Source organism: Bacillus sp. FAU18 (genome assembly GCF_056033885.1).
Window position 1 is genome coordinate 57,672 of the sequence record NZ_JBVYHZ010000003.1, and the last position, 57,671, is coordinate 115,342.

Sequence of the window (57,671 nt, forward strand, 5' to 3'; positions counted from 1 at the left end):
GAATTCATTAAGGGCCTCGGCATCGAATTTGCCCTTTTTTTGGAGGGGGAGCCGTACAACCGCCATTTCCGGTTTGCGGGAGAGAAAGGGATGTATAAAGAACCCGTCCAGCTGTTTGGCACACGTAAATTCAATGAACGATATCCGCTTTATGAAAAACAAATCAATGGCGAAATGCTGTCTCCAGATGAAAAGCATAAGGAATGGTTTGCACATGGCACACAGAATGCGGTTTGGGACGATGTCAAGCTCGTGCAAGATTCCAGCGATCATTACAGCCTGTCAAAACGGACCGGAAAAGATTATGCGTGGGTTGGAATGCTGCATGGCAGCCGGGCGAAGGGGCTCTGCTATGCGGGCGGAAAAAATGGCGGTGTGGCTCTCGGCCTGCGGTATTTCTTTGAGAAATATCCTTCAGCACTGGAAATCACAGGTCTTGCCGGCAGCCGCCCCAAAATGACTATCTGGCTTTGGCCTCCGGACGGCGAAGCGATGGATTTGCGGCATTATACAGGAAACACCCACGTGGCCAGCGCGTATGAAGGCTTTGATGAAATGTGCTCTGATCCGACAGGCATTGCGAACACAAATGAAATAAGCCTGGCGTGCTTTTCGCACATGCCGTCTGACGAAGTCCTCAATGCGCTGGCTGACAAATGGCAGGCGCCGCCGCTCATTGTATGCGAGCCGGACGTCTATTACGAATCAAAAGCACTCGGGGTATGGAGCATCATTGACACATCCCATCCGCTCAAAAAAGAGCTGGAAGAACAGCTTGATGCGGCCTTTCTGTTTTATAAAAAGGAAGTAGAGCAACGCAGATGGTACGGTTTTTGGCATTATGGCGATGTCATGCATACGTATGACCCGATCCGGCATATGTGGCGGTACGATCTCGGCGGATACGCATGGCAAAACAATGAGCTCGTTCCGACCCTATGGCTGTGGCAGGCGTTTTTCCGCTCAGGCAGAGAGGATATCTTTCGCATGGCAGAAGCCATGACCCGCCATACGAGCGAAACGGACAGCTTTCACCTCGGTGAATACGCCGGGCTTGGTTCACGGCATAACGTTGTGCACTGGGGATGCGGCTGCAAGGAAGCGAGAATCAGCATGGCCGGGCTTTATAAATTCTATTATTATCTGACGGGTGATGAGCGGACGGGAGATCTTTTGACAGAAGTGAAGGATGCCGATTATGCCCTCGTCAAAACCGATCCGATGCGCGCTTTTTACGAGAAAGGCAAGCACCCGACTCACGCCAGAACGGGACCGGACTGGGCGGCGTTTTGCTCGAACTGGCTGGCGGAATGGGAGCGGACCGAAAATCCGGAATATCTCAAAAAAATCGAAACGGGAATCAACTGTCTGAAGCGGCTGCCGCTCCGCTTATTATCTGGCCCGACATTTGAATATGATCCGGCGACCTCGATGCTTCATCATATGGGAGACGGCATTGCGGGCGGATATCATATGATCATTGCCTTCGGCGCGCCGCAAGTGTGGATGGAGCTGGCTGAGCTTCTTGATGACCGGGAATGGGAGGATATGCTGAGTGAATTCGGCGAATTTTACACACTCAATGATGAGGAAAAACGGAAAAAAAGCGGAGGCGCTCTTCATGACGGGCATTTTCACTGGCCGATGTTCGCCGCCGGTATGACAGCCTACGCCGCAAGAAAAAAGCAAGATCCTCATCTCGCCGCCAAAGCGTGGAATCTTTTGCTAGAAGATAAGCTCAGCCATACGCCGCTTTCGATCAAACCAGAGCGCATCGAGACATGGACGCAGCTAGAGGAGCTTCCATGGGTGACAACGAACACTGTCTCTCAATGGTGTTTAAATGTCATAGCGGCGCTGGAACTGATCGGAGATTCCCTTCCGGCAAAAAAAGAAACATCGGGCAAAAAAGGATAACAGCCGGAATTTCATAGGAGAAATGGTGCAAAAAATGAAGATTGCAAGAATTTATGTAAGCGCTTTATATTGAGAGGGGCAAAGGGGAAATGCAAATTGAAAAAAGGGGGACTTACGCAACATGAAAATAAGAATGCGAAAAAAATGGATGGCCTTGCCGCTTGCTGCCATGATGATCGCCGGATGCAGCCATTCGGAAACTTCCAATTCAGCAAGCGGTTCGAAAGATACGATCAAAATTATGGCGCCGCTTTTATCGCCGGAAAGCCCGAGTGATAAGAGCCCTTCATTAAAAGCGCTCGAAAAATACACAGGCAAAGAGATTAAGGTCACATGGGTGCCTGATTCATCCTACAACGACAAATTCAACATCGTCATGGCTTCAGGAGAGATGCCTCACGCGATTGTTATTAAAGATAAGTCAGCCGGCTTTATCAAGTCTGTCAAAGCAGGGGCGTTTTGGGAACTGTCTCCTTATTTAAAAGACTACAAGAATGTAAGCCAGGCAGATGAAAAGATTTTGAAGAACAGCTCGGTGAACGGCGAGGTGTACGGAATCTACAGAACGAGGGACCTGATCAGGGCGTGTATGATTATCAGAACCGACTGGCTGAAAAATGTCGGTCTGGATATGCCGGAAACGCTTGAGGATTTCTATGAAGTGCTGAAAGCCTTTAAGGAAAAAGATCCTGACGGAAACGGCAAGGATGATACGTACGGCATGGTCGTGCCGAAATGGATGGGACTCGGCAACGGAAGCCCATGGGATGTTCTGCAAATCTGGTTCGGCGCTCCGAACCGCTACGGTGTTGAAAACGGAAAGCTGATTCCAGATTTTACAACGAAGGAATACATGGATGCGCTCACGTTTTTTAAAAAGCTCTATGATGAGGGTTTGATCAATAAGGACTTTGCTGTCATGGATTCTGCGAAGTGGAATGATCCGGTTGTAAAAGGAAAAGCGGGTGTCATCGTTGATACAGGCTCAAGAGCGTCTCAAATCCAAAGCGCGATGGAGGAGGAGGATGAGTCGAACAAGGATATCATTGATATCGTCGGCTCGCTTGAGGGACCGAATGGCAAGCGCACCTTCCCGACATCTGGATATTCAGGCATGATCGCGATACCAAAATCAAGCGTCAAAACCGAAAAAGAGCTGAAAGAGGTGCTGTCCTTCCTCGATAAGATGAATGATAAGGAAGCGCAGATTCTCACGAACAACGGAGTGAAGGGCCGCAATTACGAGCTCAAGGACGGCGTATTCACCTCACTTGAAAAAAACAACAAATCTCTCCTGTATGAGCATGAGGGCTTGGCACAGTTCAGCATGTCGATTCCGAAAAGCGAGTATTACATCGAAGACCAGAAAACCAAGCTCTTCCAGCATCGCAAGGACATCATAACCGAAGGAGAAAAAATAGCGGTCTTTAACCCGGCTGAGTCGCTTGTATCTGATGTCTATACCCAAAAAGGAGCCCAGCTTGACAACATCATCCTCGACGCGAGAACACAATTTATCATTGGAGAAATTGATGAAAAAGGGTTCGATGATGCAGTGGAGCTTTGGAAAAAAAGCGGCGGCAATGACCTGATGAAGGACTTGAACAAATTGTATCAATCGTCAAAATAAACCGATGCGCCTGCCTTTCGGCGGGCGCCCCGGTACCACGAAAGGAGAACAGATATGGAAACAGTGCCGAAGAAGGGAGATTCACCTGTTCTCACCGCTGGAAAAGGCATCAGCTGGATGGCTGCGCTCAAACGGGACAAATGGCTTTATCTTCTTCTTATTCCCGGTCTGCTTTATTTCTTGATTTTCAAATACTTGCCGATGTGGGGTGTGCTGATCGCTTTTAAAGACTACTCGCCATATCTCGGCTTCTGGAAAAGCGAATGGGTCGGCTTTGATTATTTCAAAGACTTTTTTATGAATCCGGATTTTTTCCGGCTGCTGCGCAACACCCTCATGCTGGCGAGCCTGGATCTTTTGTTTGCCTTTCCCGCGCCTCTCATTTTGGCCCTGCTTTTGAATGAGGTAAGAAAGGCCGTGTATAAAAGATGTATCCAAACCTTTATTTACGTACCCCATTTTGTATCATGGACAATTGTGGTCAGCATCACCTTCGTTTTCTTTACTGTCGATACAGGTGTGATCAACAAATTGATTATGAATCTGACAGGTGAGCAGATTTCTTTCTTGTCGGATGCAGACTGGTTCCGGCCGATGATTGTGATGCAAAGCATTTGGAAGGAGACAGGCTGGGGAACGATTCTATTTTTGGCAGCGCTTGCTACGGTTGATCAAGAGCAGTATGAAGCGGCCATCATGGACGGAGCGGGGCGGTTCAGGAGAATGTGGCATATTACGATGCCGGCGATTAGAAGCACCATTATCGTTTTGTTGATTTTAAGAATCGGCAGCTTTTTGAATCTGGGCTTTGAACAGGTGTATTTGATGACGAACTCGCTCAACCGCAGTGTGGCTGACATCTTCGACACGTATGTGTACATGATGGGGATTACCCAAGGGGCGTATAGCTACAGCACGGCGGTCGGTTTATTTAAATCAGTTGTCGGGATTATCTTGATTTTTGGCGCCAATTACATTGCGAAAAAGTTTGATCAGGAAGGATTGTTTTAGAGGAGGGGAGAGGTATGGCTGAAATTCACACGATGCACAACACCAAAGCCGGACGGGTGTTTGACGTCTGCAACATTCTGTTTCTCGGGGGTGTCGGCGCGATTACCATTTTGCCGTTTTTGTATATTATCGCTGGTTCCTTTGCGACAGAAGCGGAACTCGCCCAGCGGAGCTTCTTTATTTTCCCGAAAACCTTTACACTTGATGCTTACAAGTATGTGTTTTCGACACCGACGTTCCTTCGAAGCATGGGTGTGTCCATCTTCATCACCGTGGTCGGGACGGCTGTACAGCTGTTTTTCACCTTCACGATGGCGTATCCGCTGGCGAAGCGGCATGTGAAGGGACGGAATCTGCTGTTGAATCTGGTGATTTTCTCCATGCTGTTTTCAGGCGGCATGATTCCGACGTACCTTGTCGTAAAATCACTTGGCCTTTTGGATACGTATTGGGCATTGATTCTGCCGATGGCGATTAATCCGTTCAACCTTATTATTATCAAAAACTTCTTTCAGCAGCTGCCGCGCGAGCTGGAGGAATCAGCAAAAATTGACGGCTGTTCCGAAATCGGCGTCTTTTGGCGGATCGCCCTGCCACTGTCAAAGCCGGTTATTGCGACCTTTGCGCTGTTTTATGCGGTCGGGATTTGGAATGATTTCTTCCACGCTCTCTTATATATCAATGACAGTGCAAAATGGCCGCTGCAAATGGTGCTTCGCCAAGTCACGATTTTATCGGATTTAACGGCGACCAATGGCGATACGATGCAAAATGCCGTTCCGCCGGAGCAGGGAATTAAACTCGCTGTCATTGTCATTGCGACGCTGCCGATTTTGGCTGTCTATCCATTTTTACAAAAACACTTTGCAAAGGGAATGCTGATCGGTTCGGTGAAAGGCTGAGAAAGGGAGTGTTTCATATCAGTACATTAGATCAGATTAAGATTGCCTATATCGGCGGGGGGTCCCAAGGCTGGGCCAGAAGCCTGATGAGTGATTTGTCGATTGATGAACGGATGTCAGGCACGGTGGCGCTCTATGATCTTGATTTTGAAGCCGCTCAGAAAAATGAAGTGATCGGCAATCACAGCGGGAACGGCAGATGGAGATATGAGGCTGTTTCTACTTTGAAAAAGGCGTTATCAGCCGCGGATATCGTCATTATTTCCATTTTGCCGGGATCACTGGATGATATGGAAGTCGATGTCCACTTGCCTGAGCGCTGCGGTATTTATCAGTCTGTAGGTGATACTGTCGGGCCTGGAGGGATCATCAGGGGCTTGCGTGCTGTGCCGATATTTGCGGAAATTGCCCGGGCAATAAGAGACTACGCACCTGAATCATGGGTCATTAATTATACAAACCCGATGTCTGTCTGTACAAGAGTGCTGTATAAAGTGTTTCCCGGAATCAAAGCGATTGGCTGCTGCCACGAGGTATTCGGGACGCAAAAGCTATTGGCGGAAATGGTCACGGAAAGCCTGGGGATTGAGGTGCCGCGGCGTGAGGATATCCGCGTTAATGTGCTCGGCATTAACCATTTTACATGGATCACAAAAGCCTCTTACCGCCATATTGACCTGCTGCCTATATTCCGTGAATTCAGCGCGCACTATGGGGAATCAGGATATGAGCTGGAGGGGGAAAGCTGGAGGGACAGCGTCTTTTGTTCGGCACACCGTGTTGCGTTTGATTTATTTGAAACGTATGGCGCCATCCCTGCTGCGGGAGACAGGCATCTGGCAGAGTTTCTTCCCGGCCCATACCTCAAACAGCCTGAAGTATGGAAATTTCATCTCACACCTATATCATTCAGAAAACAAGACAGAGCTGAGAAACGACAAGAAACAGAACGGTTGATCGTGCAACAACGGGGCGTTGCTGAGAAAGCTTCGGGAGAAGAAGGCGTGAACATCATAGCGGCTCTTCTCGGATTGGGTGAACTCGTCACAAATGTAAATATGCCGAATCAAGGCCAGGTCTCAAACCTTCCTATACAAGCCATTGTCGAAACAAACGCATTCATCACAAGGAACCGTGTCCAGCCGATTTTGTCCGGAGCGCTTCCGAAAGGTGTGGAAATGCTGGCGGCTAGGCATATATCCAATCAAGAGGCAGTGTCGGAAGCAGGTCTAACAAAGGATACTGGCCTCGCGTTTCAAGCTTTCCTCAATGACCCGCTTGTCAGGATTGACCGCAGTGATGCAGAGCAGCTTTTCAATGACATGCTCCAATGCACCATGCAACGTTGAGCGGAGCTTTTCCGGTTTAGAAAAGAAACCATTGACCATACTGATAGTATAATCAAGAAGTAGGTGCTATCAATATGGGAGATTATTTAAGTGTTGCGGTAGAATTGGTCTGCGGTTTAGGCATTTTATTTATTATCTTAAAGCTTCTCGGGAAAACCCAATTTTCTCAAATTACGCCGTTTGACTTTATTTCTGCTTTAATTTTAGGAGAATTGGTCGGAAATGCCGTCTACGATCATGATATCAAAATAAAAGAAATCATTTTTGCTTCGCTGCTGTGGGGCGTGCTGATTTATGTTATTGAATTTATCACGCAAAAAATGAAATCATCGCGAAAGTTCTTGGAGGGTGAGCCGAATATCGTCATCCGCAAAGGAGAGCTTCAATATAAAGTAATGAAGAAAAATAAGATAGACATTAACCAGCTGCAAAGCCTATTGAGGCAAGCGGGGAGTTTTTCGATCCAAGAAGTAGAATATGCGATTCTTGAAACAAACGGGATGGTCAGCGTGCTTCCAAAATCAGACTTTGACAAACCGACAAATAAGGATTTGCAGATTCCTTCGAAGTCCGTTTCTCTGCCGATCACGTTAATCATAGATGGAGAGATTGTGCGGGATAATTTGAAGGAAGCAGGTGTGGATGAACAGTGGCTGAAACAAGAATTGAAAAAGAAGAACATTGATAAGACAGAAGACGTGTTATTTGCAGAATGGCATAAAAATAAGCCGCTGTATACCGTAACATACGAACAAAGCAGATCAACATGACTCTTAGAAAAAAGCTTGCAGCAAGGCGCAAGCTTTTTATTGATTGTATGTCCCTTGTTTGACAGCACGTACATGGTACATGCTCACTTCAGTGCTGATCAGATAGTCAGGCTTTGGTTTGCCTTTGTTTGCTTTATGGCCGGCGATATGCGCATCGCTTTTTTCCCATTGCTTCCAGTGATCCTCTGATTCCCAGCGAATCATGACAACAACTTCTTCATCACCGCGGCGTACATTTTTCTCAAGCACTGTCACATCAATTAAACCTTCTTGTTTTTCAATGATTCCTTCAGCACTGAAACGTTCTATGACTTTATCTGCAAAGCCTTCTTTAACCGTCATTTTTCTCAACTGTACAAACATTTGTCTCACTCCAATCATTCTCACATATGAATAATTGTAAATGAAATTCATTCTCAATGTCAAAGAAAGCGCAGGGCGGAATCGAACCGCCGTGCGCAACAGTTTATTCTTTCAATAAAAACACATTTCCGTCTTCGTCCTTAAATTGAACGAAGGTGCCCCACTCCATTTGATTGGGCTCACCGAGAAATTCTACACCGTTTGTCTTCATTTTCTCGTATGTACCAAAGATGTCTTCGCATTCAAACACAATAGAAGCCTTCATTTGCTCTGAGCCTTTCATCATGGCTTTCGGGTAAATGACTAAACGAGTCTCGGCCCCTTTTGGCGCAACCTCCAGCCAGCTTGCTTCAGGTCCCATTGGGTGGTCCGCTGCAATATCAAAGCCTACCTTCTCTGTCCAAAATTGCTTCGCTTTCTGCTGGTCCTCGACATATACAGCAACAGTGCCAATTTGTTTGATCATAGGGAAACCTCCAAGTTGAAAAGATAATAATACTATAACCTGTTTACGGCCGAAGTAACATAAAAAAATCAGCCGGGAAACCGGCTGATTATTAAAATGAGCAGCTTACAACATCGATGTGATTTGTGTCTAAGGCGAAATAAACCCAGCGGCGCCGTGAGGAATCCCAATAAAAGCCGCCGACGGACCTTCTGCCAAGGATGATCGGGTAGAACCAAAATGAGCGGCCATTGGTTAACCAAACATAGGTAAATCGGAAAAGGCAAGGACGAATGGTGATTGGTTCAACTAACAAAACGGCTCCTTGAGACCCCTGCGGTTTTGGGGGTTTCGCTGGTATTTGGGAAGGAGGAGGTCCCTGCGGCGCACCGCCGAAGCCTGGGACGGCACCGCTGCCAATGCCAGGGCCGCCGCCGCCAAAGCCTGGAACAGCACCGCCGCCAATGCCAGGGCCGCCGCCAGAGCCCGGAACAGCACCGCTGCCAATGCCAGGCCATGGATATCGGTATTCATATTCAAAAGCAGGCCAAGGCTCATAAAAATGCCCCGCAAACATATAAGGATCAACATAATACATGTGATTACGTCCTTTCTCATTGTAAACTGTACATTGCAGTTTATGCGGGCGGACTCTTATTGGTGCATTCGCCTAAGGATATGAAGCTGGAATGCACTCAGAGAGCAGAATCATTTGATTTTTCTCTAGTCTTATTCACAATTCCGCTTTATCATTTTATAATGAAAGTGCTTCTATTACGAAAAAGGAGACAGACCGTGAATATCGATCAATTATTATATCAATATATCATAGACAACACTGCGGATATTACTGAGAAATGGTTCAGTTTGCGTTGCCAGCTTAAAGGCGAGCTATATTCCGCCAGCCATTTAAGTGAAGCAACGAAAACGCTTTTAACCGAGCAGCATACATTTACCAATATAACAATCGCAAGCGCATTTCTGGAGGATCAAACCGATTTTCAAGAAAACATGACAAAATGGGCGGAAAACGTTGCGAAAAACAGGGTAGAGCAGGATGTTCAAGTTCATGAGGTCGTAGAAGCCATATCCAATTCAAGAATCTCATTCTGGGACGCAGTCGTCACATTTATAAAAGAGAATCAGGAGATTGTGACAAATGAGGATGCAGACCGATGGAACCGCATTGTGAATCAGTCGTTCGATAAGCTGATTATTGAATTCTCCGAGCAGTACCAAAAATTCATGCTGATGAGGCTCACATCTCAGCAGGAATTGATCTCAGAGCTTGGCTGCCCGGTTATTTCCATTGCCGATGGAATCGGGATATTGCCGCTTATCGGCTCCATTGATACAAAACGGGCACAGGTCATTTTAGAAACAGTGCCGGTCCGCTGTGTCGAGAGAAAAATCACAAGCCTCGTCGTTGATCTTTCGGGTGTTCCGATTGTGGATACTATGGTGGCTCAGCAATTGTACAACCTGTCTAAAACGCTTTTCTTATTAGGCGTCAAAGCCGTATTTTCAGGGATTCGCCCGGATGTGGCCCAAACATCGATTCAATTGGGGCTTGATTTTAGTGAATATGAAACGTATGGCACTCTGAAGCAGGCATTAGAAAATATGGGTGTCCGCTGTATTGTTGAGGAATTGGAAGAAAACAAATAGGAAGTTTCCAGGCATATGATTGTCCGTCACCGGGGATCATATGCCTTTTTGATTTGAACAGAAATCACCATTGATTTATCAAAAAAAACATAATATTATAATTCTTATAAGAATACTGTGAATTAAAACCTATTCAACAGGGGGGAAGGTCTTTTGGTTTCAAAATCAACGATTGATCCGGAAGTGATTGAAAAAATAATCAGCTCGCTGGAAACACTCGATTTCGGCACCGTTCAGATTACGGTTCATGATTCTCAGATTACCCAAATTGAGAAAATAGAAAAGCACCGTTTTTCGCTGAAAAGGAAAGAATCAAAATGATAATGTAAAGGGCGTTTGTTTTCATTAAATTCTCCTTAAAACATATACATATTTCATCCAATTTTTATATAATAGACCTTTAAGATCATTTTTTAGGAGGATTTTTGACATGCAAGCTACGGTTCACGAGAGTAAGCAATCGATCATGCAACGCATTTTGACAGTCTTTGTCTTCACATTGCTGATCGCGACTGTCGGCCTTTTTATCGGCCAATTTGTTCCTGTCGCTTTGATGCTGCCGCTTTCTATTCTTGAAGTGGCGATGATTATTCTGGCCTTCTGGATGCGCAGAAGAAAAGCGGTCGGGTATGCGTTTGTATATACATTCGCGTTCGTTTCCGGCATTACCTTATTTCCGATCGTCAGCCATTACGCTTCCATCGCCGGCGCCTATGTCGTGCTTGAAGCCTTTGGTTCTACATTTGTCATTTTTGCCGTCTTGGGTACAATCGGCGCAAAAATGAAGAAGGATTTATCCTTCCTGTGGTCGTTTCTGCTGGTTGCGGTGCTCGCACTCGCAGTGGTAGGGATTTTCAACATTTTCAGCCCGTTAAACTCAGCGGCGATGATGGCGTATTCCGTGATCGGAACCATCGTCTTTTCCCTTTACATTTTGTATGATTTGAACCAAATCAAACACCGCCACATTACGGAAGACTTGATTCCGGTTATGGCGTTATCGCTGTACCTTGACTTTATCAACTTATTCATCAACCTGCTCCGCTTCTTCGGCATTTTGAGCAGTGATGATTAATGAAAAAGCGCCTGTCATTGGATAGGCGCTTTTTTTCCATACATAAAAAGGGCAGATGGAGTGTTTATGAGTATCCTATCATTTTAAATACACTGGAGCAGGTCGCCGTGCAGGAGCCATGGCATAAAGGCCGCGTTGTCATCGGAGGAGACGCCGCCCACGCCGGCGCGCCGACCCTGGCGCAAGGAGCGGCAATGGCGATCGAGGATGCCATCGTCCTCGCCGAAGAACTCCAAAAACACGCCGACCACGAAACAGCATTACAGGCGTACTACAAAAGAAGAGCCCCACGAGCGCTCAAAGTCCAGAACCTATCATCGGAAATCGTCCGCCGCGGGCTGAAAGGAGAGCCGGGAGCGGAAGAACTGATTGGGGAGTGCTATGCGGTGTTGAGGGAAGGGTATTAAATAGGAAAAGTCCAGAAAGTGATTTCTGGACTTTTTAGTCTTGCTCTGTTTTATTCCTTATCCGCTCAATCACCTCATGCAATCCCTCAGGCTTATAAAACTCCACCGGTGAACTGCCTTTCTCAAACGAAATTGTCTCGGCTTCAATCAGCGCGACATAGCGTCCGTTTACTTTTGCGAGATGAATAGAATCGCCAAAATCCGCTAGCAATCCCCTAATCTCTGTTTCTCCGACTTTCATTTTCAGTTGGGCCTCTGGCGTGTGCTCTATGATTTGGGCGGAGGCTTCGATGACTTGATGGGTGTCGAGGCGCTCTTGGATTTCCCGTTTTTCGCTTGCTTCCCAAATCTCAATGTCGTGCTCGAACTGCTTGAGTTCTTCGCTGTTGTCTTCAAATGTCTCGTAGACGTGCTCCTGTACCATGTTCATGACCTGATTTTTCATGATTTCCGGCATCGATTCGCCGTACTCGACGAATTTCAGAAAGTCCTCAAAATAGCGGGCGTGTGAGGCCTGGTGGATTTTTAGCTCACCTTCCTCGACCATTCCTTCCTCTGGCATGTACGGGTATTGGATGCTTTTCATGTTTTTTGTCGTGATCGCCATTTCGACTTTTTTAATGAGAGAAGACGCGTCAGAGATGCGGGCGACCTTCGGCTCAAAGTCACATTTCATAATGAAGACAAATGACTCGTCAAAGTATTTTCTCGGCACGGCCGAAGCGACGAGAAACACGCCGCCGCGAACCGCGCTTGTGTCAAGGTACGTGCGGACGAACTGCTCGCTCAGCTCATTGAAGTCTTCTTTTGTTTCCGCCAGACGAGCGCGGTTGAACATGTTGTAGTTTGGGTTGGAATCGAGCTCGTGGCCGGGTTCGACGATAAAATGGCCGATTTTCGTCGGGACCTGCTCGGACTGCGGATGGCGGTCTGCTTTCCGTTTGACGATTTTTTTCAGTTCCCCGTCGAGAAAGTCCTTTAGCTCGCTTTCTTCAAATTCGCCCGTATCAAGGGTCTGGAAGTGCTTGAACTGTTTGTTCGCCTGCTCATCTTTGCCTTCCACCTGTATGACATAAAAGGATAAAAACCGAATTTCAAAATCCATATATAAACTCACCTTATTCGCGTATTGTACAGCTTCTCAAGTATAGAAAAAACAGCAATCATGCGTCAATTGGGAGAACGGAATAATCATGACCATGAAAGGGAAATGTAGTCAAATAGAAGGCATCTCATACGGAAAGGAATGGTTCGATGAAGGAAACAAGCCCGATTCCTCAGCCGAAGACGTTTGGGCCGCTAGGCAATTTGCCTTTAATCGATAAAGACAAGCCGACGCTTTCGCTGATCAAACTGGCGGAAGAACAGGGCCCGATTTTTCAAATCCATACACCCGCGGGCACGACCATTGTAGTGTCCGGCCACGAATTGGTGAAAGAGGTTTGTGATGAAGAACGGTTTGATAAAAGCATTGAAGGCGCCTTGGAAAAGGTTCGCGCATTTTCCGGTGACGGATTGTTTACGAGCTGGACGCATGAGCCTAACTGGAGAAAAGCGCACAACATTCTGATGCCGACGTTCAGCCAGCGGGCCATGAAGGACTATCATGAGAAAATGGTCGATATCGCTGTTCAGCTCATTCAAAAATGGGCCAGGCTCAATCCGAATGAAGCAGTCGATGTCCCGGGAGATATGACCCGGCTGACGCTCGACACCATTGGGCTATGCGGGTTTAACTACCGCTTTAACAGTTACTACAGAGAAACGCCCCACCCGTTTATCAACAGCATGGTGCGGGCGCTTGATGAAGCGATGCATCAAATGCAGCGGCTTGATGTTCAAGATAAGCTTATGGTCAGAACAAAGCGGCAATTCCGCCATGATATTCAAACGATGTTTTCGTTAGTCGACAGCATTATTGCAGAGCGCCGATCGAATGGAGACCAGGATGAAAAAGATTTGCTCGCCCGCATGCTGAATGTGGAAGATCCGGAAACGGGTGAAAAGCTCGACGACGAAAATATCCGCTTTCAGATCATTACGTTTTTGATTGCCGGCCATGAAACAACGAGCGGCCTGCTCTCCTTTGCGACCTACTTTTTATTGAAGCATCCTGACAAACTGAAAAAGGCGTATGAAGAGGTCGATCGGGTGCTGACGGATGCAGCGCCGACCTATAAACAAGTGCTGGAGCTTACATACATACGGATGATTTTAAATGAATCACTGCGCTTATGGCCGACAGCTCCGGCTTTCAGCCTTTATCCAAAAGAAGACACAGTCATTGGCGGAAAATTCCCGATCACGACGAAAGACAGAATTTCTGTGCTGATTCCGCAGCTTCATCGTGATCGAGACGCTTGGGGAAAGGACGCAGAAGAATTCCGGCCGGAACGGTTCGAGCATCAGGACCAAGTGCCTCACCATGCGTACAAACCATTCGGAAATGGCCAACGGGCCTGTATCGGCATGCAGTTTGCCCTTCATGAAGCCACACTTGTGCTGGGCATGATTCTAAAATATTTCACACTGATTGATCATGAGAATTATGAGCTTGATATCAAACAAACCTTAACACTTAAGCCGGGCGATTTTCACATCAGGGTTCAAAGCCGTAATCAGGAAGCCATTCATGCGGACGTCCAGGCAGCTGAAAAAGCCGTGTCTGATGAGCAAAAGGAGAAAACGGAAGCAAAGGGCGCATCGGTCATCGGTCTTAACAACCGCCCGCTTCTCTTACTGTACGGCTCTGATACCGGCACTGCAGAAGGCGTCGCCCGGGAGCTTGCTGATACTGCCAGTCTTCACGGCGTAAGGACAGAGACAGCACCTCTGAACGACCGAATTGGAAAGCTGCCGAAAGAGGGAGCGGTTGTCATTGTGACCTCGTCTTATAATGGAAAACCGCCAAGCAATGCCGGACAGTTCGTGCAGTGGCTTCAAGAAATCAAACCGGGTGAGCTTGAGGGCGTTCATTACGCGGTATTTGGCTGCGGCGACCACAACTGGGCGAGCACGTATCAATACGTGCCGAGATTCATTGATGAGCAGCTTGCGGAAAAAGGCGCGACTCGGTTTTCTGCGCGCGGAGAAGGTGATGTCAGCGGTGATTTTGAAGGGCAGCTTGACGAGTGGAAAAAAAAGCATGTGGGCGGACGCCATTAAGGCATTCGGACTTGAGCTTAATGAAAACGCTGATAAGGAGCGAAGCACGCTGAGCCTTCAGTTTGTCAGAGGGCTGGGCGAGTCTCCGCTGGCTAGATCATACGAAGCCTCTCACGCATCCATTGCCGAAAATCGTGAACTCCAGTCTGCAGACAGCGATCGAAGCACTCGCCATATCGAAATTGCATTGCCGCCGGATGTTGAATATCAAGAGGGCGACCATCTTGGCGTATTGCCAAAAAACAGCCAAACCAATGTCAGCCGGATTCTCCACAGATTCGGTCTGAAGGGAACCGACCAAGTGACATTGTCGGCAAGCGGCCGCAGTGCGGGGCATCTGCCATTGGGCCGTCCTGTCAGCCTGCATGATCTTCTCAGCTACAGCGTCGAGGTGCAGGAAGCAGCCACAAGAGCGCAAATACGTGAACTGGCGGCATTTACAGTGTGTCCGCCGCATAGGCGTGAATTAGAAGAACTGTCAGCAGAGGGTGTTTATCAGGAGCAAATATTGAAAAAACGAATTTCCATGCTGGATCTGCTTGAAAAGTATGAAGCGTGTGACATGCCGTTTGAACGATTTTTAGAGCTTTTACGTCCGTTAAAACCGAGATATTATTCAATTTCAAGCTCTCCAAGAGTGAATCCGCGGCAAGCATCGATCACAGTCGGTGTCGTGCGCGGCCCTGCGTGGAGCGGCCGTGGCGAATACAGGGGCGTGGCTTCAAATGATTTAGCTGAGCGTAAAGCCGGTGATGATGTCGTGATGTTTATCCGCACACCGGAATCCCGGTTTCAGCTTCCAGAAGACCCTGAAACTCCAATCATTATGGTCGGACCAGGCACAGGAGTAGCGCCATTCCGCGGTTTCCTTCAAGCCCGTGAAGTTTTAAAGCGGGAGGGGAAAACGCTCGGTGAAGCTCATCTCTATTTTGGATGCAGGAACGATCGTGATTTTATATACCGCGATGAGCTTGAGCAGTTTGAAAAAGACGGAATCGTCACTGTCCACACAGCCTTTTCCCGCAAAGAAGGCATGCCGAAAACGTATGTCCAGCATCTAATGGCTGACCATGCAGAAACATTAATATCGATCCTTGACCGCGGAGGCAGGCTTTATGTATGCGGTGATGGCAGCAAAATGGCCCCGGATGTGGAGGCGGCACTGCAAAAGGCGTATCAGTCTGTTCATGGCACCGGGGAGCAAGAAGTGCAAAACTGGCTGAGACATCTGCAGGATACCGGTATGTACGCTAAGGATGTCTGGGCAGGGATATAGATAAAGAAGACTGGAGACATCCAGTCTTTTTTGTCCTTTCGAAAAAATGGTGATCGCGCTAAACATTGATGCATACAATAACTTCAGTCCGCCGGAAGGGCGGGCTGTCTGCAAAACCTATTTTTCGTTTTTGCTAGTTTATGTTATTCTTATACTCGGTATCTATTTCTTTTTTCAAAGGCACACATGACAAAAGAAATCCTTTTTTTATTTCTGAGAAAAAAATGTGAAACGAAATGAAGGTTTCTTTCGTCCAGTGATTGGTTTCCAAATGGTTGTAATAAAAATGATATGGGGCGAAACATAAATATTCCGGCTTGCCGCGGTGTATTTATTGTTGTGTGATGCCTTGATTTTGTTTGGAAAGAAGGAATTGGAAGGCAGGATATAAAGAGCAGGTAAATATGAATGAAGAACTTAAAGTGTTTAAGAAAGTAGAGGTTGCCATGAAGAAACTTTTTTCTTACAAACTTAGCTTTTTTGTGCTGGCTGTTATACTGTTTTGGGCAAAAACGTATTTATCCTACAAGACTGAGTTTAATCTTGGGGTAAAAGGCACAACTCAGGAGATCCTCCTGATATTTAACCCATTCTCAAGCGCCGTCTTCTTTTTAGGACTGGCTTTGCTGGCGAAAGGGCGTAAATCAGCCATTATTATGCTGATTATCGATTTCTTGATGACATTTGTGTTATATGCAAATATTTTATTCTATCGTTTCTTTGACGATTTCTTGACGTTCCCGAACATTAAACAGTCCGGAAACGTTGGAAACATGGGAGACGGGATTTTCAGTATCATGGCCGGTCATGATATTTTCTATTTCTTAGATATTATCATTTTGATTGCGGTTTTGATCTGGAGACCTGAATTAAAAGAATACAAAATGAAAAAACGCTTTGCGTCTTTAGTGATCCTTTCTGGGATCGCACTGTTTTTCATCAACCTGCACTATGCGGAAAAAGACCGTCCGCAGCTGCTGACAAGAACGTTTGACCGCAATTATATCGTGAAGTATTTAGGTCTTTACAACTACACCATTTATGACGGTGTGCAGACGGCTCAAACAGAAACGCAACGGGCCTATGCAAGCAGCGATGATTTAACAAGCGTCGAGAATTACACGACGTCTCATTATGCGAAACCGAACGCCGAGTACTTCGGCTCTGCCAAAGGCAAAAATATCATTAAAATTCACCTTGAAAGCTTCCAGTCATTCCTGATTGACTACAAGCTAAACGGTGAAGAGGTGACGCCTTTCTTAAATAAACTTGCGCACGGCGGGGAAGATGTGACGTATTTTGATAACTTCTTCCATCAGACAGGCCAGGGAAAAACATCTGATGCCGAGCTGACAATGGATAACTCGATCTTCGGTCTTCCTGAAGGCTCCGCGTTTGTGACGAAAGGCGAAAACACTTACCAGTCGCTTCCTGCGATTTTAGACCAGAAGGAAGGCTATACAAGCGCCGTCCTGCATGGTGATTACAAATCGTTCTGGAACCGTGACCAGATTTACAAACATATCGGATATGACAAGTTCTTCGACGCAAGCACGTATGATATGTCAGATGAAAATGTGATTAACATGGGACTTAAGGATAAGCCGTTCTTTACAGAATCGATTCCAAAGCTTGAGTCTCTTAAACAGCCGTTTTACGCGCATTTGATTACTTTGACAAACCATTATCCGTTTAACCTGGATGAAAAAGACGCGTCTCTTAAAAAAGCGACAACTGGCGATAACACAGTTGACAGCTACTTCCAAACAGCGCGTTACCTTGACGAAGCGCTTGAGCAATTCTTCAAGGAGCTGAAGGAAGCCGGCCTGTATGACAACTCAGTCATCATGATTTACGGTGACCATAACGGTATTTCTGAAAACCATAACCGAGCGATGAAAGAGATTCTTGGAAAAGAGATCACAGATTATCAAAACGCACAGAACCAGCGTGTGCCGCTGATGATCCGCGTTCCTGGCAAAAAAGGCGGAGTGAACCATACGTATGGCGGCGAAATTGACGTCATGCCGACACTTCTGCACTTAGAAGGAATTGATTCTCAGAAATACATCAACTTTGGTACTGACTTATTCTCTAAAGACCACGACGATACAGTGGCATTCAGAAACGGAGACTTCGTAACGCCGAAGTACACATCAGTCGACAATATCATTTACGATACGAAGACTGGTGAAAAACTGAAAGCGAATGAAGAAACGAAGAATCTGAAAACAAGAGTGAACCAGCAGCTGAGCCTTTCAGACAGTGTCCTGTACAAAGACTTGCTGAGGTTCCATAAACTAAATGATTTCAAAGCCGTTGATCCGTCAGACTATCATTACGGCAAGGAGAAAGAAATCAAATAAGATGAAAAAGAGCCTTGAGCGGGCGCATTGCCTTCGCTCAAGGCTCTTTTTTTTGGTTATACAACCAACTTGAAAAAATAGATTCCATTTGGTCACCAAGGCTGGCTTTCTCTCATATCATTACAGTAGATTTTGAAACCGGATTGAAATCGGACAAATTATCGGGGAAATGCCTTGATAGATTGTGAAGATGTACCAGGTTTCGAACTCAATATTCATAGAGATGAGGGGTAGAGATGAAAGCGGTCATTCTCTGCGGCGGAAAAGGAACGAGAATGAGTGAAGTCACGAATGACATTCCTAAACCGCTCGCCATGATAGGCGGCAAACCGATTCTATGGCATATTATGAAAATTTATCAGTACTACGGAGTAAACGAGTTTATTCTGCTGTTGGGCTATAAAGGAGAAAAAATCAAGGAATACTTTCTCGACTATGAATGGAAGCACAACAGCCTGACACTCGACAGCTCTACGGGAGAGGTACAGATCCTGGGGCAGCCTGAAACGTGGAAAATTACGTTTTTGGAGACTGGGGAAGATACGCTGACAGCCGGAAGAATCTTGCAGGCGAAAGACTATATCGGTGATGAAACATTTCTGCTCACCTATGGGGACGGGCTGGCCAATATCAATCTTTTCCATCTCATCAGCTATCATCAGACAAAAGGTGCTGCCGCGACTGTCACCGGCATTGACAAAGTCTCGCAGTTTGGCACCTTGACAGTTGAGGACGGCATGGCGAAAACATTTTCTGAGAAGACATCAAGTGACGGAATCATCAACGGCGGATTCTTCGTTCTCAGTCCAAAGGTTTTCGAGTATTTGCCGAAGGACGGGAACGCGATGTTCGAAGATGAACCGCTGAAGAACCTTGCCAAAGACGGGGAGCTTGCTGTGTACCGCCATTATGGATTTTGGACGGCCATCGATACGTATAAAAATCTCTTAGAAGTCAACAAAATGTGGAATCAAGGACAACAAGTATGGAAGGTATGGTGAATCGATTTGAGTTTCTGGAAAAATAAAAACGTATTTGTCACGGGATGCACAGGTCTTTTAGGAAGCTATTTGGTGAAAGAGCTGATCGAACAGGGCGCAAACGTTACGGGGCTTGTCAGGGATCATGTGCCTCAATCCAATCTTTATCAGGGAGAACATATCAAGAAAATGAACATCGTGCGGGGCTCTCTTGAGGACTTGTCTGTGATTGAACGCGCGCTTGGCGAGTATGAGATCGACACGGTCTTTCATCTCGCTGCACAAGCGATTGTCGGCGTGGCAAACCGCAACCCGATTTCTACCTTTGAAGCGAATATCCTCGGCACATGGAATATTCTCGAAGCCTGCCGCAAGCATCCGTTAATTAAGCGGGTCATTGTCGCTTCAAGTGATAAAGCTTACGGCGATCAAGAAAACCTTCCATACGATGAAAACATGCCGCTGCAAGGCAAGCACCCGTACGACGTCTCAAAAAGCTGCGCAGATCTGATCAGCCACACCTATTTTCACACGTACGGGCTTCCGGTCTGCATTACGCGCTGCGGAAACTTATACGGCGGCGGAGATTTGAACTTCAATCGCATCATTCCTCAGACGATTCAGCTTGTGCTGAACGGGGAAGCGCCGGAAATCCGAAGCGACGGCACATTTGTACGGGACTATTTCTATATTGAAGACGCCGTTCAGGCTTATCTGCTTCTTGCAGAAAAAATGGAAGAAAACAATCTTGCCGGAGAGGCCTTTAACTTCAGCAATGAGATCCAGCTGACCGTACTTGAACTGGTAGAGAAAATATTAAAGAAAATGAACAGTAATCTGAAACCTAAGGTGCTGAATCAGGGAAGCAATGAAATCAAACATCAATATTTATCCGCGGAAAAAGCAAGAAAGCTGCTGAATTGGACACCGGCCTACACCATTGATGAGGGACTTGAAAAAACGATTGAGTGGTATACGGAATTCTTCAAAAAGTAATGTGAAACGAGGTGAACAAGACTGTGACCAGCGCGTATTGCACCGTTTTATCAAAAGGAAGATTATATCAGGCAGTCGCTTTGTTTAAGTCGTTAGAGCAAGTTGACCAAGACAGTCCCATTTTTATACTTTGCATGGATGAAGATACGCACCGCGTGTTACAGAAGCTGAAGATGAAGCAGCTGAACCTTGTGCCGGTGGCCGCTCTTGAAAATGAATTGCTATTGAAGCTGAAGGAAACTAGAGATCAAAGTGAGTATTGCTGGACGATGAAGCCGATCTTTCTGCAAGCTGTGCTGAACAGCAATCCTGAGCTGGAGCGTGTGACGTATATTGACGGGGATCTCTTTTTCTATGCAGATCCATCGCCGATTTTTGAAAACCAGCCGGACTGCTCGGTGCTGCTTTCACGGGGGGATATTGTAATCCCTTCTTTTGAGAAAGAGCAGATTGACATGCTGCAGCGTCTTTTAGGCAGATATAATTCCGGGTTTATCAGCTTCAAGCATGATGATGCAGGCACGGATTGCTTGGAGTGGTGGAAGGAACGCTGTCTTGAGGAATGCAAAAATGCACCGGGTGAAGGGAAATTCGGTGATCAAGGCTATTTGGATTATATGTCTGAGCTGTTTCCGAATGTGTGTGACATTACGACACCCGGCGTGAACATCGGCCATTGGAATTATGGGCAGCATACGTTTTCCTGGAAAGATGGCCGGATCGTGCTGGAGGATGGCAGTCCGCTGATCTTTTATCATTTCAGCGGATACCGAATCGTCAGCATCAATGAAATCAAACAGATTCATGAAACAACCCGCACAGATCTGCCGTTTGTGCATGAACTGTATCAAGAGACACTGCCGCATATCATTCAGCACATGAAAACGTTAGACCCTGAATTTAACGGTTTTGCTTCAAAAGATGACAACAAATAAATGAGTAAATACAGGAAGTGAAAATGAAGTGAAAGCAAGCGTTATTATTCCTGCATATAATTCAAAGGAGCGCCTTTACAACAGCCTTCTGTCATTAAACCAGCAGGAGTGCGATGAAGAATTCGAAGTCATTGTAGCGGACAATGGCTCTGAGGACGGGACGCTCTCGATGCTTGAGTCATTTCAAGCGGATTTTCCGCTGATCTTTACACGGATTAAAGAAAACAGGGGCATTGCGTACGGACGAAATCAGGCGCTTCGCAATGCCAGAGGAGACATCCTGATTTTCCATGACAGCGATATGCTTGCGGCAAAGGACCTTGTGGCAAAACATATTAAAGCCCATGAGAACGAAGAGAATCTCGTCGTGTGCGGGTTGTTTTGGAAACGGATCTACAGTTTTTATTATGAACGGTTTGAAGAAGAACATAAGGAACAGCTCGCAAAGCTCACAGATGAAATGCCGAAGAAAGACAAACAAAAGCTGCTGGAGGAAGCGGACATCAAAAACGGAAGCTTTCTTGATAAAAGCTTTGACCTCGATACCGACTTTATAGACGTGCTCAAGAAGATTTTAGATGAGTACGGCGATGACTTGAAAGGCTATCATATGCCATGGCGCTTTTTTATCACGAATAATTCCTCTGTGAAACGCAAGCATGTGGTTGACCTCGGTTTATTTGACGAAGGCATTGTACGGTACGGGTTTGAGGATTATGACCTCGGGATCAGGCTTCATCAGGCCGGATTGACCTTCAGGCTTCGTCGCGATATTGTCAGTGTTCATCAGGAACATCCAAGCAATTGTAAGTCTGTAGACGATATTCGGGCAAACATTGCCTATATGTGCGATAAATACAATAACATCCGCTCCTTAGACGTTCATCTCGCATTTAATGGGCCGTTCCCGCCTGACATGACGAACAGAATCATGGCTGATATTCAAAAGCTGCTGGAATCACAGAAATATGATATGCTGCTGAATCTGTTTCTTGAGCTTCTACATGTTGTTAAAGAGCGCAACATTGATCCGGATTGGAGAAAGAAATCCCCAAGGGTGACGGCGAAAAGCTTTGATTTACAAACTGTCCGCAAGCTTCTGCCGAAAGCGAAGAAAAAGCTAGGCGTGAACGATTTTGCCAACGCACTGTATGCGCTTGTCAACGATTTGCTGCACGTGGATCTTAGATCATTGGATGTGGTATAAGTGAGTACATTTCATTTTTCAACGATAGTGTCAAGGACACATATCTTTAAGCTCATGCCTATGATTCATTCTCTCCATGAGCATTGCGATGATTTTCATTTATATGTGCTGTGTGTCGACCGGAAAGCGTATGAATTGCTTCAGCACGTTCCATGGGAGCATGTAACCTTTGTGCAGCTGCATGAAATGGAAGACCCGGAGCTGCTGAAAGCGAAAAGCAACAGAACGTTTCATGAATATTGCTGGACGTTAAAGCCCGCCTTTTTGTTTCATGTGATGAGCAAGTGGGATGACGCTGAATACTTTGCCCATATGGATACGGATCTATTTTTCTTTTCTGATCCGGCACGTATTTTTGCAGAAAATCCAACGGCGTCTCTGTATTTGACTGATCATCGTAATTCGCCGCGCTTCATGTCCTACTACGACCGAACCGGACGCTTTAATACAGGCTTTGTCGGTGCCGGTAATACAAAGGAAGCATATGAAGCGGTGTGGCAGTGGAGACAGGACTGTATTGAATTTTGCACGGTCGAAATGGATACGGAACGAAAGACATATGGTGATCAAAGATATGTGGAGAAATGGCCGGCGCAGTTTAAAGGTGTTCATGTTGTCAAATCAATAGGAGCCAATACAGCGCTTTGGAATATCGAAAACTATAAGGTCGGGCAAAAGGACGGCCGCGTGTATATAGATGAAACGCCGCTGATTTTCTATCATTTCTCTGGGTTTACACTGGTGACAGAAAAAGAGTTTAATCTTTGCTGGTACTACCGGATTGAAGACGAAGCGACAATTGAGATGATTTATATGCCGTATATATTAAATCTGAAAAGATGGATTGATGAAATACAGTCGGCGTTTCCGGGCTTTGCGGATGGCTTTATCCCGAAGCATGCAGTGCCTGACACTCATTTTATCCAGCTGGATTAAAAACCCCCTGCCGCCTGGCAGGGGTTTTTTCAGCTATGCCATTCTCTCAGCTTCTGGTCACTCGGCAATAGGAAGGCAAGGATGCCGAGGACAGGGAGAAAGGCAATGGCGATCATCGTCGGGGTCAGTCCCGCTGCATCAATCAGAGCGCCCAGCGCCACAGCGCCGATTGCGCCCATCCCGAAGGCAAGCCCGACGGTTAAACCGGACATTGTGCCGATTTTTCCAGGAACTAGCTCCTGTGCGTAGACGACCGTTACAGAAAAGCTCGACATCAGAACCAAGCCAATCAATGCGAGCACGCCATAGGCGAGAACCGGGCCGGCAAATGGCAGCACAATCGCCAGCGGCGCCGAGCATAACAGCGAACCGAGGATAACGAAGCGTTTTCCAAAACGGTCTGCAAGCGGGCCGCCGAGAAACGTGCCGATTGCGCCGAACAGCAAGAAGACAAAAATATAGCTTTGTGCCTGCTGAATGCTTACGTGATAGGTATCCATCGCGTAAAACGTGTAAAAGTTACCGATCGCACTCGTATACCAAGAACGAGCAAAAATGAGAAATATAATAATAATAAGAGCAGATACAACAGATTTGGTGATGGCCGTGTTTTCAGCCGTTTTCTTTTGCTTGCCTGATTTCTGGGCAAGGCTGCCGAGACGTGAGGCGTACCATTTCGCGATATACATGAGAAACATAACAGCAAGCGCGGCGACAAGCGTGAACCAAACAGCGCCGAATTGCCCGAGCGGCACAAGGATCAGCGCGGTGATCAGCGGGGCCATCGCCTGGCCTGAGTTTCCGCCCACCTGATAAATCGACTGGGCGAGCCCGCGTTTTGTGCCGGCGGCCATATACGCCACACGGGAGCCCTCCGGATGGAAAATGGCCGAGCCTAATCCAATGAAAAACACACAGCATAGGATCGTTATGAATGACGGGGCAAATGCAAGGCCCAAAATGCCAAGCATGCTGGCGGTCAAACCGACTGGCAGCGCATACGGCCGCGGCCGTTTATCGGTATACCAGCCGACAACAGGCTGCATGACGGATGACACCATGTTTAATGTGAAAGCGATGATGCCAAGCTGTGTAAACGTCAGGCTCATGGAGCGTTCCAAAATAGGGAACATGGCCGGAATCACAGCTTGAAGCGAATCGTTGAGCATATGGCAAATTCCGATAATAATCAAAATCGGATACACCGTGGTGCCTGGTTTTTGAATTGTTTTTTCTTTTACCGGGGCGGCGATAGCCAATTGAGTCTCCTCCTTACATATATAACCAAAGCATACCACCATATTATTCATAAGGTGAAGAATTTATCAAGAGGAAAAAAGACTCTTATAAAAGAAATACCGTCAGCCTGATTAGCAGCTGACGGTATTTTCGATATTCAAAATGTGATATAGCTCTTCAAGCTTACGAATCTCATAGGTTGGTATGATCTCTGGCACATTCGGCTTCATGTCAGGGTTCATCCAGCAAGTATCAAGCCCGGCGAGCTGTCCGCCTTTGATATCAGCAGTTAGTGAATCCCCGATGATTAATGTGTGCTCTGCTGAAAATTGAGGAATCCGTTCAAACACGTAATCGAAATATTCCTTCATTGGCTTTTGGAAGCCTGTGTCTTCAGAAACGAAAATGTCCTTGAAGAATGGAAATAATCCTGAATCACGGAGACGCTTATATTGTGTGTTAGACACACCGTTTGTCACGATGTACAAATCATACTGTTGCTGCAGATTTGAGATGAGATCAAATGCACCGTCAATAAGCTGATGTCCTTCTTCAAGAAAGCGGCGGTATTTTTGCTCAAGCAAAGCGCCGTCTGCTTTGTAACCGTACTCCTTGAGCAAAGCGGAAAAACGCGTGTTTACGACTTCATCCCGTGTCATCTTACCTTCTTCAAAGGCTCTCCAGAGACCTTGATTGATGGTTTTATACTGCGCCTTCATGTCATTTGTTAAAGGAATGTTCTGATTTTCAAACAGCAAACGCAGGGCTAAAGCTTCTGCCGCTTGAAAATCAAGGATGGTATCATCTACATCAAATAATAAAGTGCGGTATTGTTTCATCTGTGTGTCTCCCTTTCTCATGCGTACTCAAAGTATAGCACATAAAAAAAGGAAAAAGCCGGCGGGTGAGGCACCGCCGGCTAAAAAGAGATTATTTGTTTAATAAGCTGTGTTTTCTCGAATATAGGAAATAAACCAGCGTTCCGACAGCGATCCAGATGACAAATGAAAGCCATGTGACGCCGGGAAGGCTGTACATGAACCAAAGGCAGATGCCTGCGCTGATAATCGGCACAACCGGAACGAACGGCACTCTGAAGGACGCTTTGATTTCAGGATGTTTCTTTCTTAGCACAATGACAGCAATAGATATGACCGTAAACGCGGCAAGTGTTCCCATGTTCACCAGGTGGGCCAGCGTTCCGAGGTTAATAAAGCCGGCGATTCCCGCTGCAACGATCCCTGTCAGCCACGTGTTGCGGAACGGGGTTTTAAATGACGGATGAACCTTTGCGAACAATCCAGGCAGAAGGCCGTCTCTGCTCATGGCAAATGTCAAACGAACCTGAGCGTACAGCAAAGCGAGCATCACCGTCGTAATCCCGATAATCGCACCGACAGAAATAATTCCGGCAACAGCGTCCTGTCCGACAAATTTCAGCGCAAAGGATACAGGATCTCCGACATTCAATTTGGCATAAGGCATCATGCCTGTCAGCACAAGCGATACCGCGATGTACAGAACCGTACAGACGGCTAGAGCTGAAATAATGCCGACGGGCATGTTTTTTTGCGGATTTTTTACTTCCTCTGAGGCGTTAGAAACCGCGTCAAACCCAAGATACGCGAAGAATACAGTGGCAGCGCTAAGAATGACGCCTTTCATCCCGAATGGCATAAAAGGAGACCAGTTGTCCGGTTTCACATAGCCGATACCGACAATAATGAACAATAAAATGATCGCGATTTTCATCAGTACGATGACGTTGTTAAAGCGTGTGCTTTCCTTGACGCCTCTGCTGACAATCGCAGTGATGAGGAGAATGATCACCGCAGCCGGAAGATTAAATACGGCGCCCGCCGTGCTTCCCGGCGCTCCTGTCAGTGCAGCCGGAATATGAAGATTGAAGCCGGCAAGCAGTGATTGAAAGTATGAAGACCAGCCGGTGGCAACCGCTGACAGTGCAATGACATATTCAAGCATGAGATCCCATCCGATCAAAAAGGCGAGCAGCTCTCCAAGTGTCACGTATGAGTATGAGTACACGCTTCCCGAAATCGGAATGGAAGACGAAAACTCAGCATAACAGAAAGCAGCCAGCGCACAGGCGAGCCCCGCTAAAATAAACGATATGATGAGGGCGGGACCTGCACCGGTCGCTGCCACTGTTCCTGTAATGACAAAAATCCCTGTACCGATGACACAACCGATACCGAGCAAGGTTAAATCAAATGCGCTTAACGTACGGGCAAGGCTTTTTGACTTGCTCTGCGCACTCAATGTTTCAAGCGGTTTTTTTCTAAATAATGAACTCATCAAAAGTTCCTCCTGAAAATATTCAAAATATTCTAATCATTATATACAGTTCTTGTTGTATTATATTGTCGAAATTTGACGCAGTCAATAAAATATTTTTCTGCTTTAAATGATAGAAGCGAAACAGCGTTGTCGTATCATAGGATAGTAATTTTTACTAATCGTATATTCAATTTTATGCAAGATGAACCGATAGAAAAAATAGATTCGCCCATATTTTGATTTGCGGTTATAAAGGAGATGCTGACCATGTTTCAATATGAAGAGTTGAATAAACAGTTTATCGGCGGGAAATGGCAGGAGGGCAGCAGCCCAAATGTATTGGAAAACAAAAATCCTTATACTCAAAAAACATTCACAACATTCCGTAAAGCGACTGCTGACGATGTAGATGAAGCGTATCGGGCAGCGGCGCTGGCAAAGAAAAAATGGGATGCGGTCAACCCGTTTGAGAAAAGAACCATTTTAGAAAAAGCCGTCACGTATATTGAAGAAAATGAAGAAGCCATTATTTATTTGATTATGGAGGAGCTAGGCGGTACAAGGCTCAAAGCGGCTTTTGAAATCGGACTTGTCAAAAACATCATGAAAGAAGCGGCAACGTTCCCAATCCGCATGGAGGGGAAAATTCTTCCGTCCACAATAGATGGCAAGGAAAACAGATTATATCGCGTGCCGGCAGGCGTTGTCGGTGTCATCAGTCCGTTTAACTTCCCATTCTTTTTATCTATGAAATCAGTGGCGCCTGCACTCGGAGCCGGCAATGGCGTTGTGCTAAAGCCGCATGAGGAAACGCCGATTTGCGGCGGAACGCTGATTGCGAAAATTTTTGAGAACGCGGGAATTCCAGAGGGACTGCTGAATGTTGTTGTCACAGACATTGCTGAAATCGGCGACAGCTTCGTTGAGCATCCAGTGCCGCGGATCATCTCATTTACCGGTTCTACGAAAGTCGGCAGCTACATCGGACAGCTTGCGATGAAGCATTTTAAAAAGCCGCTTCTTGAGCTTGGCGGGAACAGCGCCTTCATCGTACTTGAGGATGCAGATATAGAATATGCGGTCAATGCGGCGGTGTTCAGCCGATTTACACATCAAGGACAGATTTGCATGTCAGCCAACCGCGTGCTTGTTCATTCTTCTATTTATGACAAGTTCCTTGAGCTGTACCAGGCAAAAGTGGAATCGCTGAAAGTCGGCGACCCAATGGATCCTGATACGATTATCGGGCCATTAATCAACAGCAGACAGACGGACGGGCTGATGAAGACTGTTGAGCAAGCAATTGAAGAAGGCGCTGTACCAGTGAAGCTTGGCGGATTTAATGGGACGATCGTGGAACCGACGATCTTAAAAGACGTCAAACCGTTCATGAGCATTGCCAAGGAAGAGCTGTTCGGACCAGTCGTCTCCTTTATGAAGTTTGATTCAGAAGACGAAGCGGTGGATATCGCAAACGAAACCCCGTTTGGCTTGAGCGGTGCCGTTCATACGTCAAATCTTGAGCGCGGCGTGGCTTTTGCGAAACGCATTGAAACAGGCATGATTCACGTCAATGACACGACCATCAATGATGAACCGAATGTAGCCTTCGGCGGTGAAAAGCAATCAGGCCTCGGCCGTTTAAACGGTGAGTGGAGCCTCGAAGAATTTACAACGCTGAAATGGATCTCGGTCCAGCACGAAAAACGCAGCTTCCCTTATTAATGAAAAGGAGTGAATGGAATTGACCATAAATACGGAAAAAGAAACCGCAGATATTCTGGACGCATTTATCAAAGTAGCCCCTTATTTAAACAGCCTGGTTCAGGATGATATTACAATCGGCATTTATGATACGGAAAAACTGCTCGTGAATATACCGGCCAAAACCTTTTCGCTGAACGTAAAAGCCGGCGATCCGCTGCAGGAAGGGGATATCATCACAGATGCCATCCGCAGCAATCAGAAGAAGACGAGCATGGTTCCGAAAGAATTGTTCGGCTTCCCATTGATCGCGCGTGCCATCCCGCTGCACGACGAGAATGGAAGAGTCATTGGAGGCGTCGGCCTCGGAACGAGCCTTGAGGAGTCGTCAAAGCTGCATGATGTGGCGGAAAGCTTATCTGCTGTCGTTGAACAAACAGCCGCGGCTATTTCCGACATTTCTGAATCAATTAACGGGTTTTCAACTCAAATGTCGGGCATTTCCTCTCAGGCGAAAAAAGTAAGCGAAAGCGCCGGTGAAATCGCCGATATTTCAGTAACTGTTAAAGGCATCTCGGACCAAAGCAATCTGCTCGGCTTGAATGCCGCGATCGAAGCGGCAAGAGCAGGGGAGTCCGGAAAAGGATTCTCTGTCGTCGCAGATGAGATCAGAAAGCTAGCGACGCATTCAAAAGAAAATGTCGGTCAAATTGACCAGATTACGAAAAAAATCCACAGCCTGCTGAAAGGGCTGGAGGAATCCATTGAGTCGATTAATCAGCATACAGACGGACAAGCCGCTGCCGTTGAACAAATTTCCGCCACGATGCAGGAGATTTCAGGAAGCGCGCAGCATCTTGCAAAAATGGCTGAAAAAGCGCTTGAGGAAGAGTAAGAGACCGGGGACAAATGTCCCTGGTCTTTTTCTATCCTGCATTTCCATGAAATTTGTCTGACGTTTTACTAGTTTTATTCCAGCGGCTGATTTAAAATGTACACATGAACTTACGTGAGGATTGATAGGAAACATGAGCATATTAAAAGCGGAAAATCTTTATAAAACATACGGAGATAAAACATTATTTGACCATATCTCCTTTCATATTGAAGAGAATGAGAGAATCGGATTAATCGGGCCAAACGGAACAGGCAAATCAACGCTGCTGAAAGTGATTGCCGGCTTGGAATCTATCGAAGAAGGAGAAATCACGAAATCCGGAAGCGTGCAGGTCGAATTTCTTCATCAAGACCCGGAGCTGCCTGCGGGGCAAACAGTGCTGGAGCATATCTATTCCGGTGAATCGGCTGTGATGAAAACCTTGCGTGAATATGAAGAAGCGCTGTATGAACTGGGGAAAGATCCCGAAAATGAACAGCGCCAGAAACACCTGCTGGCAGCACAAGCGAAAATGGACGCAAACAATGCATGGGATGCAAACACCTTGGCAAAAACCGTATTGTCTAAGCTGGGCGTCAACGACGTAACAAAACCGGTCAATGAGCTCTCAGGCGGCCAGAAAAAACGGGTGGCCATTGCCAAAAACTTAATTCAGCCCGCTGATCTGCTCATTTTGGACGAGCCGACAAACCATTTGGATAATGAAACGATTGAGTGGCTTGAAGGGTATTTAAGCCAATATCCCGGCGCCGTCATGCTGGTGACGCACGATAGATATTTCTTAAACCGTGTCACCAACCGCATTTATGAGCTTGAAAGAGGCAGCCTCTACACGTACAAAGGCAACTATGAAGTGTTTTTAGAAAAACGCGCGGAACGGGAAGCGCAGGCTGAGCAAAAGGAAACGAAGCGGCAAAACCTGCTGCGCCGCGAGCTGGCCTGGCTCAGACGAGGAGCGAAAGCCCGCTCCACAAAACAAAAGGCGAGAATTGACCGGGTAGAGTCGCTTAAAGAGCAAAAAGGTCCTCAGTCATCAGGTTCACTCGATTTTGCCATTGGCTCGCACCGTCTCGGAAAACAGGTTATTGAAGCGGAGAACGTCATGATCGCTTATGACGGCCGCATGCTCGTCGACCGTTTTAATGAACTTGTCATACCAGGTGAACGGATCGGGATCATCGGGCCGAACGGCATCGGGAAAACAACGCTGTTAAATGCCCTTGCCGGCCGTCATACGCCGGACGGAGGCGATATTACGATCGGACAGACGGTCAGAATCGGCTACTATACTCAGGATCATAGTGAAATGAACGGTGAGTTAAAGGTCATTGACTATATAAAAGAAACGGCGGAGGTCGTAAAAACGGCAGATGGCGATATGATTACAGCTGAACAAATGCTCGAGCGTTTCCTCTTCCCGCGTTCGATGCAGCAGACGTATATCCGCAAGCTGTCCGGCGGGGAAAAGCGCCGTTTATACTTGCTTCAGGTTCTCATGCAGGAGCCGAATGTCCTGTTTCTCGATGAACCGACGAACGATTTGGATACTGAAACATTAAGCGTTCTTGAGGATTATATTGACCAGTTCCCAGGCGTCGTCATCACCGTATCCCATGACCGCTATTTCCTTGACCGCGTCGTCGACCGTTTGATTGTGTTTGAAGGAAATGGCGTCATTTCCCGCTTCCAAGGCTCCTACAGCGACTATATGGAGGAGTCAAAAGCGAAAAAAGCGGCCCCAAAACAGGCAGCTGAGGAAAAACCGGCCGAAGCTGAGCCGAAGAAAAAACGGAAAAAGCTTTCTTACAAAGATCAGCTTGAATGGGACGGCATCGAAGATAAAATTGCCCAGCTGGAAGAAAAGCATGAACAGCTCGAAGCTGACATCGCCGCAGCAGGCAGTGATTTTGGCAAAATCCAAGAGCTGATGGCCGAGCAGGCGAAAACTGCGGAAGAGCTTGAGGCTGCGATGGACCGCTGGACAGAATTGTCCCTCATGATAGAAGAGCTGGAAAGCTAAAAAGCGTGGCCGCAGCAGGCCGCGCTTTTTTTCACATAATGGACAAAAACGAACCGGCCTGCTTATGTTAGGATAAAATTGTGTGTCAGCGGCACATGGAAAACTAACGGAGATGATGAAGTATGACATGGGCGATCGTGATGTTAATTCTCATGAGTCTGGTGAAAATCGTATTAACCTGTCTTCCTACAGGCGTCATAGAATGGCTGCTCGGCAAATTTGAAGTGCACGCCAAGCTGAGTGACGAAAATGCGAGTCTCTCTCTAGATGGAAAACGCCTCGAGGGTGCAGAGAAGCAGAAAGTGATTGATCAATTTAACGAAGCTATCTTCCTGGAAAAATATTATATCTATCCAGGTGATGAAGAGCGTTATTTACATCCGGAAAACGGCGGCACGCCGCTGGTGATAGATACAAAAAAAGGAAAAAAAGACGTGAAGCTGTTCGTGTACCGCTACGACGACCATATCGACGTCGTGAAACAGTACAAGAAGAAAGTGATCGCGTATCGAGTGCTTTCTGAAAGCCTTCAAAAAGAGTCTCTGTCAGTGGCGGGAAGTTTAGCTTAAACAGGAAAGTGAAAGACGGGTGCTTTATGCTACTCGTCTTTTTTATTGCTTTTTAAAACTTAACGTTTACGTTAAGGTTCAAAAGGTGTATAATGGTAACAGAAACGGCGAAGGGGGATTTACCTTGGAATGGATGAAGATTGATCAAGTGGCCAAAAGAAGCGGACTGACAAAGCGGACCATCCGGTTTTATGAAGAAATCGGCTTGATTCCGGCGCCGAAACGGACAGACGGCGGTGTAAGGCTTTATTCAGAGGATGATATGGAGGAGCTTGAGAAAGTCATCAGCACAAAAGAGGTGCTCGGTTTTTCCCTTCAGGAGCTTCAGCATTTCATGGAAACCAGCCGCCAGCTAGAGTTAAACAAAGAGGGGTATTTGTTGTCACTGGATCCTAAGGAACGGAAAGAAAAACTGGAGGAAATTCAGGAAACCCTGAATCACCAGCTGGATTTGATTGATGAGAAAATCCGCACATTCCAAAGCTTTAAAGAACGCCTGCAAGGCATGAAAAATAAAGCGGAACGCGCCATTCAATCAATCGAATGAAAATTTGCCAAACGCTATTTTTGTAGCGTTTCTTTTAATGGAATAAAGATGGAGGTCAGGTCAAATGGATAAGACAACACAAGTGAATCAGAAAACAGGCTTGATCAGCCAGCCGAAAGCGGTATGGGCTGTCGCGTTTGCCTGTGTGATTTCTTTTATGGGAATCGGGCTGGTCGATCCAATTCTTCCGGCCATTGCCGCACAATTACATGCTTCACCTAGTGAAGTATCACTCTTGTTTACAAGTTATTTGCTTGTAACCGGATTTATGATGTTTTTCTCAGGAGCCATTTCCAGCCGCATCGGCGCGAAATGGACGTTAATTCTCGGACTTATTTTTATTATTGTCTTTGCAGCGCTTGGCGGAAGTTCAAGCTCAATAGCTCAGCTTGTCGGTTATCGCGGCGGCTGGGGGTTAGGTAACGCCTTATTTATTTCAACAGCGCTTGCAGTCATCGTCGGCGTATCAGTCGGAGGAAGCGCCCAAGCGATTATTTTGTATGAGGCTGCGCTCGGTCTCGGGATTTCCGTCGGGCCGCTTGCAGGCGGAGAGCTTGGAAGCATTTCATGGCGCGCGCCGTTTTTCGGAGTATCTGTCCTGATGTTTATTGCGTTAATCGCGATTTCTTTCATGCTTCCGAAATTGCCGAAACCGGCGAAACGCGTCGGTGTGTTTGATGCGATGAAGGCGCTCAAATATAAGGGCCTTTTAACGATGGCGGTATCGGCATTCTTATACAACTTTGGATTTTTTATTTTGCTTGCTTATTCTCCGTTCGTTCTGGATTTAGATGAACACGGTCTTGGATATGTCTTCTTCGGCTGGGGCCTTCTGCTGGCGATTACGTCAGTCTTTACGGCGCCGCTCGTGCACAAAGCGCTGGGCACAGTGCGTTCGCTCGTCGTTCTCTTTATCGCCTTTGCGGCCATTCTCGTTATTATGGGGATCTGGACAGACCATCAGACTTTGATTATTACATGTATCGTTGTCGCTGGTGCTGTCCTCGGTATGGTGAATACGATCATGACAACCGCTGTGATGGGTTCTGCGCCGGTTGAACGTTCAATCGCGTCTTCAGCCTACAGCTCAGTCCGCTTCATCGGCGGCGCGCTCGCTCCGTGGATTGCGGGAATGCTGTCAGAACACTTCACCGCAAGCACACCATATACAGTAGGAGGAATCGTCGTTTTTGTCGGCATGCTTGTCCTTCTCATGGGACGTAAACATCTTGCTGGGATTAAGGCGGGGCATTAATAACGAAAGACACTGCGCATATGCAGTGTCTTTTTTTAATCGTGGAATCTTCCCATTACTACCGTATTGTAGTAATTTCCGTCAGAAAGCAATTTCTCCTTTTTTAAGATTTCTTTTCGTTTGTTTCCAGGACATTCAGTGAGATTTTTTTAACTCCGTTGATGGTTCATGCTGTAGAGGGGACGTTTGCCATGGATAAGGCAAAGCCTGACGAATATGATCAGAAGTGTTTACAGGTGCTCTATCATTACATACACAGCATCATGAAAAACAGCTTTTCGGTTGAATGGTTCACCGCATGGGCTGATGAGGAAGACTATGAGCTTTCTGGCAAAAAAGAGCTGACACTTGATGAATTCACATCTCCATTGCAGCTCATTTTAAAAGACAGAGAGCTTTTGAGAATCGTTCAGAAAAAATGGCAGTAAAAAACCCGCCCTTCATCAGGCGGGTTTTTTATAAATTAAAGCACTTTCGTCGTCCAAGACTCGCAGTTCCATGTTTCTGTCGCGATATCCATATAAAAGTCTGGCTCGTGGGAAATGAGCAGAATGGAGCCTTTATATTCTTTGAGGGCGCGCTTGAGCTCTTCCTTGGCATCGACATCCAAGTGGTTTGTTGGCTCATCGAGCACCAGCAGGTTTGTTTCTGAGTTGATTAGCTTGCACAATCTGACTTTCGCTTTTTCGCCTCCGCTTAATACGGAGACGCGGCTTTCGATATGCTTTGTCGTCAGTCCGCATTTTGCCAGAGCGGCACGGATTTCATACTGCGTATAAGAAGGGAATTCGCTCCATACTTCTTCGATGCACGTATTGTTGTTTGTTTCCTTGACCTCCTGCTCGAAATAGCCGGTATAGATGTGCTCACCGCGTTCTACAGAGCCTTCGAGCGGTTGGATTTCGCCAAGCAAACTTTTCAGCAACGTCGTTTTTCCGATCCCGTTTGCGCCGTAAAGGGCGATTTTTTGGCCGCGTTCCATGCGGAGGTTGAGCGGACGGGACAGCGGGGAATCGTAACCGATCACGAGATCCTTCGTCTCAAAAATCAGCTTGCCTGACGTTCTCGCCGGCTTAAAGTGGAATTCCGGCTTTGGCTTTTCTGCCGCAAGCTCGATCATATCCATCTTATCGAGTTTCTTTTGGCGGGACATCGCCATGTTTCTCGTGCTGACACGCGCTTTGTTGCGGGCAACGAAATCCTTCAGCTCTGCGACTTCCTGCTGCTGCTTTTTGTAGGCCGCTTCAAGCTGCTGTTTTTTCACCTCGTAGACTTCCATAAACTGATGGTAGTCGCCAACATAGCGTGTCAGCTCTTGATTTTCAACGTGATAAATCAGGTTGATGACACTGTTTAAGAACGGAATATCGTGGGAAATCAGGATGAACGCGTTCTCGTATTCCTGCAGGTAGCGTTTCAGCCATTCAATATGCTGTTCATCAAGATAGTTGGTCGGCTCATCGAGAAGCAGAATTTCCGGCTTTTCAAGGAGAAGCTTAGCGAGAAGGACCTTTGTGCGCTGTCCGCCGCTCAGATCGGTGACATCTCGCTCTAAACCGATATCGCTCAAACCTAGACCGCGGGCAATTTCCTCCACCTTGGAATCGATGACATAAAAATCATTGTTTGTCAGCGCGTCTTGAATGACGCCGACTTCTTCAAGCAGCTTCTCGAGCTCGTCGGGATCAGCCTCGCCCATTTTGTTGTAAATCTCGTTCATTTCCTCTTCCATCGCAAATAAATAATGGAATGCGTCTTTCAGGACGTCGCGAATAGATTTTCCTTTTTCCAGCACGGTATGCTGATCAAGGTATCCGACACGGACATTTTTTGACCATTCGACTTTTCCCTCATCAGGTTCAAGCTTTCCGGTAATAATATTCATGAAGGTTGATTTTCCTTCACCGTTTGCGCCGATCAAGCCGACGTGCTCGCCTTTTAACAGGCGGAAGGAAACGTTATTAAAAATGGCCCGGTCCCCGAAGCCGTGGCTTAAATCCTTTACAGATAAAATACTCATGTTTACACCTCTATCATTATCAAACACGCACAATCGGCGTGTAATATTCACCCTTTTGATTATAAAGGAGGATTCGGAATGTTGAAAGGTATAGGAAAGAAAAAGAAAAATTGCGTTCCGGGCGAGGTTTTGAGATACTATGGAATAGATTTCAGGAATTGAGGAGAACAAAATGACGCAAACTTGGCCATTTTTACATAATGCACAATCATTTATACAAGAGAATTGGAATGCTTCCGGCTTTCAAACGCCAACCCCTGTTCAGGAGCAGGCAGCCCAGCTGATCATGGACGGAAAGGATGTCATTGCAGAATCGCCGACAGGCACAGGGAAGACGCTGGCGTATGCGCTGCCGGTCTTGGAGCGGATCAAACCAGAGCAAAAGCATCCGCAAGCGGTGATTTTAGCGCCTTCCCGTGAGCTGGTCATGCAGATTTTTCAGGTGATTCAGGATTGGAAAGCGGGCTCAGAGCTGCGTGCGGCTTCCTTAATCGGCGGGGCGAATGTAAAGAAGCAGGTCGAAAAGCTGAAGAAACATCCGCATATCATTGTCGGCACACCGGGCAGGGTATTTGAACTGATTAAAGCAAAGAAACTCAAAATGCATGAAGTGAAAACGATTGTACTTGATGAAACGGATCAGCTTATCCTGCCGGAGCATCGCGAGACGATCAAACAAATTATTAAAACGACATTAAGAGACCGCCAGCTTCTATGTTTCTCTGCCACGCTTAAAAAGGAAACAGAGGATGTGCTCCGCGAATTGGCGCAAGAGCCTGAGGTGTTGAAGGTACAGCGAAGCAAGGCGGAGGCAGGGAAAGTGAAGCATCAATACCTGATTTGCGACCAGCGCGACAAAGTGAAGCTGCTGCAAAAGCTGTCAAGGCTTGAAGGCATGCAGGCACTCGTATTTGTGAGAGACATTGGCAACCTGAGTGTATATGCGGAAAAACTGGCATATCACCACGTTGAACTCGGCGTTTTGCACAGTGAAGCGAAAAAAATGGAGCGGGCAAAAATCATTGCCGCATTCGAAGACGGAGAGTTTCCTCTTTTATTGGCGACTGACATTGCCGCACGCGGTTTAGACATTGAAAACCTGCCATACGTGATTCATGCTGATATTCCTGATGAAGATGGCTATGTCCACAGATCAGGACGAACAGGCCGGGCCGGAAAAGAAGGCAACGTGCTGAGCCTTGTTACGAAATTGGAGGAATCTAAGCTGAAAAAAATGGCGAAGAAGCTTGGTGTTGAACTGAGTGAAGCTGTGTATGCAGGCGGAAAACTGAAGACGAAATAAAAAGAAGGGCGAAAAGCCCTTCTTTTTATTGTAAAATAATAGAAAAAGTTTCGCGCAGGGGGTGGGAAGGTGGTTTCAATAGACAGATTTCAAACAGTGAAGGAGCCAGAGCTGAACATCCTTGAACACTGGTTTGAGAATGAGGATACCAGACGGAGAATGGATGGGATGCTGCCATTAGATGAGTGGTATGCACGAGTAAATAAAGATAAACACGATACTGTCATCATGGCGTATGATGGACAGCTGCCGGCAGGGATGGTCGTTATTGAGTTCGGGGAGAAGCGGACATATATTGGATTGATCGTCAATCCTTTGTACCGGCTTCAAGGGTACTGAAAACAAATACTGCAAAAACTGCTGAATGACCCTGAATTTAAAAGTGTGCGGGTATGGGTGGCATGTTTAGCTTGCTTTCAAGCAGCAGGATTCACTTTGGAAGATACAGAACCTGATGAAGATGGTTTTCTTACGCTGATTCTTCGCAGCTGATCTCATCGAAACACAAAAGGAGGGCAAAAAGCCCTCCCGTTTTCATCTTCATTCAGCTCGGATCACTGACCTTGATCAGCTGTTTCCCTTTATTTTCTCCCTTAAATAAACCGAGAAACGCGTCAGGAATGTTTTCGAAGCCTTCTGTGATGGTTTCCTCGTAATGGAGTTTACCAGCCTTCAGCCATTCGGCCAGCTGTTTTGCTCCCTCAGAAAAACGATCGGAGTAGTCGCTTACGATAAAGCCTTGCATCAGCGACTTCGTTTTAATGAGTTTTGATTGGACACGAGGGCCCATGTCATCTGCTTCGCTTTCTGCGTTATAGGAAGAAATGGCGCCGCACACCGGAATGCGGGCAAATTCATTGAGCAGGTTCATGACCGCGTCTGAAATCGGTCCGCCGACATTGTCAAAATACACATCGATACCGTCAGGACAAGCGTCTTGAAGCGCTTTTTGGATATCACCCGCTGTTTTGTAATTGATGGCTTCGTCAAACTGCAGCTCCTGTTTTAAATAGTCGATTTTTTCATCAGAACCCGCGATACCGACAACTCGAGCGCCTTTGATTTTGGCAATTTGACCGACTGTTGAACCGACGGCTCCGGCAGCTCCGGAGACAACCACGGTTTCGCCTTCCTTCGGGCGTCCGATGTCCAGCAATCCGAAGTATGCTGTTAAGCCGGTCATTCCCAAAATGCCGAGATAGGCCGAAGCGGGAGCAAGGCTTGTATCAATTTTTCGCAAGGCAGACTCGCTCACAGCGGAAAATTCCTGCCAGCTGAGATTTCCGATGACGATATCGCCTTTTTTCAGATGATTCCCGTCTGACACAACTTCAGCGATAACCCCGCCAGAAAGCGCTTCATTTAAAGCGAACGGCTCAACATATGACTTCGTATCCTGCATACGGCCGCGCATATAAGGGTCAACCGAAACATAAAGCGTTTTGACAAGCACTTCCCCTTGCTTGGGTTCAGGAACCGGAATGGTTTCAAAGCGAAAGTCTTCATGAACAGGAATACCTTGTGGACGTCTTGCTAATTGAATTTGCTGCTGAGATGCTGTCATTTTCATCCTCCTATCACTTGGTTGACACCACTGTAACATGGACAGGAGAGGAAATACAAAAGGTAAGCCGGCATACAAAAAAGGAGAGGGATTTCCTCTCCTTTTCATTTCGCCCGTAATTTCGGACACAGTCCCGTCGGCAGGCACATTGGCTTCTGGTCGATCGGGCTTCTCATGATGCAGCATTCCAAGCCGAAGACTTCACGGAAAAATGGCTGGGTGAACACATCTTCCGGTGTTCCGGCGTTGTATATTTTTCCGTCCAGCACACTGATTAGATAGTCAGCATATTGAGCGGCTTGGTTTAAATCATGGAGCACCATGACAACGGTGCGGCCATGGTCGCGGTTCAGCTTTTTCAGCAGTTCAAGTACTTCAATCTGGTGTGAGATGTCTAAATACGTGGTCGGCTCATCAAGCAAAAGCAAATCAGTGCCTTGTGCAAGTGCCATGGAAATCCAGGCTCTTTGTCTTTGACCGCCTGAGAGGGCATCAAGTGTCCGATCCTTCAGTTCAATCATGCCCGTTGCTTCCAGCGCCCACTCTACCATGTCATGATCCTCTTGGGTATGCTTGGATAACAGCTTTTTGTGAGGATGTCTGCCAAAATAGCATAATTCCTCTACCGTCAATCCTTCAGGAGCCTGAGGAGATTGTGGAAGAATGGCCAGTTTTTTTGCGACTTCTTTTGATGGCTGGCGGTGGATGTCTTTTCCTTCTAGTAGCACTGTACCGCTTTTCGGAGCCATCAGCCTGGCGAGCGATTTGAGGATTGTTGATTTACCGCAGCCATTAGCGCCGATGAGCGCAGTGATTTTTCCTTCTTCTATCTTTAAGTCGACTCCGTCAATAATCACTGTACTGTCATATGAAAGAGTGAGCTGGTCTGCAGCCAGTTTTCCCATGGTATCCTCTCCCTACTGTTTCCTCGCTTCGAATTTCAATAAATATAAGAAATAAGGCGCGCCGATCACGGCTGTCAGTATTCCGGCAGGTATTTCAACCGGAGGCATGATGCCACGCCCTAACGTATCTGCAATTAATAATATAATAGCACCAATCAATGCCGATGCAGGCAGTAAATATTTAGCTTTTTCTCCGGTAAGCCGTCTGGCGATATGCGGAGCAAGCAAGCCGATAAAACCGATTGAGCCGACGACGGCTACACAGCTTCCCGCCAGCGCCACCGCGGTGAAAATCAGGATGAATCGCAGCCGGTTTGCGTTTTCTCCGAGACCCTGCGCAAGCTCATCCCCGAGTGACATAAGATCCAGCTTCGGTATGAGTATGCATACGATCGGAAAAAGAATCAAAAGCCAAGGCGCAAGCAGCTTGACTTCTTCCCAGTTTCTTCCCCAGAGGCTTCCTGTCAGCCAAATGAGTGCAGCATTCACGTCGCCCGGAAACTTGACCATCATATATTGCATTCCGGCGTGGCAGACCGCGCCTAAAGCAATGCCTGATAAAGCCAGTGAAGAGGGCTGAATGCTCTTTTTTCGGGCTATCATTAATAATAGTACAGCAATAATGGCGGCTCCGGCAAATGCGGAGAACGGAAGCACGTATACCGGCGACTCAGGAAAGATGAGAATCACAGCCATCGCCGCAAGTCCGGAGCCTTTTGAAATGCCGACAACGTCCGGGGAAGCGAGCGGATTTCGGATCACACCCTGTAAAATCGCTCCGGCAGCGGCAAGCCCAGCACCGGCCAAAATCGCTAATATGATGCGGGGCAGACGATATTGCTGGATGATAAATTCAAAGGAATGATCCAGTCCCAGCAGATTCGTCACTACCGCATCAGGTGAAATGTATAATGCACCGATTCCAATGCTGATGACGGACAGAACGATCAAAATCACGGCCAATATGAGTATCGCCAGCAAGGGGCGTTTTTGTTTTCTGGTTGTTTTCTTCATTTCAGATGTCGCCCTTTCCTTGCCAAATATAAGAAAAACGGCGTTCCGATAATCGCGGTGACAATGCCGACCGGTGATTCATAAGGAAATGCAATCCATCTGGCCAGAACATCTGCGTACACCAGCAAAATGGCACCGAACAGTGCCGAAAACGGAAGCACGTATTGATAATGTTCTCCGATCAGCTTGCGGACAATATGCGGGACGAGCAGCCCGACAAAGCCAATCGGCCCGGCGACGGCTACGGAAGCGCCGGAAAGGATTAAAATAATCAAACTGATCAGAATCCGGATGCCGTTCATATTTTGTCCAAGCCCTTTTGCTGTTTCGTCTCCGAGACCGAGAACAGAAACAGAACCGGAAAATACGAGGGCAAGCCCGATGCCAATGACAGAAAACGGAGCGATGGTTATGACATCCTGCCAGTTGCTGCCGTCGATTGCGCCTGTCATCCAGTACAGAACATCCTCACCTGACTCATTTAAAATAATGATGGCCTGTGTCATAGAGGAGAGGAACAAATGCACGGCCATTCCTGACAGCGCCAGCTTAACAGGTGTCATTCCGCCGGATGAGGCAATCATATACACAATCGCGCCGCCTGCTGCCGCACCCGCAAAAGCGAATATAACAGATGAATAGGGCGATGCCGGCAGAATGACGAGAGAAGCAACGACAAAAAGCGATGCACCCGCATTCACACCGAAAATTTGGGGTGAAGCCAGAGGATTTCTGGTCATAGCCTGCATCAGCGCCCCTGCTACAGCTAGGCTGGCGCCGACAAAAACGCCGATTAAAGTGCGGGGAAGGCGAAGAGTAGAGATGATGAGCTGTTCCTTTGAACCGTCCCATACAAAAAGATATTTCAATGAATCTATGATGCCGATGTCTGAGGCTCCTACTGAAAGATTCAGCCCAAGCCCAAATATAAAAATAATCAGTGCAATGATGAACATCATCAGTCTTGATGATGAGCGCCGTTTGGCTGAATGATACAACAGTCTCACTTCCTTACTGCGTCTGGTTGCAAAAACGAAGAAGCAAGGATTTCCCCTCGCTTCTCATTTGTCCTATTTATTATACACTTTTTTAAGCACATCTTTGGCGCTTGTTTCACTAGACTTGATGCCTCTGAATCTTGTCCAAGTGTCACGGTCCGCATCATAGACTTGTCCATTTTTCACCGCTTTGAGATTTTTCCAGAGCGGGTTCGTTTTCCACTCATCTACAATGGTTTTGCCTTCGTTGGCTGAGATGAACAAAATATTAGGATCGATTTTGCTCAATTGCTCGAGGCTGACCTCTTGATAGGCGTTATCTGACTTCACAGCGTGTGTAAAGCCTAGCATTTTAAAGATTTCTCCGTCATAGGATGATGATGTATGAAGCTGGAAGGAATCCGCTCTTGCAACGCCGAGAACGATGTTGCGGTTTTCATCTTTCGGAAGTTCGGCTTTTAGATCGTTGATGACTTTTTTGTGCTCGGCAAGCTTTTCTTTTCCTTCATCTTCTTTATTTAATGCTTTAGCAATGGTCGTAAAGCTGTCGATCGTTTCGTCATATGTCGCTTCACGGCTTTTTAATTCAATTGTCGGAGCGATTTGTTTCAGCTGTTTATAAATGTTTTTATGGCGCTCAGCGTCAGCGATGATTAAATCAGGCTTCAAGGAACTGATGACCTCAAGATTGGGTTCGCTGCGTGTGCCTACAGATGTGTAATCAATGGAGCTGCCGACAAGCTTTTTAATCATATCTTTTTTGTTGTCATCGGCGATGCCCACCGGCGTAATGCCGAGATTGTGAACGGCATCCAAGAATGAAAGCTCAAGCACAACCACCCGCTTAGGTGTGCCGCTTACTGTCGTTTTTCCTTCTTCGTCATGGATCACTCTGGAATCTTTAGACTTGCTTTCGCCGCTTCCGTTGTTATTCTGGCTTGATGAACAGCCGGATACAATGAGGCAGGCGAGCAATAAAACACTCATGATGGCAATCAACTTGTTAGAATAGGTGCGCATGTCATTCTTCCTTTTTTCAGATTTAGTAATGAGAATCATTATCACATGTAACACTATAATAGCATGGCTTATCATGTCAATATTTTTTTAGTAAAGAAAGCTGCGTTTTTTACTGCTTTCTCATGAAAGCATCATCAGACACAAATAAGTGGTATGCAGCGTTACCGTGTCTTCGAGACAAAAACGCATGGGCGTTGGCTTTAGAGGTTTCGAACATATCAGCAGTGACATAAGGAAGGAGAGTGCTGAGATAACCGGACAATTTCTTTTCTATTTCATCTGTTAGTGCAAATTCAATGTCGCCGATATTCATGATAATCGAGAAAACAAAGTCGATATCGATATGAAAATGTTCCTCGGCAAAAACCGCAAGCTCGTGAATTCCTGGTGAACATCCGGCACGCTTATGGAAAATCTGTTTGACTAAATCACTCACAATCCAAGCATTGTATTGCTGTTCTGGTGAAAAGTATTGCATTAGACATACCTCCTGCTCGTACGGATAAAGGCAGCATTTCATGGTCGTGTGCTCCGTGCAGCGGCTTCTCTTTAATTTTGATTTTTCTGAAAATAGGTCCCGTTCCTATCACTTTACCATGGACGGAAAACAAATAGCTACTACCATTCCTCCTGTTTTTCTCTTTAATGTTCTGGAATCTGTTTCAGGTACAGACGATCGGGTATGAAAGAAATATAGAAAACATGAAGGAGGAATATCGACATGAAACCAGTTGTAAAAGAGTATACAAATGACGAACAGCTTATGAAGGATGTAGAGGAATTACAGAAAATGGGTGTTGCGAAAGAGGATGTATACGTCTTAGCTCACGACGATGACAGAACGGAACGCCTGGCAGACAACACGAATGCCAATACGATCGGAGCCAAAGAAACAGGTTTCAAGCACGCGGTGGGAAATATCTTCAATAAAAAAGGAGACGAGCTCCGCAATAAAATTCACGAAATCGGTTTTTCTGAAGATGAAGCCGCTCAATTTGAAAAACGCTTAGATGAAGGAAAAGTGCTTCTCTTTGTGACAGATAACGAAAAAGTGAAAGCTTGGGCATAAAGCAAAGAAAAAACCAAAAGGCCATGACGGCCTTTTGGTTTTTTTGCGGTCTTTGCGGTGGTATTTTGCAGAATGCCGCAATAGGATAGCGGAACATTTTCGGTTCTGGATGTCCCTCAATTTGCTATTATATTTTTGTGATAAATTGGAATAAAATCTCACAAAATAGAAAATGGGGGTACATAGTGGATGAAAAAAGTGATGTTAGCTACGGCTTTGTTTTTAGGATTGACTCCAGCTGGCGCGAACGCAGCTGATTTAGGCCACCAGACGTTGGGATCCAATGATGGATGGGGCGCGTACTCGACCGGCACGACAGGCGGGGCAAAAGCATCGTCCTCAAATGTGTATACCGTCAGCAACAGAAACCAGCTTGTCTCGGCATTAGGGAAGGAAACGAACACAACGCCAAAAATCATTTATATCAAGGGAACGATTGACATGAACGTGGATGACAATCTGAAGCCGCTTGGTCTAAATGACTATAAAGATCCGGAGTATGATTTGGACAAATATTTGAAAGCCTATGATCCTAGCACATGGGGCAAAAAAGAGCCGTCGGGAACACAAGAAGAAGCGAGAGCACGCTCTCAGAAAAACCAAAAAGCACGGGTCATGGTGGATATTCCTGCAAACACGACGATCGTCGGTTCAGGGACTAACGCTAAAGTCGTGGGCGGAAACTTCCAAATCAAGAGTGATAACGTCATTATTCGCAACATTGAATTCCAGGATGCCTATGACTATTTTCCGCAATGGGATCCGACTGACGGAAGCTCAGGGAACTGGAACTCACAATACGACAACATCACGATAAACGGCGGCACACACATCTGGATTGATCACTGTACATTTAATGACGGTTCGCGTCCGGACAGCACATCGCCGAAATATTATGGAAGAAAATATCAGCACCATGACGGCCAAACGGATGCTTCCAACGGTGCTAACTATATCACGATGTCTTACAACTATTATCACGATCATGATAAAAGCTCCATTTTCGGATCAAGTGACAGCAAAACCTCCGATGACGGCAAATTAAAAATTACGCTGCATCATAACCGCTATAAAAATATTGTCCAGCGCGCGCCGAGAGTCCGCTTCGGGCAAGTGCACGTATACAATAACTATTATGAAGGAAGCACAAGCTCTTCAAGTTATCCTTTCAGCTATGCATGGGGAATCGGAAAGTCATCTAAAATCTATGCCCAAAACAATGTCATTGACGTACCGGGACTGTCAGCTGCTAAAACGATCAGCGTATTCAGCGGGGGAACGGCTTTATATGACTCCGGCACGTTGCTGAACGGCACACAGATCAACGCATCGGCTGCAAACGGGCTGAGCTCTTCTGTCGGCTGGACGCCGTCTCTGCATGGATCGATTGATGCTTCTGCTAATGTGAAATCAAATGTTATAAATCAAGCGGGTGCGGGTAAATTAAATTAAGAAAGTGAAAAACACAAAGGGTGCTAACCTTTGTGTTTTTTAATTAATTAAAATGTTTATTAACTTAGTTAAGGAGTAGAATGGAAAAGGGGATCGGAAAACAAGTATATAGGAGGAGACCTATTTATGGCTTCAGAAAAAGACGCAGGAAAACAGTCAGCAGTAAAGCTTGTTCCATTGCTTATTACTGTCGCTGTGGGACTAATCATCTGGTTTATTCCCGCTCCGTCCGGACTTGAACCTAAAGCTTGGCATTTGTTTGCGATTTTTGTCGCGACAATTATCGGCTTTATCTCCAAGCCCTTGCCAATGGGTGCAATTGCAATTTTTGCATTGGCGGTTACTGCACTAACTGGAACACTATCAATTGAGGATACATTAAGCGGATTCGGGAATAAGACCATTTGGCTTATCGTTATCGCATTCTTTATTTCCCGGGGATTTATCAAAACCGGGCTCGGTGCGAGAATTTCGTATGTATTCGTTCAGAAATTCGGGAAAAAAACCCTTGGACTTTCTTATTCACTGCTATTCAGTGATTTAATACTTTCACCTGCTATTCCAAGTAATACGGCGCGTGCAGGAGGCATTATATTTCCTATTATCAGATCATTATCCGAAACATTCGGATCAAGCCCGGCAAATGGAACAGAGAGAAAAATCGGTGCATTCTTATTAAAAACCGGTTTTCAGGGGAATCTGATCACATCTGCTATGTTCCTGACAGCGATGGCGGCGAACCCGCTGATTGCCAAGCTGGCCCATGATGTCGCAGGGGTGGACTTAACATGGACAAGCTGGGCAATTGCCGCGATTGTACCGGGACTTGTAAGCTTAATCATCACGCCGCTTGTGATTTACAAGCTGTATCCGCCGGAAATCAAAGAAACACCGGATGCGGCGAAAATCGCAACAGAAAAACTGAAAGAAATGGGACCGTTCAAAAAATCAGAGCTTTCCATGGTTATCGTGTTTCTTTTGGTGCTTGTGCTGTGGATTTTTGGCGGCAGCTTCAACATCGACGCAACCACAACCGCATTGATCGGTTTGTCCGTTCTCTTATTATCACAGGTTCTGACTTGGGATGATATCAAGAAAGAACAGGGCGCTTGGGATACGCTCACTTGGTTTGCGGCGCTTGTCATGCTCGCCAACTTCTTGAATGAATTAGGCATGGTGTCTTGGTTCAGTAATGCCATGAAATCATCCGTATCAGGGTTCTCTTGGATTGTGGCATTCATCATTTTAATTGTTGTGTATTATTACTCTCACTATTTCTTTGCAAGTGCGACAGCCCACATCAGTGCAATGTATTCAGCATTTTTGGCTGTCGTCGTGGCAGCGGGCGCACCGCCGCTTTTAGCAGCGCTGAGCCTCGCGTTCATCAGTAACCTGTTCGGGTCAACGACTCACTACGGTTCTGGAGCGGCTCCGGTCTTCTTCGGAGCAGGCTACATCCCGCAAGGCAAATGGTGGTCCATCGGATTTATCCTGTCGATTGTTCATATCATCGTATGGCTTGTGATCGGCGGATTATGGTGGAAAGTACTAGGAATATGGTAGAAAGAAAAAGGCAGACGCGGTCTGCCTTTTTTTTATTTTCACTCCTTCGCAAGAAAACGGATTTTGAAAAATGAGAAAATTCCCTATAAAAATGATATGATCTAGGTAGAAAGGACGGCTGGTGCTGTGGTGAAAAAGCGGTTCCATTTTTCCCTGCAAACAAAAATAATGGGGCTGATTGCGGCTCTGCTGGTCTTTGTCATTGGTGTGCTGACTATTACGTTAGCCGTTCAGCATACACAGGGAGAACGGAGACAGGCAGAGCAGCTGGCGGTTCAAACGGCGAGAACCATTTCCTATATGCCGCCGGTTAAAGAGCTCATTGAGAGAAAAGGCGGACATGCGGCTGAGACGCAAGAGGTCATTGAACAAATGAAAGAACAGACTGGCGCGTTTGCCATTTATGTTTTGGACGAAAAAGGAGACATTCGCAGCGCCTCTGGAAAAAGCGGATTAAAGAAACTGGAGCGCAGCAGAGAAATTTTGTTTGGCGGTTCGCATGTTTCTGAAACAAAAGCGGATGGACGAAGAGTGATCAGAGGGAGCGCGCCGATTATAAAAGAACAAAAGGGATACAGCCAAGTGATCGGCAGCGTATCTGTTGATTTTCTGCAAACGGAGACAGAGCAAAGCATCAAAAAGCATTTGAGAAATTTGAGTGTGATTGCTGTGCTTGTGTTGCTGCTCGGATTTATTGGCGCCGCCGTGCTGGCGAAAAGCATCAGAAAGGATACGCTTGGGCTTGAACCGCATGAGATCGCGGCTCTATATCGTGAGAGGAACGCAATGCTTTTCGCGATTCGAGAAGGGATTATTGCCACCAATCGTGAAGGCGTCGTCACCATGATGAACGTATCGGCGGCCGAGATGCTGAAGCTGCCCGAGCCTGTGATCCATCTTCCTATAGATGACGTCATGCCGGGAGCAGGGCTGATGTCTGTGCTTGAACAAGGAGAAATGCTGCCGAACCAAGAGGTAAGCGTCAACGATCAAGTGTTTATTATCAATACGAAAGTGATGAATCAAGGCGGGCAGGCATATGGGATTGTCGTCAGCTTCAGGGAGAAAACAGAGCTGAAGAAGCTGATCGACACATTGACAGAGGTTCGCAAATATTCAGAGGATCTCAGGGCGCAGACTCATGAATTTTCAAATAAGCTTTATGCGATTTTAGGGCTGCTTGAGCTTGGGGAGTATGATGAAGCCATTGATCTGATTAAAGAGGAATATGCGATACAAAATGAACAGCATGATCTTTTATTCCATAACATCCATTCGCAGCAGGTTCAGGCCATTTTGTTAGGGAAAATAAGCAAGGCATCGGAAAAGAAGGTCAAGCTGGTGATTGATGAGAACAGCTCACTCGCGCCTCTTCCTGCACATATCGGCTTGTCCCATCTTATTACAATTATCGGCAATTTAATTGATAACGCTTTCGAAGCTGTAGCGGAGCAAAGCGTGAAGGAAGTTTTGTTTTTTATCACGGATATGGGCCATGACATTGTCATTGAAGTATCAGACACAGGGCCCGGTGTGCCGCCAGATAAGATGGAAGAAGTGTTTGAGAGAGGCTATTCTTCAAAGGGGATGAGGAGAGGCTACGGTCTGGCCAATGTGAAAGACTCAGTGCGTGAACTGGGCGGCTGGATCGAACTGGCGAATCAAAAAACTGGCGGGGCGGTATTCACTGTGTTTATACCGAAGGAGAAACAAAGGGGGAATCCATTTGATTCACATCGCAATTGCGGAGGATGATTTTCGAGTTGCGCAAATCCATGAGAGATTGATTAAACAGCTTGATGGATTCAAGATTATCGGCAAGGCGGCTAACGCAAAAGAGACATTGGCGCTTTTGAAGGAACACAAGGCTGATTTGCTTCTGCTGGATATTTATATGCCGGACGAGCTTGGGACCGCGTTGATTCCTGATATACGAAGCCGATTTCCTGAAGTGGACATTATGATTATCACAGCGGCAACAGAAACCCGGCATTTGCAGGAAGCGCTAAGAGCGGGGATTGCCCACTATTTGATCAAACCCGTAACGGCTGACAAGTTCAGGCAGGTGCTGCTTCAGTATAAAGAAAAAAGGAAGCTGCTCATGTCTCAGCCGGAGGTCAGCCAATCGATGATCGACCATATTTTTGGGAACGGTGTGAAGACAGCTTTGCCGGCAGAGGATTTGCCGACTGGCATTAATTCGATTACACTGCGAAAAATTAAGGAAGCGCTTCAGACTGCGTCAGAAGGATTGACAGCGGAGGAACTTGGGGAAAAAATGGGGGCGTCACGAACAACTGCCCGCCGTTATGCCGAGTACCTTGTGTCAAAGGAAGAAGCAAGAGCCGAGCTTGAATACGGGATTATCGGCAGGCCGGAGAGAAAATATTATTTGGCGGCGGATTAGATATGAAAAAATCTATAATATTATTGATTTTTCTATTGATCTTTATGCAGGGTGATATCAGGCAGGCGGCTGCGCCGCGCCTGCCGGACGGGCCGATAGAAATTGTCGTCCCCGCTGAGCCTTCTGGCGGCTGGGATGTCACAGCGCAGGCCATCCAATCTGTTTTGAGTCAGAAGCAGATCGTGAAGGGTGATGTTCATATCGTCTATAAACCCGGCGGCGGGGGAGAGAAAGGCTGGAAATATGTCAACAAAAGCAGCAAACAAACCATCAGCATGACGTCCAGCCTAATATTGAGCAATGATCTTCTCGGGCAAAGCAAATTAAAAATGGCCGATTTTACGCCGCTCGCCATTCTCTCCAAGGAATGGCAGACGGTTGCATTGCCAAAAGGATCAGCGTTAACAAATGGCAAGGATGTGCTGAATGAGATCAACATGCATCCTGGCAAGGTGAGAATCGGCTTTGCCCCGGGGTTTGGCAATGATGATCAGCTCTCGTTCGTCAGAGCGGCAGATATGTACGGCATTGACGCGTTTGACATTCAATTCTCACAGTATGACAGCAGTGAACAGCTCATTCAGGCGCTGATCAGACATGAGATAGAAGCGGCTTCCATGACACTTTCTGAAGCGAAACCATATGAACGAAACGGCGATATCACGTTAGCCGCTGTAACGTCTGATAAAAGACTTCCCGGTTTTCCAAATGTACCGACGTGGAAGGAGCAGGGAATCCCGTTTGTTTTTTCTCATTGGAGAGGGATTTTGGGCCCGAAAAATATGTCTGAGGAAGAGATTTCTTACTGGGATCAAGCGCTAAAGGAGGTCACCTCTTCACCTGAATGGAAGCGGAAAATAAACGAACAGGACTGGGAAAGCTTTTATTTAAACAGCAGGGAAACGAAACGGTTTTTAGAAGAGCAATCTGCTTTTTATCAAAGCATCATGACAGGAAATTAAGATCCCGGCATCCCGGGATTTTTTTCATGCCGAAAATTGATCAAAAAGAACAAAACGGTTTTAAAAAATTAAAAATACAAAAAAACCAAATTATTTACTTGCGATTTGTTTTCCCATACGATGGCAAAAAGGCAAGACAAAAAGGGGAGTAAGGGAGAAAAAAATGTAAGCGGATTCATTAAGGGGGAATGGATGTGTTAGCAATCTTAGGCTTTCTCATGATGCTTGTGTTTATGGCATTGATCATGACAAAACGGCTTTCTGTTTTAACAGCATTGGTTTTGACGCCGATTGTGTTTGCGCTTATCGCCGGATTTGGATTTACTGAAGTTGGGGACATGATGATTTCGGGGATTCAACAAGTCGCGCCGACTGCGGTCATGATTATGTTTGCGATCTTATATTTTGGAATTATGATTGATACAGGCCTGTTTGATCCAATGGTTGGCAAAATTTTAAGCATGGTCAAAGGAGACCCTTTAAAAATTGTTGTCGGGACAGCGGTTCTTACAATGCTCGTCGCCTTGGACGGAGATGGCTCGACAACGTACATGATTACGACAAGCGCCATGCTTCCGCTCTATTTGCTGCTAGGCATCCGGCCAATTATCTTGGCGGGAATCGCGGGAGTCGGCATGGGAATCATGAACACGATTCCATGGGGTGGTGCGACGCCGAGGGCGGCGAGTGCGCTGGGGGTTGATCCAGCTGAGCTTACAGGGCCGATGATTCCTGTCATTGCAAGCGGGATGCTTTGTATGGTGGCGGTTGCGTATGTGCTTGGAAAAGCGGAACGAAAGCGCCTTGGTGTGATTGAACTGAAACAGCCGGCCAATGCCAATGAACCTGCGGCAGCGGTTGAAGATGAGTGGAAGCGGCCGAAGCTTTGGTGGTTCAATTTATTGTTAACGCTTTCTTTAATAGGATGTTTAGTATCGGGTAAAGTCAGTTTAACCGTACTGTTTGTCATTGCGTTTTGTATTGCGCTGATTGTGAATTATCCCAATCTCGAGCATCAGAGGCAGCGCATCGCGGCGCATTCCAGCAACGTGCTGGCTATCGGTTCAATGATTTTTGCCGCGGGGGTGTTCACGGGGATTTTGACAGGCACGAAAATGGTTGATGAAATGGCGATCTCGCTCGTGTCCATGATACCGGAACAAATGGGCGGATTGATCCCGGCGATTGTTGCTTTAACAAGCGGCATTTTCACATTCTTGATGCCGAATGACGCGTATTTCTACGGGGTGCTGCCGATTTTATCAGAAACAGCTGTCGCATACGGTGTGGATAAAGTGGAAATTGCCAGAGCCTCTATTATCGGCCAGCCGATTCATATGCTGAGTCCGCTTGTGCCATCCACTCATTTGCTTGTCGGACTCGTCGGAGTTTCTATTGATGACCATCAAAAATTCGCATTGAAATGGGCGGTTCTCGCAGTGATCGTCATGACGGCTATCGCTCTATTGATCGGTGCGATCTCTATTTCCGTATGATAATTCAGGCGTAATGACACACACTAACGGCATACAACATTCCGGAGGTGTCATTATGAGTGATCCTTATATGCCGCTGACTTCAGTCAGAAGCGGAACGGGGTTCGAAGCGGCAAAAGGGGTGCACGGTCTGACTGTGCAAATTGCGAATGTCTATTTTATTCAGCTGCCTTCTGAACCTCACTCATTTGTTTTAATTGATGCCGGCATGCCTCAATCAGCCGGCATGATTGTCAATGAAGCCAAACAAAGATTCGGTGAAGGGTTTCAGCTGAAGGCGATTATCCTCACACACGGGCACTTTGACCATATTGGGGCAATCGAAGAGATCCTTGAACATTGGGATGTACCTGTTTATGTCCATTCTCGGGAAATGCCTTATGTAACAGGTAAAGAAGATTATCCTCCGGCTCGTTCTGACAGCAAGAGCGGGCTGGTCGCCAAGCTGTCGCCGCTGTTTCCGCGGCACTCCATCGATATTTCCTCACATGTCCAGGCACTGCCGGAAGACGGTTCAGTCCCCTGTCTTGACGAGTGGATGTGGATTGCGACACCAGGACACACGCCGGGCCATATTTCGTTATTCCGCGATGACGGCCGCGTGCTTGTGGCAGGTGATGCTGTTATTACAGTGGAACAGGAGAAAATGGCTGACGTCTTGATACAAAAACAGGAGCTTCACGGTCCGCCGGCTTATTTCACGCCTGACACAGATACGGCCGCGGAGTCCATTCTAAAGCTGGCCGGTCTTGAACCGGAAGCGTTATTGACCGGGCACGGCATACCGATGACCGGCAAAAACTTTCGAAGTGACTTAACTGAATTGGCAAATCGGTTATCGTCTATTTGACACCCGCACCACGCGGGTGTTTTTTATTGTTTTCCAGGAAGTTGCAGAAAAATCATTTGTCTTGCCGCTTAAAAACGATACAATGAAAAGCATGAAGTGATGTGAAGGGGAGAGTTTGTTGGAAGAAAAAGAAATACTTTGGAACGAAGCGAAAGCGTTTATTGCCGCATGCTATCAGGAATTGGGAAAGGAGGAGGAAGTGAAAGACCGTCTCGAGGACATTAAAAGCGAAATTGACCTGACCGGAAGCTATGTACATTCGAAGGAAGAGCTGGAGCACGGAGCGAAAATGGCTTGGAGAAACAGCAACCGCTGCATCGGCAGATTGTTCTGGAATTCGCTGAATGTTATCGACAGACGAGACGTCCGGACGAAGGAGGAAGTGCGTGACGCCCTCTTTCACCATATTGAAACCGCCACCAATAACGGGAAAATCAGACCGACCATTACGATTTTCCCTCCGGAAGAGAAGGGTGAAAAGCAAGTCGAGATCTGGAATCATCAGCTGATCCGGTACGCTGGATATGAGTCAGACGGAGAAAGAATCGGTGACCCGGCTTCCTGTTCACTGACAGCAGCCTGCGAAGAGCTCGGCTGGCGCGGAGAGCGAACGGATTTTGACCTGCTGCCGCTCATTTTTCGCATGAAAGGCGACAAACAGCCTGTCTGGTATGAGCTGCCGCGTTCACTTGTGATCGAGGTTCCAATCATACATCCGGACATCGAGGCGTTTTCTGATTTGGAGCTGAAGTGGTACGGCGTGCCTATCATCTCTGATATGAAGCTTGAGGTCGGGGGCATTCATTATAATGCCGCGCCATTTAACGGCTGGTATATGGGCACGGAGATCGGAGCGAGAAACCTCGCAGATGAAAAGCGGTACGACAAGCTCAAAAAAGTAGCGTCCGTGATCGGCATCGCCGCTGATTACAATACGGATTTATGGAAGGATCAAGCGCTAGTTGAATTGAATAAAGCTGTGCTGCACTCGTATAAAAAGCAGGGTGTCAGCATCGTTGATCATCATACAGCGGCAAGCCAGTTTAAACGGTTTGAAGAACAGGAGGAAGAAGCGGGCAGAAAGCTGACGGGGGACTGGACGTGGCTGATTCCGCCAATTTCACCCGCTGCCACTCATATCTTCCACCGATCCTATGATAACTCAATCGTTAAGCCGAATTACTTTTATCAAGATAAGCCTTATGAGTAAACAATAGAAAATCGATGATGGCCTTCAAGGCTGCGGGATTCAGTCACAGAGATGTCGGTAACCTTTGAGAAAGGGCTTCCGTTCTTTACAGCCTCAACAAACGATTGCAGGGCGTTTTCCGGACCCTCTGCCAAAATCTCGACACGCCCGTCATCACGGTTTTTGACCCAGCCGGCCAGTTTTCGCTTATCAGCTTCCATTTGAACAAAATAGCGAAAGCCCACACCTTGAACCCGGCCGTCTACAATGATTCGGTATTGAAGCATGTAAAAACCACCTTTTCTTTTTATGATAATCAATCATTTTACAACCTGTAAAGGGGATGTGTTTGTATGAAACCAGAGCGCTATTCAATTCTTTCTCTTAATCTGGGAAAACCGCAGACGCTTGAATATGGCGGAAAGAAAATCGAAACCGGCATCATGAAGCGGCCAGCTGAATCAGCCGTTATGCTGCATCGGGAGAATTTTGAAGGAGACGGACAGGCGGACCTCGTCAACCACGGCGGACCTGATAAGGCTGTCTGTGTCTACCCGGCGGAGCATTATCCGTTTTGGGAAGAGTTCCTCTCAAGACCGCTGTCAAACGCCGCATTTGGAGAAAATCTGACGGTCGCGGGCCTGACTGAGGAGAATGTTTGCATCGGGGATGTGTTCAGGCTTGATGAAGCTGTTGTTCAGGTCAGCCAGCCGCGCCAGCCGTGTGTAAAGCTGGCGAAAAAGTTTGGTGTAAAAGAAATGGTGCTGAAGGTCCAGCAAACTGGCTATACAGGGTTTTATTTTCGCGTGCTGGAGGAGGGCAGGGTGTCTCCCTGCGCGAACCTTGAATTGCTGTCCAGAGGAGAGAAGGGCATATCCGTCCAGTTCGCCAACCGCATCAACTACCATGATGCAAAAAATCTCACCGCCATTGAACGGATTTTAAGTGAGGCTGCACTATCGGAAAGCTGGAGAGCGTCCTTTATGAAAAAGAAGGACAGGCTGCAGCCGGTTGAATAGAAAAAAGCCGCGCATATCAACGTGCGCGGCTTTGCCATATTTACGATTGTTTTTTCTTTGTTTCAAGCAGGTTGGCAAGAAAATAGGTTTTATAGCTTTGAAGCTTTCTTCCCTCATGGTGCGTGATCCCCTGCTTTTTTAGTTCTGCCACATACCAGCCTTTACTGCCGTAATGCATGTCAGAAAACTCCTTTCCCTATCTGATTTCGAAACGATTGGCATTGTAACATCTATAAAAAGATGCTGAAAAGAGATGCGGGGAAAACTGAGCCTTTCGCACTAGATGTACGAATGTTCTTCTGTATGTATATGCGGAGCAAAAGCCGAATATGATTTAATGGCCGGTTAGTTTGATCATGACAACGCCAAATGTCATAATGGCGAAAACAATGCCGATATATGTGAGCATCCCGTTTTTTTTCTTAACGCCGTAAACGGTCATAATGATGCCTTCAATGAAAAAAATGATGCCGAAAATAATAAACCACATGCAGATAAAGGCTCCTTTCACAGACATAATAGTAGTGTAGCATATCTGAAAGAGCCGGGCTGTGACAATATCAAGAAAGCCGGGCGCATATCGCCCGGCTCATGTTTTATTGTTTATCAACCAATTTGACCAGAAGCTGTGCCAAATGTTCTTTCTCATCTTCGTCCGCAACGCTCCAAAGCTCTTGCAGCAGCATTTCTTCACCGTTTTGCGGCTCTTCATGCTTTGCGAGGTAGTCTCCCAGGATCGCAGCGCTTTTTACAAGCTTGCCGTCATTCAATCCCAGCTTTTTGCCTCGGTTGACTTGTTTTTTCAGGTAGCCTTTAAATTCCTCAAAGTCTTTTAAAATGTCTTCTTTTATTGTGCTATGCATCGCGTTCATTTCGTTTTCAATTTGGATTTTTTCTTGATCTCTGTTCATTGCAAGACCTCCTCGTGCAGAATAATGATGTTTTACCTGCTATTGGAGGAGGTTAAACCTGCCGGAAGTCCGGAATGTGTTCTACAGTTTCGTCAAGATAATCGGTTCATCTTTTGTGATGACGATCGTGTGTTCAACTTGGGCAACCATGCTTTTATCCGGCGTCTTGAACGTCCAGCCGTCTCCAGCTTCAACAATCGTTTCTGCTTTCGTTGAAATAAACGGTTCAAGCGCGATGACTGTGCCATTTTTGAACAGTGCGTTATCAAACGGATCATAATAGTTCATGATGTGGTTCGGCGCTTCATGCAGGCTTCGGCCGATTCCGTGGCCGGTCAGGGTTTTGATGACGGTAAAGCCTTGAGAGCGTGCTTCATGATAAACGGCTCTTCCGATCTGGTTTTGGCGCTTGCCCGCTTTTGCCTGCTGAAGCCCCTTTTGAAAAGCGTTTTCCGCGCATTGGCAAAGCTTATGAAGGCGTTCTTCTCCTTCACCGAGCACAAATGAGATGCCTGTGTCGGAATAGAAGCCGCCAAATTCAGCGGAGATGTCGATGTTGACAAGGTCCCCTGTTTTTAAAATTTTGGATGTGCTTGGTATGCCGTGAGCCACTTCATCATTTACGCTGATGCATGTCACGCCTGGAAAATCATATTCCTTCTCAGGAGCTGAAACGGCGCCGTGCTCATCAAGCACAGCTTTTCCGATAAGGTCAAGGTCTTTTGTGCTCATGCCGGGCTCTGCCTTCCGCTTCATTTCTTCACGCGCAAGCGCGACGATTCTTCCGATTTTTTTCAGGCCTTCTAATTCTTGATCGTTTGTTACAATCATCTGTCATTCCCGCTTTCTTTTTAAATAATCTAGATTAAGCTTACCACAACTGTCTTAAAAATAGGAAACACACGGACCTGGGAAAAAAGAAATACCCCCGGGAAAATTGGTATAGATCACTAGATATCTTATATGGTATATTTGAAAAAAAAGGGTATGAGGGGGATGGGTATGCTTTCATTTTTACAAAAACTCGGGAAGTCATTTATGCTCCCGATTGCGGTTCTGCCTGCGGTTGGAATTATCCTTGCGCTTGGCAGAGAGGATGTATTTAATATCCCGTTTGTCTATCAGGCGGGGACGGCGGTTTTTGATCATCTGCCGCTTATTTTTGCGATCGGAATTGCCATCGGCATTTCAAAAGACAGCAATGGGGCCGCGGGTTTATCAGGGGCGATATCGTATCTGATGCTTGACGCGGCAACAAAGACAATTGATAAAACAAATAACATGGCGGTGTTTGGGGGAATTATTGCCGGTTTAATTGCCGGTTACACCTATAACCGCTTCAAGGATACCAAGCTGCCTGAATATCTCGGATTCTTCAGCGGCAGACGGCTTGTGCCGATTATAACAGCCATTATTACGATCATTTTAGCGGGCATATTCGGAGTCGTCTGGCCGCCGATTCAATCGTGTATAAACTCGTTTGGAGAGTGGATGCTCGGGCTCGGCGGCATCGGGGCAGGCATATTCGGCCTATTCAACAGGCTGTTAATTCCGCTTGGCCTTCACCATGTGCTGAACAATATTTTCTGGTTCCAATTCGGAGAATATAACGGAGTGACAGGGGATCTGGCGCGCTTTTTCGCGAAAGATCCGACAGCGGGCACATATATGACCGGATTCTTCCCAATCATGATGTTCGGTCTTCCGGCGGCGTGTCTGGCTATGGTTGTGACTGCGAAGCCGTCTAAACGGAAAGCGACGGCTGGAATGATGATTGGGTTTGCTTTAACGGCGTTTATCACAGGGATTACGGAGCCGATTGAGTTTGCATTTATGTTTTTATCTCCGCTTTTATACGCTGTTCACGCGGTCTTAACCGGGTTATCTTTATTTATCGTCAACTGGCTCGGCATCCGCTCAGGCTTCTCTTTTTCAGCCGGTGCTATCGATTATGTGCTCAGCTATGGAATCGCAGAAAAACCGCTGCTTCTGCTTTTGGTA

At 46.6% G+C, this 57,671-nt stretch carries 54 protein-coding genes and 4 pseudogenes (2 of these 58 cut by a window edge); 38 read left to right on the forward strand and 20 right to left on the reverse strand.

What is annotated here, in order from left to right; all coding sequences use genetic code 11:
• The 6 genes from AC0OMU_RS00480 to AC0OMU_RS00505 form a co-directional block, all read left to right on the forward strand.
• Window positions 1-1,917 carry the 3' portion of an exo-rhamnogalacturonan lyase family protein gene (locus AC0OMU_RS00480; protein WP_474240823.1) on the forward strand. Its footprint begins 657 nt before the window's first position, so the window shows 1,917 of its 2,574 coding nt (coding positions 658-2,574); the start codon falls outside the window, past its left edge; its stop codon occupies window positions 1,915-1,917.
• A 121-nt stretch (window positions 1,918-2,038) separates the two neighbouring features.
• Window positions 2,039-3,547: an extracellular solute-binding protein gene (locus AC0OMU_RS00485; protein ID WP_181218539.1), complete on the forward strand. Its 1,509-nt coding sequence runs from the start codon at window positions 2,039-2,041 to the stop codon at window positions 3,545-3,547.
• Window positions 3,548-3,601: 54 nt separating this feature from the next.
• Window positions 3,602-4,558: an ABC transporter permease gene (locus AC0OMU_RS00490; RefSeq protein WP_181218541.1), complete on the forward strand. Its 957-nt coding sequence runs from the start codon at window positions 3,602-3,604 to the stop codon at window positions 4,556-4,558.
• Window positions 4,559-4,572: 14 nt separating this feature from the next.
• Entirely contained in the window at window positions 4,573-5,460 is an 888-nt protein-coding gene (locus AC0OMU_RS00495) for a carbohydrate ABC transporter permease (protein WP_003242715.1), read from the forward strand.
• Between the two features lie 8 nt (window positions 5,461-5,468).
• Window positions 5,469-6,809 (forward strand): alpha-galacturonidase LplD, encoded by a 1,341-nt coding sequence (lplD, locus tag AC0OMU_RS00500; protein WP_474240824.1) that lies wholly within the window; start codon window positions 5,469-5,471, stop codon window positions 6,807-6,809.
• Window positions 6,810-6,883: 74 nt separating this feature from the next.
• Window positions 6,884-7,579: a DUF421 domain-containing protein gene (locus AC0OMU_RS00505; protein ID WP_032726686.1), complete on the forward strand. Its 696-nt coding sequence runs from the start codon at window positions 6,884-6,886 to the stop codon at window positions 7,577-7,579.
• A gap of 36 nt (window positions 7,580-7,615) precedes the next feature.
• Here the strand turns inward: AC0OMU_RS00505 and hmoA are convergent, their stop codons facing one another.
• The 3 genes from hmoA to AC0OMU_RS00520 all read right to left on the reverse strand — a co-directional run bounded on the left by hmoA (window position 7,616) and on the right by AC0OMU_RS00520 (window position 8,985).
• Complete coding sequence (gene hmoA, locus AC0OMU_RS00510) at window positions 7,616-7,942, reverse strand: heme-degrading oxygenase HmoA (protein WP_003243958.1); 327 nt, start codon at window positions 7,940-7,942, stop codon at window positions 7,616-7,618.
• A 103-nt stretch (window positions 7,943-8,045) separates the two neighbouring features.
• Complete coding sequence (locus tag AC0OMU_RS00515) at window positions 8,046-8,408, reverse strand: VOC family protein (protein ID WP_003233803.1); 363 nt, start codon at window positions 8,406-8,408, stop codon at window positions 8,046-8,048.
• 91 nt (window positions 8,409-8,499) lie between these two features.
• On the reverse strand, window positions 8,500-8,985 hold the full coding sequence (locus AC0OMU_RS00520) for a hypothetical protein (protein ID WP_047182252.1): 486 nt from the start codon (window positions 8,983-8,985) through the stop codon (window positions 8,500-8,502).
• Between the two features lie 197 nt (window positions 8,986-9,182).
• On the opposite strand from AC0OMU_RS00520, the gene AC0OMU_RS00525 reads away from it, so the two are divergent.
• From AC0OMU_RS00525 to AC0OMU_RS00540, 4 genes and pseudogenes are all read left to right on the forward strand, one after another.
• Window positions 9,183-10,055, forward strand: a complete 873-nt coding sequence (locus AC0OMU_RS00525; RefSeq protein ID WP_015482933.1) for an STAS domain-containing protein — start codon at window positions 9,183-9,185, stop codon at window positions 10,053-10,055.
• A gap of 153 nt (window positions 10,056-10,208) precedes the next feature.
• Entirely contained in the window at window positions 10,209-10,376 is a 168-nt protein-coding gene (locus tag AC0OMU_RS00530) for a YezD family protein (RefSeq protein ID WP_003244522.1), read from the forward strand.
• A 109-nt stretch (window positions 10,377-10,485) separates the two neighbouring features.
• Window positions 10,486-11,130, forward strand: coding sequence for a Bax inhibitor-1/YccA family protein (locus AC0OMU_RS00535; protein ID WP_003244397.1), 645 nt, complete (start codon window positions 10,486-10,488; stop codon window positions 11,128-11,130).
• 68 nt (window positions 11,131-11,198) lie between these two features.
• A pseudogene (locus AC0OMU_RS00540) lies at window positions 11,199-11,537 on the forward strand (FAD-dependent monooxygenase); the annotation flags it as partial.
• 34 nt (window positions 11,538-11,571) lie between these two features.
• Here the strand turns inward: AC0OMU_RS00540 and AC0OMU_RS00545 are convergent.
• On the reverse strand, window positions 11,572-12,642 hold the full coding sequence (locus AC0OMU_RS00545) for a DUF3900 domain-containing protein (RefSeq protein WP_015383057.1): 1,071 nt from the start codon (window positions 12,640-12,642) through the stop codon (window positions 11,572-11,574).
• Window positions 12,643-12,791: 149 nt separating this feature from the next.
• Between AC0OMU_RS00545 and cypD the strand changes: the two are divergent.
• The 7 genes and pseudogenes from cypD to AC0OMU_RS00580 all read left to right on the forward strand — a co-directional run bounded on the left by cypD (window position 12,792) and on the right by AC0OMU_RS00580 (window position 23,398).
• Window positions 12,792-15,978, forward strand: a pseudogene (gene cypD, locus AC0OMU_RS00550) (bifunctional P-450/NADPH--P450 reductase).
• A gap of 446 nt (window positions 15,979-16,424) precedes the next feature.
• Window positions 16,425-18,344 carry a lipoteichoic acid synthase LtaS1 gene (gene ltaS1, locus AC0OMU_RS00555; protein ID WP_003243930.1) on the forward strand — a complete coding sequence of 640 codons (1,920 nt, stop codon included), beginning with the start codon at window positions 16,425-16,427 and terminating at the stop codon, window positions 18,342-18,344.
• 236 nt (window positions 18,345-18,580) lie between these two features.
• Entirely contained in the window at window positions 18,581-19,345 is a 765-nt protein-coding gene (locus AC0OMU_RS00560) for a glucose-1-phosphate cytidylyltransferase (RefSeq protein ID WP_070548693.1), read from the forward strand.
• Between the two features lie 6 nt (window positions 19,346-19,351).
• Entirely contained in the window at window positions 19,352-20,320 is a 969-nt protein-coding gene (locus AC0OMU_RS00565; protein WP_367148001.1) for a GDP-mannose 4,6-dehydratase, read from the forward strand.
• Window positions 20,321-20,343: 23 nt separating this feature from the next.
• Window positions 20,344-21,255: a putative nucleotide-diphospho-sugar transferase gene (locus AC0OMU_RS00570; RefSeq protein ID WP_017695588.1), complete on the forward strand. Its 912-nt coding sequence runs from the start codon at window positions 20,344-20,346 to the stop codon at window positions 21,253-21,255.
• Between the two features lie 28 nt (window positions 21,256-21,283).
• Window positions 21,284-22,462 carry a glycosyltransferase family 2 protein gene (locus AC0OMU_RS00575; RefSeq protein WP_015383062.1) on the forward strand — a complete coding sequence of 393 codons (1,179 nt, stop codon included), beginning with the start codon at window positions 21,284-21,286 and terminating at the stop codon, window positions 22,460-22,462.
• Complete coding sequence (locus AC0OMU_RS00580; RefSeq protein WP_474240825.1) at window positions 22,463-23,398, forward strand: hypothetical protein; 936 nt, start codon at window positions 22,463-22,465, stop codon at window positions 23,396-23,398.
• A gap of 29 nt (window positions 23,399-23,427) precedes the next feature.
• Here the strand turns inward: AC0OMU_RS00580 and AC0OMU_RS00585 are convergent, their stop codons facing one another.
• From AC0OMU_RS00585 to AC0OMU_RS00595, 3 genes are all read right to left on the reverse strand, one after another.
• The gene (locus AC0OMU_RS00585) at window positions 23,428-24,657 is read right to left on the reverse strand and encodes an MFS transporter (RefSeq protein ID WP_474240826.1); all 1,230 of its coding nucleotides are present in this window, start codon (window positions 24,655-24,657) and stop codon (window positions 23,428-23,430) included.
• A 111-nt stretch (window positions 24,658-24,768) separates the two neighbouring features.
• Entirely contained in the window at window positions 24,769-25,476 is a 708-nt protein-coding gene (locus AC0OMU_RS00590; RefSeq protein ID WP_474240827.1) for a YjjG family noncanonical pyrimidine nucleotidase, read from the reverse strand.
• A gap of 91 nt (window positions 25,477-25,567) precedes the next feature.
• The gene (locus tag AC0OMU_RS00595) at window positions 25,568-26,953 is read right to left on the reverse strand and encodes an amino acid permease (RefSeq protein ID WP_003233771.1); all 1,386 of its coding nucleotides are present in this window, start codon (window positions 26,951-26,953) and stop codon (window positions 25,568-25,570) included.
• A gap of 249 nt (window positions 26,954-27,202) precedes the next feature.
• On the opposite strand from AC0OMU_RS00595, the gene yfmT reads away from it, so the two are divergent.
• The 6 genes from yfmT to AC0OMU_RS00625 all read left to right on the forward strand — a co-directional run bounded on the left by yfmT (window position 27,203) and on the right by AC0OMU_RS00625 (window position 33,928).
• Window positions 27,203-28,660, forward strand: a complete 1,458-nt coding sequence (gene yfmT, locus AC0OMU_RS00600; protein WP_015482939.1) for a benzaldehyde dehydrogenase — start codon at window positions 27,203-27,205, stop codon at window positions 28,658-28,660.
• 469 nt (window positions 28,661-29,129) lie between these two features.
• On the forward strand, window positions 29,130-29,534 hold the full coding sequence (locus AC0OMU_RS00605; RefSeq protein ID WP_369888597.1) for a methyl-accepting chemotaxis protein: 405 nt from the start codon (window positions 29,130-29,132) through the stop codon (window positions 29,532-29,534).
• 133 nt (window positions 29,535-29,667) lie between these two features.
• Window positions 29,668-31,557 carry an ABC-F family ATP-binding cassette domain-containing protein gene (locus tag AC0OMU_RS00610; RefSeq protein WP_474240828.1) on the forward strand — a complete coding sequence of 630 codons (1,890 nt, stop codon included), beginning with the start codon at window positions 29,668-29,670 and terminating at the stop codon, window positions 31,555-31,557.
• A gap of 122 nt (window positions 31,558-31,679) precedes the next feature.
• Window positions 31,680-32,126: a YfmQ family protein gene (locus AC0OMU_RS00615; protein ID WP_003243426.1), complete on the forward strand. Its 447-nt coding sequence runs from the start codon at window positions 31,680-31,682 to the stop codon at window positions 32,124-32,126.
• Window positions 32,127-32,250: 124 nt separating this feature from the next.
• Window positions 32,251-32,673 carry a MerR family transcriptional regulator gene (locus AC0OMU_RS00620; protein WP_014476107.1) on the forward strand — a complete coding sequence of 141 codons (423 nt, stop codon included), beginning with the start codon at window positions 32,251-32,253 and terminating at the stop codon, window positions 32,671-32,673.
• 64 nt (window positions 32,674-32,737) lie between these two features.
• Window positions 32,738-33,928 (forward strand): MFS transporter, encoded by a 1,191-nt coding sequence (locus AC0OMU_RS00625; protein ID WP_474240829.1) that lies wholly within the window; start codon window positions 32,738-32,740, stop codon window positions 33,926-33,928.
• 35 nt (window positions 33,929-33,963) lie between these two features.
• On the opposite strand, the pseudogene AC0OMU_RS00630 reads toward AC0OMU_RS00625, so the two are convergent.
• Window positions 33,964-34,088 (reverse strand): annotated as a pseudogene (locus tag AC0OMU_RS00630) (GNAT family N-acetyltransferase); the annotation flags it as partial.
• 31 nt (window positions 34,089-34,119) lie between these two features.
• Between AC0OMU_RS00630 and AC0OMU_RS00635 the strand changes: the two are divergent.
• Window positions 34,120-34,356 carry a hypothetical protein gene (locus AC0OMU_RS00635; RefSeq protein ID WP_047183543.1) on the forward strand — a complete coding sequence of 79 codons (237 nt, stop codon included), beginning with the start codon at window positions 34,120-34,122 and terminating at the stop codon, window positions 34,354-34,356.
• A gap of 35 nt (window positions 34,357-34,391) precedes the next feature.
• Here the strand turns inward: AC0OMU_RS00635 and AC0OMU_RS00640 are convergent, their stop codons facing one another.
• Entirely contained in the window at window positions 34,392-35,948 is a 1,557-nt protein-coding gene (locus tag AC0OMU_RS00640; RefSeq protein ID WP_014476110.1) for an ABC-F family ATP-binding cassette domain-containing protein, read from the reverse strand.
• Between the two features lie 172 nt (window positions 35,949-36,120).
• Between AC0OMU_RS00640 and AC0OMU_RS00645 the strand changes: the two genes are divergently transcribed.
• Window positions 36,121-37,251 (forward strand): DEAD/DEAH box helicase, encoded by a 1,131-nt coding sequence (locus AC0OMU_RS00645; protein WP_015482943.1) that lies wholly within the window; start codon window positions 36,121-36,123, stop codon window positions 37,249-37,251.
• Window positions 37,252-37,320: 69 nt separating this feature from the next.
• Window positions 37,321-37,743, forward strand: a pseudogene (locus tag AC0OMU_RS00650) (GNAT family N-acetyltransferase).
• Between the two features lie 52 nt (window positions 37,744-37,795).
• Here the strand turns inward: AC0OMU_RS00650 and AC0OMU_RS00655 are convergent.
• The 6 genes from AC0OMU_RS00655 to AC0OMU_RS00680 all read right to left on the reverse strand — a co-directional run bounded on the left by AC0OMU_RS00655 (window position 37,796) and on the right by AC0OMU_RS00680 (window position 43,230).
• Window positions 37,796-38,815, reverse strand: coding sequence for an NADP-dependent oxidoreductase (locus AC0OMU_RS00655; RefSeq protein WP_367147995.1), 1,020 nt, complete (start codon window positions 38,813-38,815; stop codon window positions 37,796-37,798).
• Window positions 38,816-38,919: 104 nt separating this feature from the next.
• The gene (gene yfmF, locus AC0OMU_RS00660; RefSeq protein ID WP_003233737.1) at window positions 38,920-39,720 is read right to left on the reverse strand and encodes a Fe(3+)-citrate ABC transporter ATP-binding protein YfmF; all 801 of its coding nucleotides are present in this window, start codon (window positions 39,718-39,720) and stop codon (window positions 38,920-38,922) included.
• Between the two features lie 12 nt (window positions 39,721-39,732).
• Window positions 39,733-40,734, reverse strand: coding sequence for a Fe(3+)-citrate ABC transporter permease YfmE (yfmE, locus tag AC0OMU_RS00665; RefSeq protein ID WP_003243506.1), 1,002 nt, complete (start codon window positions 40,732-40,734; stop codon window positions 39,733-39,735).
• On the reverse strand, window positions 40,731-41,732 hold the full coding sequence (gene fecD / locus AC0OMU_RS00670; RefSeq protein WP_015482945.1) for a Fe(3+) dicitrate ABC transporter permease FecD: 1,002 nt from the start codon (window positions 41,730-41,732) through the stop codon (window positions 40,731-40,733). The genes yfmE and fecD overlap by 4 nt, the downstream gene beginning before the upstream one ends.
• A gap of 72 nt (window positions 41,733-41,804) precedes the next feature.
• Window positions 41,805-42,752, reverse strand: coding sequence for a Fe(3+)-citrate ABC transporter substrate-binding protein YfmC (yfmC, locus tag AC0OMU_RS00675; RefSeq protein WP_474240830.1), 948 nt, complete (start codon window positions 42,750-42,752; stop codon window positions 41,805-41,807).
• 109 nt (window positions 42,753-42,861) lie between these two features.
• Complete coding sequence (locus AC0OMU_RS00680) at window positions 42,862-43,230, reverse strand: YfmB family protein (protein ID WP_003233730.1); 369 nt, start codon at window positions 43,228-43,230, stop codon at window positions 42,862-42,864.
• 243 nt (window positions 43,231-43,473) lie between these two features.
• On the opposite strand from AC0OMU_RS00680, the gene AC0OMU_RS00685 reads away from it, so the two are divergent.
• The 10 genes from AC0OMU_RS00685 (at window position 43,474) to nosA (ending at window position 53,761) form a co-directional block, all read left to right on the forward strand.
• Window positions 43,474-43,821 carry a YflT domain-containing protein gene (locus AC0OMU_RS00685; protein ID WP_003233729.1) on the forward strand — a complete coding sequence of 116 codons (348 nt, stop codon included), beginning with the start codon at window positions 43,474-43,476 and terminating at the stop codon, window positions 43,819-43,821.
• A gap of 189 nt (window positions 43,822-44,010) precedes the next feature.
• A complete protein-coding gene (locus AC0OMU_RS00690) occupies window positions 44,011-45,273 on the forward strand; it encodes a pectate lyase (protein ID WP_032726666.1) in 1,263 nt (420 codons plus the stop codon).
• A gap of 126 nt (window positions 45,274-45,399) precedes the next feature.
• Window positions 45,400-46,836, forward strand: coding sequence for an anion permease (locus AC0OMU_RS00695; RefSeq protein WP_015383080.1), 1,437 nt, complete (start codon window positions 45,400-45,402; stop codon window positions 46,834-46,836).
• 126 nt (window positions 46,837-46,962) lie between these two features.
• Window positions 46,963-48,591, forward strand: a complete 1,629-nt coding sequence (gene yflR, locus AC0OMU_RS00700) for a two-component sensor histidine kinase CitS (RefSeq protein ID WP_474240831.1) — start codon at window positions 46,963-46,965, stop codon at window positions 48,589-48,591.
• Window positions 48,563-49,243 carry a two-component response regulator CitT gene (gene citT, locus AC0OMU_RS00705; RefSeq protein ID WP_003242754.1) on the forward strand — a complete coding sequence of 227 codons (681 nt, stop codon included), beginning with the start codon at window positions 48,563-48,565 and terminating at the stop codon, window positions 49,241-49,243. The genes yflR and citT overlap by 29 nt, the downstream gene beginning before the upstream one ends.
• Before the next feature lie 2 nt (window positions 49,244-49,245).
• Window positions 49,246-50,205: a tripartite tricarboxylate transporter substrate binding protein gene (locus AC0OMU_RS00710; RefSeq protein ID WP_047182271.1), complete on the forward strand. Its 960-nt coding sequence runs from the start codon at window positions 49,246-49,248 to the stop codon at window positions 50,203-50,205.
• A gap of 26 nt (window positions 50,206-50,231) precedes the next feature.
• Window positions 50,232-50,357 (forward strand): hypothetical protein, encoded by a 126-nt coding sequence (locus AC0OMU_RS00715; protein ID WP_015383084.1) that lies wholly within the window; start codon window positions 50,232-50,234, stop codon window positions 50,355-50,357.
• 42 nt (window positions 50,358-50,399) lie between these two features.
• Complete coding sequence (citM, locus tag AC0OMU_RS00720; protein WP_003242978.1) at window positions 50,400-51,701, forward strand: citrate transporter CitM; 1,302 nt, start codon at window positions 50,400-50,402, stop codon at window positions 51,699-51,701.
• Between the two features lie 55 nt (window positions 51,702-51,756).
• Window positions 51,757-52,551: an MBL fold metallo-hydrolase gene (locus AC0OMU_RS00725; protein ID WP_474240832.1), complete on the forward strand. Its 795-nt coding sequence runs from the start codon at window positions 51,757-51,759 to the stop codon at window positions 52,549-52,551.
• Between the two features lie 118 nt (window positions 52,552-52,669).
• Window positions 52,670-53,761: a nitric oxide synthase gene (gene nosA, locus AC0OMU_RS00730; RefSeq protein ID WP_063335677.1), complete on the forward strand. Its 1,092-nt coding sequence runs from the start codon at window positions 52,670-52,672 to the stop codon at window positions 53,759-53,761.
• Here nosA and AC0OMU_RS00735 read toward each other — a convergent pair.
• Window positions 53,752-54,027, reverse strand: coding sequence for an acylphosphatase (locus tag AC0OMU_RS00735; RefSeq protein ID WP_003243829.1), 276 nt, complete (start codon window positions 54,025-54,027; stop codon window positions 53,752-53,754). The two genes, nosA and AC0OMU_RS00735, sit on opposite strands and share 10 nt — an antisense overlap.
• Before the next feature lie 66 nt (window positions 54,028-54,093).
• Between AC0OMU_RS00735 and AC0OMU_RS00740 the strand changes: the two genes are divergently transcribed.
• Window positions 54,094-54,759 carry an MOSC domain-containing protein gene (locus tag AC0OMU_RS00740; RefSeq protein ID WP_181218572.1) on the forward strand — a complete coding sequence of 222 codons (666 nt, stop codon included), beginning with the start codon at window positions 54,094-54,096 and terminating at the stop codon, window positions 54,757-54,759.
• Between the two features lie 40 nt (window positions 54,760-54,799).
• On the opposite strand, the gene AC0OMU_RS00745 is transcribed toward AC0OMU_RS00740, so the two are convergent.
• The 4 genes from AC0OMU_RS00745 to map form a co-directional block, all read right to left on the reverse strand.
• Entirely contained in the window at window positions 54,800-54,937 is a 138-nt protein-coding gene (locus AC0OMU_RS00745; RefSeq protein WP_003239885.1) for a YflJ family protein, read from the reverse strand.
• A 156-nt stretch (window positions 54,938-55,093) separates the two neighbouring features.
• Window positions 55,094-55,249, reverse strand: coding sequence for a hypothetical protein (locus AC0OMU_RS00750; protein ID WP_003244572.1), 156 nt, complete (start codon window positions 55,247-55,249; stop codon window positions 55,094-55,096).
• A gap of 106 nt (window positions 55,250-55,355) precedes the next feature.
• Entirely contained in the window at window positions 55,356-55,670 is a 315-nt protein-coding gene (locus AC0OMU_RS00755) for a DUF3243 family protein (RefSeq protein ID WP_474240833.1), read from the reverse strand.
• 81 nt (window positions 55,671-55,751) lie between these two features.
• The gene (gene map, locus AC0OMU_RS00760) at window positions 55,752-56,501 is read right to left on the reverse strand and encodes a type I methionyl aminopeptidase (protein WP_327830892.1); all 750 of its coding nucleotides are present in this window, start codon (window positions 56,499-56,501) and stop codon (window positions 55,752-55,754) included.
• Between the two features lie 171 nt (window positions 56,502-56,672).
• Between map and nagE the strand changes: the two genes are divergently transcribed.
• Window positions 56,673-57,671, forward strand: partial view of an N-acetylglucosamine-specific PTS transporter subunit IIBC gene (nagE, locus tag AC0OMU_RS00765; RefSeq protein ID WP_014479158.1) — the 5' portion only. Its footprint extends 360 nt past the window's final position; 999 of the gene's 1,359 nt are visible here — the first part of the coding sequence; the start codon lies at window positions 56,673-56,675; the stop codon falls past the right edge of the window.

What these genes read in the sequence shown, in the direction of transcription:
- AC0OMU_RS00740 (WP_181218572.1), top strand. Translation starts at nt 54,094, where the DNA reads ATGAAACCAGAGCGCTATTCAATTCTTTCTCTTAATCTGGGAAAACCG.
- AC0OMU_RS00610 (WP_474240828.1), top strand. Translation starts at nt 29,668, where the DNA reads ATGAGCATATTAAAAGCGGAAAATCTTTATAAAACATACGGAGATAAA.
- AC0OMU_RS00505 (WP_032726686.1), top strand. Translation starts at nt 6,884, where the DNA reads ATGGGAGATTATTTAAGTGTTGCGGTAGAATTGGTCTGCGGTTTAGGC.
- yfmF (WP_003233737.1), bottom strand. Translation starts at nt 39,720, where the DNA reads ATGGGAAAACTGGCTGCAGACCAGCTCACTCTTTCATATGACAGTACA.
- AC0OMU_RS00520 (WP_047182252.1), bottom strand. Translation starts at nt 8,985, where the DNA reads ATGTATTATGTTGATCCTTATATGTTTGCGGGGCATTTTTATGAGCCT.
- AC0OMU_RS00745 (WP_003239885.1), bottom strand. Translation starts at nt 54,937, where the DNA reads ATGCATTACGGCAGTAAAGGCTGGTATGTGGCAGAACTAAAAAAGCAG.
- AC0OMU_RS00735 (WP_003243829.1), bottom strand. Translation starts at nt 54,027, where the DNA reads ATGCTTCAATACCGAATCATTGTAGACGGCCGGGTTCAAGGTGTGGGC.
- AC0OMU_RS00685 (WP_003233729.1), top strand. Translation starts at nt 43,474, where the DNA reads ATGAAACCAGTTGTAAAAGAGTATACAAATGACGAACAGCTTATGAAG.
- yfmC (WP_474240830.1), bottom strand. Translation starts at nt 42,752, where the DNA reads ATGCGCACCTATTCTAACAAGTTGATTGCCATCATGAGTGTTTTATTG.
- yfmT (WP_015482939.1), top strand. Translation starts at nt 27,203, where the DNA reads ATGTTTCAATATGAAGAGTTGAATAAACAGTTTATCGGCGGGAAATGG.
- AC0OMU_RS00595 (WP_003233771.1), bottom strand. Translation starts at nt 26,953, where the DNA reads ATGAGTTCATTATTTAGAAAAAAACCGCTTGAAACATTGAGTGCGCAG.
- AC0OMU_RS00655 (WP_367147995.1), bottom strand. Translation starts at nt 38,815, where the DNA reads ATGACAGCATCTCAGCAGCAAATTCAATTAGCAAGACGTCCACAAGGT.
- AC0OMU_RS00725 (WP_474240832.1), top strand. Translation starts at nt 51,757, where the DNA reads ATGAGTGATCCTTATATGCCGCTGACTTCAGTCAGAAGCGGAACGGGG.
- AC0OMU_RS00710 (WP_047182271.1), top strand. Translation starts at nt 49,246, where the DNA reads ATGAAAAAATCTATAATATTATTGATTTTTCTATTGATCTTTATGCAG.
- AC0OMU_RS00535 (WP_003244397.1), top strand. Translation starts at nt 10,486, where the DNA reads ATGCAAGCTACGGTTCACGAGAGTAAGCAATCGATCATGCAACGCATT.
- AC0OMU_RS00755 (WP_474240833.1), bottom strand. Translation starts at nt 55,670, where the DNA reads ATGAACAGAGATCAAGAAAAAATCCAAATTGAAAACGAAATGAACGCG.
- AC0OMU_RS00640 (WP_014476110.1), bottom strand. Translation starts at nt 35,948, where the DNA reads ATGAGTATTTTATCTGTAAAGGATTTAAGCCACGGCTTCGGGGACCGG.
- AC0OMU_RS00490 (WP_181218541.1), top strand. Translation starts at nt 3,602, where the DNA reads ATGGAAACAGTGCCGAAGAAGGGAGATTCACCTGTTCTCACCGCTGGA.
- AC0OMU_RS00625 (WP_474240829.1), top strand. Translation starts at nt 32,738, where the DNA reads ATGGATAAGACAACACAAGTGAATCAGAAAACAGGCTTGATCAGCCAG.
- AC0OMU_RS00545 (WP_015383057.1), bottom strand. Translation starts at nt 12,642, where the DNA reads ATGGATTTTGAAATTCGGTTTTTATCCTTTTATGTCATACAGGTGGAA.
- AC0OMU_RS00690 (WP_032726666.1), top strand. Translation starts at nt 44,011, where the DNA reads ATGAAAAAAGTGATGTTAGCTACGGCTTTGTTTTTAGGATTGACTCCA.
- AC0OMU_RS00515 (WP_003233803.1), bottom strand. Translation starts at nt 8,408, where the DNA reads ATGATCAAACAAATTGGCACTGTTGCTGTATATGTCGAGGACCAGCAG.
- AC0OMU_RS00495 (WP_003242715.1), top strand. Translation starts at nt 4,573, where the DNA reads ATGGCTGAAATTCACACGATGCACAACACCAAAGCCGGACGGGTGTTT.
- AC0OMU_RS00645 (WP_015482943.1), top strand. Translation starts at nt 36,121, where the DNA reads ATGACGCAAACTTGGCCATTTTTACATAATGCACAATCATTTATACAA.
- AC0OMU_RS00715 (WP_015383084.1), top strand. Translation starts at nt 50,232, where the DNA reads ATGCCGAAAATTGATCAAAAAGAACAAAACGGTTTTAAAAAATTAAAA.
- AC0OMU_RS00615 (WP_003243426.1), top strand. Translation starts at nt 31,680, where the DNA reads ATGACATGGGCGATCGTGATGTTAATTCTCATGAGTCTGGTGAAAATC.
- AC0OMU_RS00560 (WP_070548693.1), top strand. Translation starts at nt 18,581, where the DNA reads ATGAAAGCGGTCATTCTCTGCGGCGGAAAAGGAACGAGAATGAGTGAA.
- AC0OMU_RS00605 (WP_369888597.1), top strand. Translation starts at nt 29,130, where the DNA reads ATGTCGGGCATTTCCTCTCAGGCGAAAAAAGTAAGCGAAAGCGCCGGT.
- ltaS1 (WP_003243930.1), top strand. Translation starts at nt 16,425, where the DNA reads ATGAAGAAACTTTTTTCTTACAAACTTAGCTTTTTTGTGCTGGCTGTT.
- AC0OMU_RS00485 (WP_181218539.1), top strand. Translation starts at nt 2,039, where the DNA reads ATGAAAATAAGAATGCGAAAAAAATGGATGGCCTTGCCGCTTGCTGCC.
- AC0OMU_RS00680 (WP_003233730.1), bottom strand. Translation starts at nt 43,230, where the DNA reads ATGCAATACTTTTCACCAGAACAGCAATACAATGCTTGGATTGTGAGT.
- AC0OMU_RS00695 (WP_015383080.1), top strand. Translation starts at nt 45,400, where the DNA reads ATGGCTTCAGAAAAAGACGCAGGAAAACAGTCAGCAGTAAAGCTTGTT.
- AC0OMU_RS00635 (WP_047183543.1), top strand. Translation starts at nt 34,120, where the DNA reads ATGGATAAGGCAAAGCCTGACGAATATGATCAGAAGTGTTTACAGGTG.
- AC0OMU_RS00590 (WP_474240827.1), bottom strand. Translation starts at nt 25,476, where the DNA reads ATGAAACAATACCGCACTTTATTATTTGATGTAGATGATACCATCCTT.
- hmoA (WP_003243958.1), bottom strand. Translation starts at nt 7,942, where the DNA reads ATGTTTGTACAGTTGAGAAAAATGACGGTTAAAGAAGGCTTTGCAGAT.
- AC0OMU_RS00750 (WP_003244572.1), bottom strand. Translation starts at nt 55,249, where the DNA reads ATGTGGTTTATTATTTTCGGCATCATTTTTTTCATTGAAGGCATCATT.
- map (WP_327830892.1), bottom strand. Translation starts at nt 56,501, where the DNA reads ATGATTGTAACAAACGATCAAGAATTAGAAGGCCTGAAAAAAATCGGA.
- yfmE (WP_003243506.1), bottom strand. Translation starts at nt 40,734, where the DNA reads ATGAAGAAAACAACCAGAAAACAAAAACGCCCCTTGCTGGCGATACTC.